Below are 41,688 nucleotides of genomic sequence, written 5' to 3'. Positions count from 1 at the left end.
GCTCTGTGTTGTCTGAGGTGGGTCGGTATGAGGAGGCGTTGGCGGCTGCGAGCGAGGCTGTCGTTCTTCGTCGTCGACTCGCGGAGATGCACCCTGAAGCGGATCTGCCTGAACTTGCGATGACTCTCAATAATCTGGGCTCTGTGTTGTCTGAGGTGGGTCGGTATGAGGAGGCGTTGGCGGCTGCGAGCGAGGCTGTCGTTCTTCGTCGTCGACTCGCGGAGATGCACCCTGAAGCGGATCTGCCTGAACTTGCGATGACTCTCAGCAATCTGGGCTCTGTGTTGTCTGAGGTGGGTCGGTATGAGGAGGCGTTGGCGGCTGCGAGCGAGGCTGTCGTTCTTCGTCGTCGACTCGCGGAGATGCACCCTGAAGCGCATCTGCCGTCTTTGGCTGCGAGTCTGAACAACATCTCGGTTCAACTGGCAAGCCTTGGTCGGTATGAGGAGGCGTTGGCGGCTGCGAGCGAGGCTGTTGTTCTTCGTCGTCGACTCGTCGAGGTGCGCCCCGATGCTTCCTTGCCAGACCTTGCGATGAGCTTGAATACTTTGTCTCTTCGGTTGGGTGAACTGGGTCGTCGAGAGGAGGCGCTGTCGGTAATTACGGAGGCTATTGATGTTTACCGAGGCCTAGTCGACCGTCGCCCTGATGTCTACTTGCCAGACCTCGCTGCAAGCCTGAATACTTTGTCTCTTCGGTTGGGTGAACTGGGTCGTCGAGAGGAGGCGCTGTCCGTAATTACGGAAGCTGTCGATGCCTATCGCGTCTTAGTTAGCCAGCGTCCGGGTGTCTTCATGGCGGACCTCGCTATGAGTCTGAATAACCTCTCGGTAGACTTGTCTGAACTGAATCGACATGAAGACTCGTTGACGGCAATTACGGAAGCTGTTGAAATTCGCCGAAGTTTGGCGGTCGAGCGCCCAGATGTATTCTTGGCGGACTTGGCAATGAGTTTGAATAATTTATCTCTTCGGCTGGGTGAACTGGGTCGTCGAGAAGAGGCGCTAGTGGCCATTATGGAAGCCGTTAGCATCTACCGTGGTCTGGCTGGCCGGCGTCCGGATGTCTTTCTGTCAGACTTTGCTATGAGTTTGAATAACTTGTCACTGCGTTTGGGGCAGCTGGGTCGCCGAGAAGAGGCGCTCGCGGCAGTCTCAGAAGCTGTAAATGTGCATCGCAGGCTGGCAAGTCGGCATCCAACTGTGTCTGCGAGATCGTTCGCGCGCCTGCAATCATCGGCTAGGTATGGCTTGCCTAATCGGTCGGGTGAAGAATCGGCGCTATCCGCTGTTCCGGCGGAGTTGTCGAGCGATCATCCTCAACTATCAGCACTTTTTGAATCCACTCGCATGGCTGCTGAGTCTATGGGCGCCATTGAAGACGACGATACTGGTGGGGAATCCGGTGGTTTTTCTGGGCTAGATAAGCGTCTACATTGGGAATCGCACGACGCGGAAGATGCATTGCTGGTTCCGGTAATTAGCCTAATGACGAAGATCATGGACGCCATTCGGCGTGGTGACGATGTCGAAATGCTAGAACACGCCAATCGCCTTAAGGCGACGGTTGACACTCTGCCATTAGGCAATCCTTTGCGCGAGGCGGTCGGGGAAATATCGGAGACTCTCGCCGAGCGTTCGGTGTCGAATGTCTCTGAGTCTCGCGCTTCAGGCAGCTTGCAGGGGGAAGCCTTGTTGGGCGCCTCGGCTGCCGCTGTTGATGCATCTGGCGATACGAACGATGCTCACGTCTTTGAGGAACTGGCATTGGGCGCCATGTTCATGAAGGCTGGCGAAGAGACGGATCTGGGTAAGATCGACAACGGCATTGAACACTTTCGTCGCGCATTAGAGCGGTCTTCGCCCGGCGGTGAGACATACACCCTTTCTCTGCAGGCGGTGGCGCTTGCACTGTTCCGGCGTTCGGAAGTAATGGGAACCCTCGATGGGCTTGATGAGGCCGTAGACTTGCTGGGGCAGGCCTTAGGGGCGCTCCCTGGCCCCCGGCATCCACAGTGGTCGTTCGTCAACGAACTGCTGGCGAATGTTCGCCTTCGCCTTGGCAATATCCGAGAGTCAGAAGTTGGTCTGCGTGTGCGGAGTAGTCACACGTGGCGTGCTCTTCTGGACCCTGACGACGAGTTTCCCGCAGATGTTGTCATCCACGACGCTGCGCAGAACGCGATCGATGTGGCTCGGCAGCATCTCGCTGAAGGTAATCCGCTGGAAGCCATTCGGGTACTGGATATCGGCCGAAGTTTGATGGTTTTTGCGGCGGCTGAATTGCCTAATGTATCCAGTCGACTTGATGCTGCAGGTCGTTCTGATCTAGCGCGTAGGTGGGAAGTCGATGACGGCGCCTCTCGCGAACTTCGCCAGGAGGTTTTTGAGGTACTGGCGGAGGATTCCGACATTGCTAGGTTGTTCGATGCGCCGAGTCTTTCCGAGATCCGCGCGGCGCTCGGTGTGATCGAGTCCGACGCGCTCGTCTACTTGATTCCGGCAGAGCCGCCACATCCGGGATTGGCTGTCATAGTTGGAATCGATGGGCAATTGACCTGGATTTCATTGCCTGAACTTGAAATTGAGGATACGGTGGCGGCCCGCTATCTCGCGGCACTGTCTGATCAAACGCGTTACCGGCTTGCGGCGTCCGCGCGTCACTTTGAAGAGGTTTTGACCGAGGTATGCCACTGGTCGTGGCGGGTGGCGATGGAACCATTGCTAGATCACTATTTGTCCGGTCGATCTCAAGTCGGAGGGCGTGTACCGCGGGTCGTGCTGATTCCGACCGGTGATCTGGCGCGTATCCCATGGCACGCCGCCCAGCGGGCCGACGGTACATATGCGGTCGAATTAGCTGCATTCTCTTTGGCGCCGTCGGCGCGGCTTGTCTGTGATAATGCAGCCCGTTCAGCTATGCCGGTCTCATCGACTGGTTTAGTGGTCGCAGATCCGGCACCTGATAATGCAAGCCATGTGCTCGACGCTGCGCGCTTAGAAGCGCACGCGATTCATGAGGCTTTTTATCGGGAGGCGCAGTATTTCGGTCGTCAGCCAGACGGCTTGAGTAGCCCGGCGGGTCGTGGCACGGTGGACGATGTGCGGAATTGGCTAGTGAGCCGTGATGTCGCAGATGGTGCCGTTGTGCATCTTGCTTGTCGCGGCACGTGCGCACCTGAGGGCAATTATGCACCCTTTTATTTGATTTTGGCGCCGACAGGGCGTGGCGACAAAGATGGTGATCATTTGTCTGCGCACGAGATTGCGCGTGTACTTACTTCTGATTCGCAACAGCAAATTTCTTTGGTTGTCTTGAGCGGTTGCGACTCAGGGCAATTGTCCTACGGCTACGATGAAGCGTACAGCCTTAGTGCTGCGTTTCTTTCTGGCGGTGCTCGGTCTGTTGTATCAACGCAATGGATTGGGTCAGATACGAGTAGTCTCCCGATGATGTATATGTTTCATTACTACTGTCAGGAGGGACTTCCTGTATGGCGGGCGCTGCGTCAAGCCCAGATGTGGATGCTCGATTCAAACAGGCAGATCCCTGAGCGCATGCCGTCTGAATTGAGAGAATCCCTGTGGGACATCAACTTCTCGAAAGTTGCAGCATGGGCCGCCTATGTCCACTTTGGGCACTAGCGTTCTCTGAGATCAGGGAGGCAGTCGAAACAGCTCAGCGAGTCTGAGCGGGAGTTACTGGCTGAGCGGAAGCGCCCATCGTGAGACTAGCCTTGTTCTCGCTAGATGCCCCGGCGCGGGTCTGCGATGGTCCGGGGGGCGTGTTCAGTGACGTTATCGATGTGGGGCAGTGATCGGAGGTTGTTTAACTTGGCGGCCTTGCGGATCGCCCTGGCACGGCCGGGGACCGCGGGCGGCAGCTTCTCGGTCACCGCGGTGAACGGCGGTGCTTCCTCGCCGCCGAGGACCAGGCGGGCGGCGACGTGGAAGGCGCCCAGGTTGGACAGGTCGTGATCGCTCAGCCGCGGCATGGTGTGGCGTGCCAGCCGCTTCGCGTCCTCAGGGGACGCGTTGAAGAAGATCTTCGACCGGGCGTTCGTGCTGATGCCCTCTTCGAGTTCCTTCGGGAGCTGGCCGAGGTACTGGTGGGCCAAGGTCATAGACAGGCGATATCCGCGAGCCTCGGCGAGCATGTCTTCCAGCGGGTATGCCAGGTTTAGGAAGTTGTGGCACTCGTCGACGTAGAGCCCGCAGTCGCGCCGCTGGCGCTGGGGGACGCGGGCCCGGCGGGTGGCGGCTTGCCAGGTGCGGGCGACGACGATCGAGCCGACCAGCCGCGCCGTTTCCATCCCCAGCGCGTCGCGGGCGATCCGAACCAGGCAGATGCCGCCGGTGTTGAGTACCTCGTCCATGTCCACCGTGGACTTCCCGCCGGCGATCGCGGCGCGGACGAACGGGCGCAGCAGGAAGCCGCGGACCTTGTTCATCAACGGCGCGATGACCTGCGCCCGGCTCGCTTCGGACAGCGCGTCGTACCAGGACCAGAACCCGCGCAGCACGTCATCGTCGATCTGGTCGCAGGCCCGTTGCCGGAACGCCGGGACCGTGAGGAGCTTCGGCAGGTCGGCCAGCGTCGGCGTGCCGGGCATCGCGGTCAGGGTGAGCAGGCCGGCGCGCAGGATGTCATCGGTGCGCGGACCCCACGAGGAGGCGTAGATCCGGGAGAAGATGCTAACGAGGTTGTCGACCGCGCGGGCCTTGTCCACCCCCTCCAGCGGGTTGAGCACTGGTGGCCGGCTGCGGGAGTCGGCGTCGAAGAGCACGACCTTCTCGCCGAGCTCCTCGGGGATGCGCATCAGCAGGTCCGACACGAGGTCGCCCTTCGGGTCGACGACCACCACGCCGCGGCCAGCCTCGGCGTCGTCCAGGATCAGGCGGGCCATCAGCTCCGACTTGCCGGAGCCGGTCGCGCCGAGGATGTGCAGGTGATGACGCGCGTCGGCGACGTGCAGGCCGACCGGCCGGGAGTGCCCCGAGTCCGACAAGCCGAGCGGCTTAATCAAGTCGCCAGCCGTGGCGATGCCGGGCGGCGGCGGTACGGCCTTCGCGCCGGCGCGCTGGAGGCCGGGCGTGGCTTCGTCGATCGGCAGGTGCGCGAGCGCGGCCAGCTCCGGGATCGAGAGCAGGTCGCCCTTGCCGAAACGGCGTTCGGCCAGCACCTGGACTGGGGCCCGCCGGAGCCGGATCCGGCGGAAGTAGTTGTGCTCGGAGAAGGCGGCGAACGCCGAGGCGATCGCGTGGCCGCGTCCCCGCAGCACCTCCCGGACCGCCTGGACCTCGGCGGTCGTCGCGTGCTCGGGGACCGTGGTGGCGACCGCGTATCGGATGCGGGTCTCGAACTGGTTCTGCCGTAGCTTCTCCACGACGGCGCGGTCCTGCGCGGCAAACTCCAGGCTTGTCTGCCGATCCAGTCCCGGCATCCGCGTACTGGACGACGGCTTCGCGGTCTTACCCGGCGTGACGACGTCCAGCAGCCGGCCGACCAGGTTGACCGAGCTGCCCGCGTGCACCCGCCTCGCCGCGCGCCGTGCCTTGGTCACGCGGTGCCCGGCGACGGGACGGGCGAGGATCTGCACGCAGGCCCGCTCGTGGGGACCGAGCCCAACCGGGGCGCCGAGCAAGGCCCGGATCGGGTCGGCGGGGTGCTCGGTACGGATCGGGAGGGCTTCCGAGCGAGCCAGCCGCAGCTCGCCGCCCACTGCTTCGATTCGCCGGCCCGTCGGCGCGGCGGTGGGGATCGGGGCCCTTGCCTGCGTCGCCCTGGTGTGCGCGCCGGGCCAAGCTGCCTCGATGGCGCGCTCGACCATCCCCGGCGGCACCAGGCCAGGCACCCACAAGCGGATCTGCACGCCGTCGTCGGTGAATGTCAACTCGAAAGCTAGGTGAGGTTGCCCGCCGAAGCGCCGCCGCCAGCCTGGTCGCAGCAGGCCGACCAGGTTGGACCACACGGTGATCGCGCCGGATGGGTCGACGGTCGGCGGCGCCAGCACGGTGACCAACCGCGCGTCGCTGACCAGGCTCTCGTGGAAGCGGCGGCGCCAACGGCGTCGAGCGATCACCGCGGTGGTCGTCACGACCGCCAGTGCCGGCCCGGAGATCGGACCCCAGGTGAAGACGAGATCGCGAAGGTGAGCCAGCACGGTCTGGAACGCACCGAGCGGGTCGCGTAGGTAGTCGCCGGCAGGTGAGGCGAGAGAGGAGGACAGGGCGAACGGCCAGGACATCAAGACCTCCGAACGTAAGTTGGAGCGCTGGATCAGGCAGCTCGCGGCTCGCCGCCTCGCTCAGACCGCGCCTCGGAACGGGTGTTGTCGACGACCAGCCGCAGGCGCGTGCGGCGAGCGAAAAGTGCGGCGTCGACTTCGGCCTGCCATTCGGAGAACCGGCGGCCAGCCAGGCGCTTGAGGTAGCTCGGAATCCGGTTTGCCGGCATACCGACTAGCTGCGGGCCGAGGACCGCGAGGAGGTCGCTGGCTTCCTGCGACGCCCACCCCGCCTCGACGATCGCCGCTTCGTCCGGGAACACGTCGGCGACGCGGTCCACGGCCGGGTTCAGCGCGGCGTCCTGCTTGCCGCCGTAGGAGTAGACCCACAAGAAGTTCGCCGGCGGATCAGGCTCGACGAGGGATCGGAACCGGGAAACCTCCTTGGTGTACGCGTAGAAGTTCGTGTCCGGGCGAGCCCTGCAGATGTCGAGCCAGGCCAGCAGGTAGTCGTCGGAGAAGAAGTCGCCGCTGTCGTGGATCCTGATCCAGCTACCGCGGAACCTGGCCGCGCCGAGTTCGTCGACCATCGCGGTTCGCCAGCCGGCCAGGTCGTCGAGGACGTACATCAGGTTCGCCTGGTGCTTTGCACGGACGACGGGCCAGGTGTACGTGCCGTGCCGGGCGTAGCAGGCTTGCGCGCAGACCCCGGCGCTCGGGCACGTGTTGTAGGTGCGGCCGTCGGCCAGCCGCCCGGCCCAGGCCGGTAGTGACCAGTTCCAGACGCCGATCTGGCGCATTTCCCTGTTCTGCGTCAGTAGTCGAGCGGGCCGACCAACAGCGGGTGACGAAGACATGGTTATCCCCTGGTGTGTTTGAAGGTGCGGAAGATCAGGCAGCGTCGAGGTCGACGAAGGAGATCTCGGTTTCCGGTGAGATGTCGGAGTACTCGGCCAGCTCAGCGGGATTCGACGTGACGAGCTGGTGCTCGACCGGCGACGCGATGGACTGGAACGCGACCCGTTGCGTGCCGGTGCTGAGCAGTCCTTGGCCGCGGTCGGCGGTGAGGAGGAACTGCCGTTCGCCCTGCGAGAGGTCGAAGATCCGGCAGATTTCGTCGATCGCCTGCGGTGCCTGGCGCAGCAGGATCTGCGTCGCCGCGTTGGCGATGATCGCCTTGCCCAGGTCGGTGCTCGTGACGTCAGGGGCGTCCTGGGTCGCCACCGTGACGCCGCCCCACCACTTGCGGGAGCCTTTGGACATCCGGAGGAGGAACTCGCCGCCGGCCGGATCTTTCATCAGCAACCAGGCTTCGTCGACGACGACCTGCCGGGGTTTGCGGATGGCGGGATTGGACACTTGGCGCCACACCGCATCGAGCGCCAGAAGCGTTCCGATTGCCTTGAGCTCGCCAGGGAGGTCGCGCAGCGAGAACACGACGAGGTGGCCCTCGGGCCGTGTCGTGGTCGGACCCGAGAACAGCCCGGAGAACGCGCCCGTGGTGAACGGCTGTAACCGCGCCGCGAGGTCCGCCCCGTCTTCCTCAGCCAAGACCTCCGCGAGGTCGGCCAGCAGCGGCGCCGGCCGGGTCCAGGTTCGCGGATCCGACGTGATGCCGGCGCGCTGGTACGTCGCGGTGATCGCCCGGTCCAGCGCGGCCCGCTCGGTCGCGGCGAGCTCGCTGCCCAGTAGTACCGAGATGACGGTGTGCAGGAACAGGCTGCGCCGGATGAGCGCGTCGCGGGGAGCTGTCCGGCGTCCGTCCGGCCGGGTGTGGATCGGCAAGTCCATCGGGTTCAGCCGGACCTGTTCGGCGCCGAGGTGGACGTAGGTGCCGCCGACCGCGGCGGCCAGCCGGGCGTACTCGTCCTCTGGGTCGATGACGTGGATTTCGATGCCGCGGTACAGGCTGCGCAGGAGCTCGAGCTTCACCAGGTACGACTTGCCGGCGCCGGACCGGCCGAAGATCACGCTGTTGTGGTTATCGAGGGCGAACCGGTCGTGGTGGACGAGCCCTTGGCTGCCGACGTTGAAGCCGTAGAGCACGCCGCGCGGGGCGCCGACTGAGGTCGGGTCCGGCGGCGGCAGGTCCGGTGAGGTGAATGGGAACGCCGCCGACAGCGCGCTGGTATCGAAGGTGCGGCGCATCCCGACCAGGTCCAGGCCCATCGGGAGGCTGGTGATCCAGCCCTGCAGGCTCCGGTAGGTGGTGGGCTTGCAGTCCAGCAGGAGCGATGCCGCGAGCGACCGGATTGCGGCGACCTCGTCGCCGAGCGCCTCCTCGGTCGCGGCGTGCACGGTGAGGTAGAGGCCGAGCCGGTAGAGCTTGCCCTCGCCGCGGGCGACTCGCGCGGAGAGGTCGTAGGCGTCCTCGGTGGCTGCTTCGACCTGGGGGTCGATCAGCCGTCCCTTGTCGCTGGTGTGCCGGCGACCGGACTCCAGTTTCGACAGCTGCTTCTTCAGCCGGTTGGCCGCGGTGACGGGGTCGATCGGCTCGATGTGCAGCGAGACGTCGATCCGTCCGGGATAAGTCAGCAGGGGCTGCAGCCAGCCGGGATGGACCTCGCGTGGGTAGCCGGTGACGGCGAATGACGCGACCCATTCGCCTCCGACTTCGAGCGCTCGAGGGCGCACGGAGATGGCGTCCGGGGTGAACGCGCCGGCCTGCCCGACGGGTGCCTGCTTGCTTGCGGCGTCGCGGTGCCTGCTCCTCTTCATTGGCGGTCCCTCCTTGCGACGTCGTCGTAGTCGTCGGGGTCTTCGTCGTCCTCCCACCCGGGCTCGGCAGCGCCGAACGCGTCTTCGGTGGCGAACGCGGTGCGGCCGAACGCGGTGTCGTTCCAGCTCTCGTCCGGGGCGGTGGTGATGACCTCGTCGGAGCCGGCGAGGTCGGAGTTCGGCGGGATCAAGCTGTCGGGGTTGCACGCCGCGGCGAGGACCGCGGTGGCCTGGCCGGCATCCAGCGGGGTGACCACGATCCCGGATGGCGAGAGCAGTTCCACCGCCTCGCCCAGCCGGCGCACCAGGCGCGCTTCGGCGGCGCGTCGGGCGGCGTCGTCGATCGATGCGGCCTGCCTCGTAGCCCTGCGTCGCGCTGATAACGCGGCCAGCGGCGAGCCACCACCTACCCCGTCGGTCGGGGCGCTGGTTCGTAGCGGCTCTCGCAGGATCAGCAGGACCTGGCGCCGTAGCAGGTCGGTCGCGCGGCCGAGCTGGTCGAGGTACTCGGCGTGCTCACGCGCAGCCCGTTCCAGGGCGGGGTGCGGCAGCCCACCGGCCTGTTCGCGAAGTTCCGTGATCTGCCCCGACAGGTCCAGCCGTTCCGCCCGGACGAGCACCTGGACCGGTGCGGTCAGCGAGTGCAGGTACCGGCCGAAGGAGGTGACGAGCGCCTCCTGCTCGGCAGGTGTGCGCAGCCCGAAGTTGATCGTGGAGCAGACCGCGACCACGGCGGCGCCGTCCTTGCCGAGGTCGATGACACCGGTATCAGTGATCCCTTCGGCGGGCAGCCGCAGCGCGGCCGGTGAGATCGCCGACGCCGAAGAACTCGTCGTGCTCGCGGCCTGGCCGATCCACTCGGGTGTGGGCCGGACGCCTTCCGGCGCGGCAACCCGGTACTGCGGGCTCATCCGCTGGCGCAGCGCCGCCAGCACGAGACGGTCGAGGGAGATGCCGTCGCGCTGACCCAGCGCGAGGAACGCGGCGGTCACGCCGAGCGGGATGGCGACCACGAGGAACACAGCCAGCGGGACGAACGCGCGGGTGATCGTGTACGTCCCGTACAGCACGATCCCGGTGACGGTCAGGATCAGCAGCTGTCGCGCGGTGAGCGGACCGATCACCCGGTCTTCGCGGTCGACATCGGCAGGAATCCGGACGGGCTGGCTCATTTCGCTTCACCTCGTGGAGTTGGCTTCGGCGCGCGGAACGTCGGCGGCGGAACGGACTGGGTACGCCGGTGGGCATCACCGAGACGGGGCTCCGGCGTCGCCTGCCGGAACACCGGCGCAGCAGGTGCGGAGGCCGGTTTGGCCGGGAGCGGTTGTGGTGCGGGCGGCGTTGCCGGTCGGAACTGCAGCTGCGGCGGCACCGATGCGGTGCGGACCGGCGGTGACACTGGGCCGCGTCGACGCGGGCCGTTGGCGGGTTGGAACCGCGGTGGCATTGCCGGCGGTGTTCCACGCCGTGGCGTGGGTTTGGCGGGCGATGGCGCGGAACTGAATTCGGGCATGGTCGATCCCTGGTTCGCCGGGACTACGGCGGGGTCGTGTGTGCTGTCTTGGGGCGAGGGCTGCAGGAACTGCGGCGCTTGCGAGGGCAGCGACGGCCGCTGAGCTGCGCGGGCACGCTCGGCGTCGTGGGCCGCCTTGAGCCGCCGGTTGACCACGTCGGGGTTGGGCGCGAAACGCGGCTGTGCTGGCCACGGTGGAACGGCCGCCGCGCCGCCGCCGCGACCGGCGTTCTTCGTCGCACCGCCGACGCCGGCCTTGCCGAACGCACCGGTCTTGCCGGCGACCATGCCGAAGGTTTTCGCCGCGATGTACGCGCGAGCCAACCCGCCGAGGAATGAGCGGCCGGAGCCGACCTTGACGGCCTTCAGCATCCAGAACGGGATCTTGAACAGGACGAAGAACAGAGCGATCGCGGCGATCAGCGTGCCGAGCGCGGAGAGCGTCGAGCCGAACAGGTGCACACCACCGGACAGGAACGTGCGTACCGCGGTGATCAGCACCAGCGCCTGGGCGAACTGAACGCCTGTCGTCACGGTGATCGCCTTCCACCACCAGTGCGCCAGCGGCTCGGTGTGGGGCAGCCCGTGGCACATCAGGAAGAACGGCGCGCTGATGATCAGGACGAGGGTGATGACGATCCGGACGACGTAGACGACCAGGAGACCGAGGCCGAGCACCACCAGCACGAGCGCGACGAGAATGATGAAGAGCCCGCCGGTCTGGATGCCTTGGACGGCCTCCTGCAAGGTGTTGCCCAGCGAGGGCGCGTTGACGCCGTCTCCGAGGACACCCAGGGTCAGGCCGTTGGCCAGCCGGATGAGCTTGTCGGCGAAGAAGAGCGAGAGCGCCGAGGCGATGAATGCGATCGGGATGCGCGGCCCGATCTCCTTGATCGAGTAGCGCGTCTGGACCGTCTCGTGGCCCATCAGTAGGATGCCGCCGAGCAGGATGAGCAGTCCGTAGGCGGCGACCACGATCTCCCAGGAGCTGTTCCAGAGCTCGCCGATGCCGGGCAGGTCGCTGATCGTCGGCGTGGACAGCGCGGTGTGGCCGATCAGCTCGAGGATCGGATCCAGCGCGTCGTCGACGACACTGCGGAACGCCGAGTTGATGGCCTCGGTGATGCACGCGCCGACGTTGGTGATGCCGCAGTCCGAGTCGCCGTCGCCGCTGCCGGTGCCCGGCTGCTGCGGGTTCGTGCTCGGCGCCGACGGAGTCGGCTGCGGGATGCAGTCCTCGCCCGTGCACGGCTTGCTCGGCGTTGTGGTCGGCGTCGGCGAGGTGCAGCCGAGCTGGCCGGGGAAGCTGCACGGCGTGGGCGTGGGCAGCGCGGTCGGAGGAGGCAGCGGCGGGTCCGCCGGCGACTGCCGTGGCGCGGCCGGCCAGGCCCACGCGTTGACGGTAAGGATGCCGGCCAGGAGCACGACGGTCAGCACCAGCAGCCAGCCCGCTCGCCGGCGCCGCCGTCGGATGGAGACCTGCTGGTCGGCATCGCCGACGGGGGCGACCATCGGTCGATCTGCCGCGGCAGCGGTCTCGGGCAGGCTGCCGGACCGGCGGTACGGGCGAACGGTGGGCAGGGTGCTGACGGCCATCGGTTAGGCCCCCACGATCCCTTTGAGGATCTCCACGACCAGCGGCGCGAGCGCCGCCAGGCCGTAGCCCCACCCCGCGGACTTGAAGGCCGTCTTGGCCTTCTCGACCTCGCCGGGGTCGCCGCCGCCCATCACGTAGCGGACGCCACCGATGGACAGGAACACCGTGGCCAGGCCGGCCAGGATGCCCATGATCCAGTTGCGGACGTTGTTCAGGACGTCGGTGACCGACCCGGCGAGGGCGACGACCATCGTGTCGGCGTGTCCCGCCGACGCCGAGGCCAGCAACGCGATGGCCGACAGCTCGACCACCAGCACCATGGGCGACCACCGCCGGCGGCGAGCCGGAGTCGAGTCGCCTGGCTTAATGGTCGGAGCATTGGACGGCGTCGAACTCGCATCGGCGGTCTGGTGCGTCGGCTGCGGGTCGCCGTCGAGAAGAGCACTTCGCGGCCCGCTCTCGGCATCGATCACGCGCATTGGGTCACCTCCGAAGTTCGGGCTGAGCGCGGGTTCGTCCCGCAGCCCTGAACTCCGGAATCCGCGTCCGTTTTGGACACGCGGCGCCGAACTTTCCGCTCCGATTCGCCGTTGGCGTCGGAAGCGGACGGTGACGACCGTGGCATCTCGCGAGCGGGTGTGACGGGGCGTGCCAGGGCCACCGCGGCGGCCACCTGGTCGATCAGCGGGTCGGCCGGATCGGCCGTGGCCGCGCCCTCGCGCAGGTATTCGGCAAGCCGGCGTTCGGCGCGCTTGCGCGTCTTGTAGACGGCCCACTCACCGGTCTGGTGCTGCGCGGCCCAGTCCGTCACCAGCATGTTCTCGAGCCGGGTTGCGCCGATGAGCGCGGCCTCGGTCCGGGTCAGGACTCCGTCCGCGACGGCGCGGGCGAGGACGAGATCCGGGTGTCCCCACGGCGCGTGCGGCGGGGTGGATCGGAAGCCCGGTGCGACCGGAGTCGGACCGGCCAACGCTTCGACGAGCGCGTCATAGCCCGCCCGGTAGGCGGCCCACCGCAGCCGCAGCATGATCCGCGGCGGACGGAGGTCGATCGTCGACAACGCGGTCAGGAAGCCGCGCAACACCTCGGCGTGAACGTCGGCCGGATCGCCGGCGAACCGATGGGACAAGGTGGCCGCTGCCGACGTCAGCGCGGGCAGCGCCACACCCACGGCGGCGACCGTCCAGGTCGCTCCTTCGGTTCGCGAGCGCAGCACCAGATGCGCCCACACCGCGTCTCGTGTCGCCTGCGGGCACTTGCGCGCCAGCAGGCGATCGCGGACCTCGTCGAGCGGGACGTGCCGGTCCGGGAGACCGGCGAAGAGCCGGCCGTTCAGCGACACCGGATGCGGTCCCGTCACCAGCCAGGTGAACGTGTTCCGGGCGATGTCTAAAGAGTTCGGGCTGGCCTCGTCGTGACGGCGACGAAAAGCGGATTGAGTTGCCATGTCGTGACTCCCGCGGCGTCGATGTGAACAACAACGACGCCATGAATCCACGACCGGTACCACGGAAATACCGTGCTATTGCTTGAGGTCGACTAGTAGCTGTCTTTCTGCTGCTAGAGGCCTACTATTCGGCTCGGTGGTCGTCCGAGCTGAAGATCGACCAGTTGAAGTTGAAAATGATGAATGACCTGTGTTTGTAGTAGTTCTGTAGTGGGCTGCGCGGTGTCCTCGTTGAGGTGCCCGGCAATTTCTTTGAAGTGTGTCCAAAATCGGACCTTCAGCCGGAGTTAAGGGGTGTCAGAACACGCAGCACCCTTCCGTCGGAGGAGATCCACGATGACCCCGGCATACGACAACGAACGTCCAGAGGATGGTTCGCCGCAGCACGCTCCCGCCGACCCGCCGACCGTCCCGATCCTGCTTCCGCAGCGTCGGCGAGCGCGGCGTCTGCGCACCGTGCGCCGTTCGCGAACGGTCCGGCCGAGCACCGTCTGGACGTGTGCGCAGGACGAGCTCCTCGGAGGCACCGGGCAGCTCGCGAGCTGGTTGCTGACTGCGGTCGTGAAGATCGTCACCGCCTACACGCAGCCGGGCCAGCGGGTGCTCCTGCTCGCGCCTGCGCCCTACCTCGGGCCGTCCACTTCGTCCTCGCCGATCGGCGATCGACACCGGTCCCGGCCCGGTCCGTACGGCGGGCTGCACGAAGCCAGCTGGACAGTGGTCCGACTCGGCCGCCGCGTCCAAACCCAGACCGCCGTTGCGCCTCAGGACCCGATCGGGGGACACCGCGGCGACGCGTTGGCCGGGTCCGAGTCCGGACTCGGACCCGGCTCGGGCGGTCCGACCGGCGTCGGGGTCGGTGCGCCACCTGCGCGCGATCGGTCCGGTCCGGACACGACCGCGACCGGCGTCGGTCCGGACCGCTACGACCTCATCATCACCGCGTCCGGACCGCGGCCCGGCGGCTGGTTCCGACCGGCTGATTGGGCCGATGCGCTCAACCCGACCGGCATACTCGCCGTGATCACGCATGGTGATCGTGTGGAGGGTCGGCTCATCGACCCCGCAGGCTCGTTCGTGCGTGCCGCGCAGGGCGCCAACCTGCGCTATCTCGATCGCATCGCCTTGCTGCGCGCGCCGGTTCGTAACGGGGCGCTCGCTGCCGCGGCGCCGGCCGCGCCGCCCGCTATGCCGCCTGCGCGGCACGCCCGCGTGCACGACGACCTCTTGATCTTCGCCCGCAAGCCGGTCTGCAAGGCCGCCGTGGCAGGGGAGAAGACCTCCGATGAATGAACATCTGAAATCACTTGGGTCGTCGGTCGACGGGCTGCCTCTTTCGGTCTGGCCAACCGGGCAGCGGAGCCCGCTTGAGCAGCTGCGCGACGCCGGGTGTGTGCCTGGCACCGAGATCGACGACGAGCGGATTCCTCCTGCCGTCGCCGCGCACGCGATCGCCGTCTACAGCCAACCCGGCGACCTCGTTCTCGATCCTGATTGCGGTGCGGGGACCGTACTGACCGCGGCGCTGAGCACCGGCCGGGACGCGCTTGGCTTGACCGGCCGCACCCGGTGGTGGTCCCTTGCCCGCGCCAACGTCACCGCCGCCAAGACTGCGGGCGCCTGGCGCGACGGCTCGGTCCTCGATGCCCGTCCGAAGATCCTCGCGACCGCCCGGGCCGCCGGCTTGATCGGGCGAGTCGGACTCGTGGTGACCGCCCTGCGAATGGAGCCGGGGTCAGCGAACATTCCAGACCGCGACCCGGTCGAGTCCGCGCTCGCTGACATCGCCGCGACGATGTTCTACGGCGAATCGCTGCTGCGTTCAGGCGGCCACTTCGTCATCGTCGCAAGACCGCGCCGGCGTCCGGACAGCACGTTGGCGGACCTGGCTACCCCGCTCATCGCCGCCGCGACCGCTGCCGGGCTGGCGCCGGTCGAGCGGTGCGTGGCCCTGACCGCCGGACTGCGCGGCAGCCGGCTGGTCACCCGCGTCTCGCTCCCTGCCCGTCGAGCTGCTGCCCGAGCCCGTGCTGCCGGCGCGCCGACCGCACTCCCGGCGCATCACGAGGTGCTCGTCTTCGGACTCGCCCACGACGTCGAGCTTGCCGCCGCGGCGGCAAGCGGCGTTCCCCGGCCGACCCGGCCCGAAGTCAACGACGCCGTCCATGCGGGATGGAGGCGAGCGGCATGACTATCCGCTTCTCCTGCTGCGAGCACACTGGCAGGCCGGTGGCCGAGACCCGTCCACAGCGGTGGTCCCAGCTGTGGGTAAGCCTGTGGACAAAACGACCTGGCGTCGCCGAGGAGGGCCGGGACGCGCTCGCTCGGCACCGTGCCGAAACAACCCGCCGCGCCCGCGAGGCGATGATCGAAATCGTCCGTTCCGGTTACCAGATCGGGCCCCCGCCCTACGGCTACCGCGCGCTGCGCATCCGCGTCACCGATCCCGGCGGATGCAGCAAGCTTCGGGCCGTCCTGGTCCCTGACTGGCAGACCGCCGCGGTCGTGAAGCAGATCTTCGTGTGGCGAGCCGACGACGGCTTGACGTTCGCCGCCATTGCGGCACGTCTGGACGCCGACCTTCGCCAGTACCCGGCGCCGAGCGAGCGGTGGACGGCGAAAGCTGTCCAGCGGATCGTCACCAACGTCAAGTACACGGGGCGCCAGGTCTGGGCTCGCACGGCGGCCGGCCGTCCTGCTCCTGCCGAGCAGTGGGTGACCTCGGCGCCGATGGTCCACGAGCCGCTGGTCGACGAGCGTGTGTTCCGGCGCGCTCAGCCCTGGACGGGGGAGGAGCCGCGGTGCGCTTGATGATCGTTCCCCTGACCTTCCGGCAGGCCTGCGAGTTCATCGACGCGCACCACCGGCACCACCGTCCGCCCCGCGGCATGAAGTTTGCGATCGGCGTCGCGCGCGGGGAGGAACTGGTCGGCGTGGCGACAGCCGGTCGTCCGGTCGCCAGGTGTCTCGACGACGGCGTCACGCTCGAGGTCACCCGCAGCTGCACCACCGGCGAACCCAACGCGAACTCGAAGCTCTATGGCGCGGTCTGGCGCGCGGCGCGAGCCATGGGCTACTTGCGTCTCGTCACCTACACGCAGGCGGGCGAAAGCGGTGCGAGCCTGCGCGCCGCCGGATTGATTCCCGTGGCGGACCTTCGGCCGCGGTCGGGATGGACGACGACGTCCCGCCCGCGCCAGGCGCACGGGGTCGACGGCGTCCGCCGGACCCGCTGGGAGATCAGCTCGCGCGCGCCTGAAGGTTCACCTTGTCGCGCAGCTGCTTCAGCTGGTACAGCTGGCCGAGATCGTCGAAGTCGTCAGTGAACGGCCGCCGGGACGACGTCACCGGACGGCTGGCTGCTGACGAGCCACCGGAATTGGTGGTTGATATCAGGACCGTAGAAGGAAACGCGGCTCAGCGGCTGGCTGCCGAGCAGGCACGGGTGCTCTGGGAGGTGACGCAGTGGCAGGCCCGGAACAGGTCCGTGCGTGGGCCGGACAGCGCAGCGTAGGACGCGCGCGAAGCGCCTACAGTGAACCGGCGGGCGGCGCTTCGGCCGGTGTCGCGGCGCGGCCGTCGTTCCTTCGCTTCGCATGGCTCGGACGCGTGTCCACGAAGGACATGCAGGACCCGACCCTGTCCTTGCCGCGTCAGCTGGGAAACTCGCAGCGTGCCTTGCCCGAGGACGGCTTGATTGTCGCGCACTTCTTCGACGTCGAGTCTGGTCGCATGGACCTCGACGCCCGCGGGAGCGGTCGCGCCCACGAGCAGTTCGACATCCCGGTCCCGCGTGACGGCGGAATCCAGGACCTACTCGCGGAAGCCCAGCAGCCGAACCGGCGTTTCGACTACGTCATCTGCGAGTCGATCGAGCGCACCGCCCGGCACATGTATTACGGCACTACCATCGAGCACCGCCTGGAACAGGCTGGGGTGCGCCTGCTGGCCTCCGACGAACCGTTCCAGCTCGGGTTGGTGGACGGACGCAAACCCAAGCGGGCCACCCAGCTGCTCACGCGGCGCGTGAAGCAGACCCTATCCGAGTTCTACGTCGTCGACATGCTGGAGAAGTCGTGGGACGGCTACGCGGTCCACACCGAGGCCGGCTACAACATCGGCAAGCCGTGCTACGGCTACCGCGCCAGGCACGTCCCGCACCCGGTCCCTGCCAAGCGGGCCAAGGGCGCTAAGAAGACGTTCCTAGAAGTCAACTCCGCGCAGGCGCCTGCGGTGCGGAAGGCATACCACTGGCGGATCACCGAACGCCTCGGCTACCAGGCGATCGCCGACCGGCTCAACCGCGACCTCGCCACCTACCCACCGCCGGTCCCGGTCGACCCGAAGCGCGCCGTCGGCCACTGGACTTCCTCGAACGTGCGCGACGTCCTCACCAATCCGAAGTACACCGGGCACATGGTGTGGAACGTGCGCGGCCGCAAGTCCCGCGGCAACCAGTTCAATCCCGTCGAGGAGTGGATCTGGTCCGCGCAGCCGGTTCACGAACCTCTCGTCACGTTGGAGGATTGGCTGCAGGCCCAGGAAATCAGCCGACACCGCTTCGGGTCGCGCAGCACCAGCAATACCAACGTCAAGCACCCCCAGACCAAACGCAGCTACCTGTTGCGCACCTACCTGTTCTGCGGCGGCTGCGGCCGACGGATGAACGGCAAGACTCGTCGGGGGCACGCCTACTACGTGTGCGCGCCGAAGAAGGGCTACGTCCCGGAGGGGCATCCCGCCGCCGGCAGCTTCTGGATCCGCGAAGACGCGATCGTCGCCAAGCTCAACGAGTTCCTGTCGGCTCACATCTTCGGGAGCTACCGTCGCAGTCTGATGGGCGACACCGCCCGAGAACTCGGTGCCACCGCGAAGCAAGAACGGCAGCAGCGCATCGACGCCTTGCGCCGCGAGATCGACGACGCGACGCGCATGATCAAGAATCTCGTCCGTAGCTTGGCTCTGTTCGACAAGCCGACCAAGGACCTCGTCGACGAAGTCAACGAGGAACGCGATGGCCTTCACAAACGCAAAGCTGAGCTCGAAGCCCAGCTCGCCGAAGTCGAAGAGGAGAACCAGCAGACGGCCAACCCCGACCTGCTTGACGCCCTGCCGGTGGGGGAGGTCCGGGTGGAGGAGCTACCGGAAGATGTCGCCCGGCGGCTGTTCGAAGCCCTCCGGCTCGAACTCCACTACAACAAGACCACGAACCAGATCAAGTGCACGGTCACCCTGCTCGGGCCGACCGTCCCTGCAGCGCGCCAGGCTGCTCACGAAGCGGCCATCTTGCCGTTCGACCGGGGCAGGCGGCGCGGCCAGCGCGACCGTGAAAACAAGAAAGGGGAGGATGTCATGTCTGACATCTCTCCCGTTCCCATCCTTGCGGTGCCCTCGGCAGGATTCGAACCTGCGACACCTGCCTCCGGAGGGCAGTGCTCTATCCCCTGAGCTACGAGGGCCCATCGCTGGGCGACTCCGAAAGCTTAGCGCATCCTCCGGACCTCTCGCGGGCAGGTGGTCCCATCCAAGAACCCGCTGGTCAGCGGAAGGAAAGTTGATCCATTGGCCCGGACGTGGCTAGCGTAGGCAGCCCACCTGAAGGAGCCGAGATGGTCAAGCCGTTCCAGGTCTCTCTCGACGAGGCCGATATCGCGGACCTGCGGGAGCGGCTTCGGCGGACTCGGTGGCCCGAGGCCGAGACCGTCCAGGACTGGTCGCAGGGCGTGCCGCTCTCCTATGTCCGGGAACTGTGCCGGGACTGGGGTGAGGAGTACGACTTCGGGTTCGCCGCCCGGCTCAACGCCTTTCCGCAGTTCCGGGCCGAGGTCGATGGCGTCGGGCTGCACTTCGTGCACCTGCGGTCGCCGGAAGCCGATGCGCTGCCGCTCGTGCTGACCCACGGGTGGCCCGGGTCCGTTCTCGAGTTCCTCGACGTCTTCGGGCCGCTCGCGGACCCCGCGAAGTACGGCGGAGATCCCGCGGACGCCTTCCACGTCGTCGCTCCGTCGCTGCCCGGTTTCGGGTGGAGTGACAAGCCCGCGCTGAAGATCGCGCGGGTCGCCGAGCTCTTCGACCAGCTCATGCAGCAGCTCGGCTACGACCGCTACGGCGCGCAAGGTGGCGATTGGGGCGCCGCCGTCTCGAACGCCCTCGCGCGGTCCGGGCGGGTCGCCGGAGTGCACGTCAACTTCGCGCCCGTGCGGATGGACCAGGACGATCCGACGCCGGGGGAGCGCCGCGCCCTCGCCGACCTCGAAGAGTTCCGGCGCTCCGGGGCCGGCTACTCGGCCCAGCAGGCGACCCGGCCGCAGACGCTCGGCTACGGCCTCACCGACTCGCCCGCCGGCCAGGCCGCCTGGATCGCCGAGAAGTTCTGGGCCTGGACCGACAACAAGGGCCACCCGGAGGACGCCGTCGACCGGCAGAAGATCCTCGACGACATCTCCGCCTACTGGTTCACCGCGACGGCGGCGTCGTCGGCTCGGATGTACTGGGAGAACAACGACCGCGACCTGTCCGCAGTGGACGTTCCGGCCGGGGTTTCGGTGTTCCCCAAGGAAATCGTCCGGCCGTCGCGGCGGCAGGCCGAGCAGCGCTACACCGATCTGCGGTGGTTCGAGGAGCTGCCCGTCGGCGGGCACTTCGCCGCGCTCGAGCAGCCCGGTCTGTTCGTCGAGCAGGTGCGCGGCTTCTTCCGGCTGGTGCGCTAGGCGAGCCAGCCGCTCGTCGACGCCGATGTAGTTCACGAACTCCGTCGCGACCGCGCCCGGCTCGACGACGCACACGGTGACGCCCTGGGCCGCGGCGACCGGCGCGAGCGACTCCATCAAGCCTTCGACGGCGAACTTCGCCGTGCAGTACGCCTCGTTGAACGGCTGGCCGACCGCGCCGCCGAGCGGGCGCTGGGTTTCGCGGCCGAACTGCTCACGGCGCTCGGCCCGCACGATCGCGTGAAGCTGCGCGATCTGCTGCGGCGAATGGTCGACGTCGAAGCGTGACTGTCCGCACGCTGGGAAACCCTCCTGGTGGATTGGGCGCGATCGGCGCGCGGAGTAGCTTTCGGGTGGGTGAACTTAGGCTGCCCTCTGTTGCATATATGCGCATCCGACTATATGTTTGGCCTCGACGGTGACCCGGGAACGGAGGCGGAATGGGACACGGCCACGGACACGGCCAGGCGGTCGCGCCGGCGAGCGCGTCGGGCCGGTACGTGCGGAGCCTGACCATCGCCCTCGGCATCGGCGCCGGCTTCATGGTGCTCGAGTTCATCGTCGGCTTCACGACCGGCTCGCTGGCCCTGATCTCCGACGCGGCGCACATGTTCACCGACGTCCTCGGGGTCGGCATGGCGCTCGCCGCGATCATCCTGGCGCGGCGCACGGGCCCCACGGTCAGCCGCACGTTCGGGCTCTACCGCGCGGAGGTGCTGGCCGCCCTGGCCAACGCGGTCCTGCTGTTCGGGGTCGCGGGGTACGTCCTCGTCGAAGCCGTCGGCCGGATCAGCGACCCGCCCGCGGTGCCGGGCCTGCCGGTGCTGCTGGCCGCCACGGCCGGCCTCGTCGCCAACATCGTGTCGTTCGCCGTGCTGCGCTCGGGCGCGAAGGAGAGCCTCAACGTCCGCGGCGCCTACCTCGAGGTGCTGGCCGACCTGATCGGCTCGGTCGGCGTGCTGCTCAGCGGCGCGCTTACGCTGCTGACGGGCTGGCGCTACGCCGACCCGATCATCGGTGTCGCGATCGGGCTGTTCGTGCTGCCCCGCACGTGGACGCTGGCCCGCCGCGCGCTGCGCATCCTGTTCCAGCACGCGCCCCAGGGCGTCGACGTCGGCGCGATCAACGCCGAGCTGGCCGCGCTCCCGGGCGTGGCGGACGTGCACGACCTGCACGTCTGGACGCTGACTTCGGGGATGGAGGTGGCCTCGGCGCACCTGACGCTGGCGCCGCCCGCGCAGCAGTCGGACGTGCTGACGGAGGCGCAGAACCTGCTGGCTTCGCGGTACGCGATCGAGCACGCGACACTGCAGGTGGAAGCGCCGCACTGTGCGCGGCGCTGCCAGGAACTCAGCTGGTAGTCAGGGGAGTGGCTGGGCGCCCCGGCCCGAAAGCATCAGCTTCATCTGGTCCATCTCCGCGCCCTGCGACGTCAGGATGCTCCGGACCAGCGCCTGCAACGCGGTCATGTTCGAATGCCCCGCCGCGTACTGGGCCATCGACGTTCCGCCCTGGTGGTGGCGGAGCATCAGCTGGAGGAAGTACACGTCCAGCGCCTTGCCCGACAGCGACCGCAGCTTCGCCAGCTCCGCCTCGGTCGCCATGCCCGGCATCAGGGCGCCGGCGCCCGGGTTGACCGAGGACGTGCCCATCGCCATGCCGTCGTGGCCGGCCATCGGCTCCGTCATCCACTTCATCGGCGCGCCGATCGCCTGCTCCGGCTGGTCCCACAGCATGAGCCAGCCCTTCATCCGGCCGACCTGCTCGAGCTGCGTGCGCTCGATGTCGAAGGCCAGCTGGCGGATCTCCGGGTCGGTCGAGTGGTCGCGGGCCCAGCCGGCCATCGTGACGGCCTGCAGGTGGTGCGTCGACATGTCCTGCGCGAAGCCGACCTCGACGGACCCGGCGGCCGGGGTGCCGGCCGCCGAGTCGCCGTCGATGGTGCGGGTGAGGAACATCCCCGCCGTCGCGCCGATGAGCAGCACCGCGAGCAGTGTCCCGCCGATGATCACCCAGCGGGACCAGGTCGGCTGCTCGGGAGCTTCGACGTCGAGGTCGGCTTCGGTACTCACTTGGTGGGGGTCGCCGAAGGCGCCGGGGCGCCGGTCGAGGGGACGGGCTGCTGGCTCATGCCACCGGTCTGCTGGTCGGCCTGCGCGCCCGTGCTGCCCTTGTAGTCCATCGGCTTGGCGTCCGGGCCCGGCTTCGACGGGTCGAACGGCGGCGGGTTGTCCGGGTCGAACTGGCCCGGGCCGAGGGCGTCACAGGACGCGCCGACCTCGGGGTAGACGCCGTTCGGGTTGCTGCGCAGCGCCGCGATGAACTCGTCGATGCGGGCGTCGTCGGCCTTGTCCAGCTTCAGCTGGTGCCCCCACGACTGCAGGGAGATCGGCTTGTCGAGACCCGGGTACGGCGACAGCATCGTGTACGGCTTGCCCTCGGCGCGGACCTTCAGCAGGTTCAGCGCGTCGCCGCTGATCTGCTGCGGGTTGTAGGCGATCCAGACGGCGCCGTGCTCCAGCGCGTGGACCATGTTCTCGGTCCGGACCGCGTTCGGGTACACCGTGCCGGTGCAGGTGGCCCAGTAGCCGTCGTGCGGGCCGCCGAACGGCGGGGTCTTGTCGTAGGCGACGCGCTCGGTCGGGAGCACGTGCACGCTGCCGGTGTAGGTGGCCGTGACCACGCCGGGGATGCGCTTCGAGGGGTCCGGGTCGGACGCGGTGGGCGCGAAGGAGGCGGCGGCCTGCTCGCGGTCGGCCTGCTCACGCTTCGGCGCCGACTGCACCATGTAGTAGATGATCACCGAGGCGGCCAGTGCCACGATGGCGACGACGGCGACGATCGTGCCCCACGGCGTGCCCTTCTTGCTCACCACGGAACCGCGGGCCGCCTTCACCGCCGACCCCTTTTTCCGAGTTGTCCCGTTCGCCATGGCTCCCGCGTTCTCCCTCTGGTGGCTGCGGACGGATTCCCGCCCGGGCCAGTGTAGAGACAGGCCGTCTGATCACCGTTAACGCCTCACGAGGATGCCCATCGTGACGTGGCCGAGACCGCTGCGAGCGCCGGACCTGGGCACACCTAGAATTCGCGGAGTGACTCCCGCCGCTCTCGCCGACCTGGTCCGCAGCTCCGCCGTGCAGGTGCTCGCCGCACGCGGCATCGACGACGCCGTGCTGCCGGAGCAGGTGACCATCGAACGCCCGCGCAACCCCGACCACGGCGACTACGCGACGAACCTGGCGCTGCAGGTGGCCAAGAAGGCCGGGCTGAAGCCGCGCGACTTCGCCGAGGCGCTCGCCGAGGCGGTCGCGGCCACCGACGGCGTCGCCTCCGCCGAGGTGGCGGGCCCCGGCTTCCTCAACTTCCGGCTCGCCGCGGCCGCGCAGGGCGACATCGTGCGCCAGGTGCTCGACGCCGGCGCCGCGTTCGGCCGCGGCGACGCGCTGGCCGGCACGAAGATCAACCTCGAGTTCGTCTCGGCGAACCCGACCGGCCCGATCCACCTGGGCGGCACCCGCTGGGCCGCGGTCGGCGACGCGCTGGGCCGGGTGCTGGGCGCGCAGGGCGCCGACGTCACCCGCGAGTACTACTTCAACGACGCCGGGGCCCAGATCGACCGGTTCGTCCGGTCCCTGATCGCCGCCGCGAAGGGCGAGCCCGCGCCGGAAGACGGCTACGCGGGCGGCTACATCAACGACATCGCCGCCGAGGTCATCAAGGCCGAGCCGAGCGCGCTGTCGCTGCCGGAGGAACAGCGCCACGAGACGTTCCGCCGGATCGGCATCGAGCTGATGTTCACCGAGATCAGGGAGAGCCTGCACGAGTTCGGCACCGACTTCGACGTCTACTTCCACGAGAACTCGCTGCACGAGTCCGGCGCGGTCGACGCCGCCGTCCAGCAGCTGAAGGACTCCGGGAACCTGTACTTCAACGACGGCGCGTGGTGGCTGAAGTCGTCCGAGTACGGCGACGACAAGGACCGCGTCGTCATCAAGCAGGACGGCAACCCGGCCTACATCGCCGGCGACCTGGCCTACTTCAAGGACAAGCGCAACCGCGGCTTCGACCTCTGCATCTACATGCTCGGCGCGGACCACCACGGCTACATCGCCCGCCTGAAGGCCGCGGCCGCCGCGTTCGGCGACGACCCGGCGACGGTCGAGGTGCTGATCGGCCAGATGGTCAACCTGGTCAGCGACGGCAAGCCGGTGCGGATGTCCAAGCGCGCGGGCACCGTGATCACCATGGAGGACCTCGTCGAGGCCGTCGGCGTCGACCCGGCCCGCTACGAGCTGATCCGGTACTCCGTGGACTCCACTTTGGACGTGGACCTGGACCTGCTGCGCAAGCACTCCAACGACAACCCCGTCTACTACGTCCAGTACGCCCACGCGCGGCTGGCGTCCCTGCAGCGCAACGCGGCCGACCTCGGCCTCAAGTCCGGTTCGGACGTCGATTTCGGACTGCTGACGCTGCCCGCCGAGGGCGACCTGATCCGCACCATCGGCGAGTTCCCGGAAACCGTGCGCCGCGCCGCCGAAATGCGGGAGCCGCACCGGATCGCGCGCTACCTCGAAGAACTCGCGGGCGCCTACCACAAGTTCTACACCGTGGGCCGCGTGCTGCCCATGGGCGACGAAGAGGCGACCCCTCTGACGTACGCCCGGCTCGCGCTGTGCGAGGCCGCCCGCCAGGTGCTGGCGAACGGCCTCGCCCTCCTCGGTGTTTCCGCTCCGGAACGGATGTAAGAAATGGCTCACCCCGCGGGCCCCAGGCACGCCGACGTCTACCCCCACGCCGACACCTCCGGGCTCCAGCCGTCCGGGGTCGAGGAGCTCGACAACCTCCCCGCGAAGGTCTGGCCCCGCAACACCTTCCGCGCCGCCGACGGCGTCGTGCGGATCGCCGGGGTCGACGTCCGCGAGCTCGCCGAGAAGCACGGCACGCCCCTGTTCGTGGTCGACGAGGCCGACTTCAAGTCCCGCTGCGCGGACTACGCCGAGGCGTTCGACGACCCGTCGCTCGTGCACTACGCGTCGAAGGCGTTCCTGTCCATCGAGATCGCCCGCTGGGTGGCCGAGCAGGGGCTGAGCCTCGACGTCTGCAGCGGCGGCGAGCTCGCCGTGGCGCAGCGCGCGAACTTCCCGGCCGAGCGGATCACCTTCCACGGCAACAACAAGTCGCCCGCGGAGCTCGAAGCCGCGATCGTCGCCGGGGTCGGCACGATCGTGCTCGACTCGTACTTCGAGATCGCCCGGCTGGCCGACCTCGCCGCGCGCCACGACGTCGTGCAGGCGGTGCTCATCCGGGTCACCGTCGGCGTCGAGGCGCACACCCACGAGTTCATCGCGACCGCCCACGAAGACCAGAAGTTCGGCTTCTCGCTGGCTTCCGGCGACGCGGCCGAGGCGGTGCGCCGGGTGCTCAACGCGCGCTCGCTCAAGCTCGTCGGCCTGCACAGCCACATCGGCTCGCAGATCTTCGACGCCGACGGCTTCGAGGTCGCCGCCCGCCGCGTCGTCGGGCTGCTCGCCGACCTCGCCAAGGAGCACGGCCCCGAGCTGCTCGACCAGCTGAGCCTGGTCGACCTCGGCGGCGGCTTCGGCATCGCCTACACCGAAAAGGACAACCCGCCGCCGCCGGCGCAGATGATCACGCAGATCCGCGAGATCGTCCGCAAGGAGTGCGCGTACGCGGGCCTGCCGGTGCCGCGCATCGCCGGCGAGCCCGGCCGCGCCATCGCCGGTCCCGGCACGGTCACGCTGTACGAGGTCGGCACCATCAAGGACGTCTCGCTCGGCGACGACCTGTCGCGCCGGTACGTCAGCGTCGACGGGGGGATGAGCGACAACATCCGGACCGCGCTCTACGACGCGGTGTACGACGTCCGGGTGGTTTCCCGCTCCGCGGGCGACAACGACCAGCCGGTGCAGGCCGTGCTGTCCCGGGTCGTGGGAAAACACTGTGAGTCCGGCGACATCGTCGTACGAGACTGCTGGTTGCCCGACACGCTGGCTCCCGGCGACCTGCTGGCGGTCGCGGCGACCGGTGCCTACTGCTACTCGATGGCGAGCACGTACAACCGGCAGCCGCGCCCGGCCGTGGTCGCCGTGCGCAACGGCGGCTCCCGGCTGCTGCTGCGGCGCGAGACGACCGACGACATGCTTCGCCTGGAGGTCTGAACACTGTGGCTGCCCCAGAGGAACGGCGAGCCGTCAAGGTCGCCCTGCTCGGCTGCGGGACCGTCGGCAGCGAAGTCGCCCGGCTGCTCTCCGAGCAGGCCGACGAGCTGGCCGCCCGGGCGGGAGTGGCGGTCGAGCTGGCCGGCATCGCCGTCCGCCGCCCGGACAAGCACCCCGAGCTGCCGCCGGAGCTGCTGACCGCCGACGCCGAGAAGCTCGTCACCCGCGACGACGTCGACGTCGTGGTCGAGCTCGTCGGGGGCATCGAGCCGGTGCGCGGCTGGCTGCTGGCCGCGCTGAAGGCCGGGAAGTCCGTCGTCACGGCGAACAAGGCCCTGCTCGCCGAACACTCCGCCGACCTGTTCGAGGCGGCCGACGCCGCGGGCGCCGACCTCTACTTCGAGGCCGCGGTCGCCGGGGCCATCCCGCTGCTGCGCCCGCTGCGCGAATCCCTCGCGGGCGACCGGATCACCCGCGTGATGGGCATCGTCAACGGGACCACGAACTACATCCTGTCCGCGATGGACTCGACCGGCGCCGGCTACGCGGAGACGCTCGACGAGGCCAGCCGCCTCGGGTACGCCGAAGCCGACCCGACCGCCGACGTCGACGGCTACGACGCCGCGTCCAAGGCCGCGATCCTCGCGTCGCTCGCCTTCCACACGCGCGTGACGGCTTCGGACGTGCACCGCGAGGGCATCGCCGACGTCACCGCCGCCGACCTCGGCGCGGCCCGGATGCTCGGCCGCACGGTCAAGCTCCTGGCGATCTGCGAACGCGTGGCCGACGACGACGGCGTCGAGTCGGTCTCCGCCCGCGTGCACCCGGTGATGATCCCGCGCAGCCACCAGCTGGCCGGCGTGGGTGGTGCGTTCAACGCCGTCTACGTCGAGGCCGACGCCGCCGGCGAGCTGATGTTCTACGGCCAGGGCGCGGGCGGCGCGCCGACCGCGAGCGCGGTGCTCGGCGACCTCGTCGCGGTGGCGCGCAACCTGGTGGCCGGCGGCCGCGGCCCGCGCGAGTCCGCGCACGCGGCGCTGCCGGTGCGGCCGATGGGCCAGACCCCGACCCGTTACCACGTAAGCCTTTCCGTGGCCGACCGCGCCGGCGTGCTCGCCCAGGTGGCGCAGGCGTTCGCCGGGCACGGCGTGAGCATCGCGGCCGTGCGGCAGAGCGACGTCGGCGACCGCGCGAGCCTGGTCGTGGTGACCCACCAGGCCCCGGACGCGGCCCTGCAGTCCACTGTGGACGAAATTGCCAAGCTCGACGTCGTCCACGAAGTCGTCAGCGTCATGCGGGTGGAAGGCGAAGACCAGTGACAAGCCAGCCCTGGCCGGGAATCATCGAGGCGTACCGGGACCGCGTCCCGGTCCCGGACGGGGCGCAGGTCGTCACGCTCGGGGAAGGCAACACGCCGCTGCTGCCCGCGCGGCACCTGTCCGAGCTGACCGGCTGCGAGGTGTACCTCAAGGTCGAGGGCGCCAACCCGACGGGCTCGTTCAAGGACCGCGGGATGACCGTGGCGATCACGCACGCGCTCGCGAGCGGCCTCAAGGCGGTGATCTGCGCGTCGACCGGCAACACGTCCGCCTCGGCCGCGGCCTACGCCGCCCGCGCCGGGCTCACCTGCGCCGTGCTGGTGCCGCAGGGCAAGATCGCGATGGGCAAGCTCGCCCAGGCCGTCCTGCACGGCGCGCGAATCCTGCAGGTGGACGGCAACTTCGACGACTGCCTCGAGCTGGCCCGCAAGACCGCGGCCGACTACCCGGTCACCCTGGTCAACTCGGTCAACCCGGTGCGCATCGCCGGCCAGAAGACCGCGGCGTTCGAAATCTGCGACGCGCTCGGCGCGGCGCCGGACATCCACTGCCTGCCGGTCGGCAACGCGGGGAACATCACCGCCTACTGGGCGGGGTATTCGGAGTACGCGGCCGACGATGTGGTGAAGAACACGCCGCGGATGTTCGGCTTCCAGGCGGCCGGTGCGGCGCCGCTGGTGCACGGCGAGCCGGTGCGCGACCCGGACACGATCGCCACCGCGATCCGGATCGGCAGCCCGGCGTCGTGGACGGCCGCGGTGAAGGCGAAGGACGCGTCCGACGGGCTCTTCGAAGCCGTGACGGACGAGAAGATCCTCGAGGCGTACCGGCTGCTGGCCGGGCGCGAGGGCGTGTTCGTCGAGCCGGCGTCGGCCACCAGCGTGGCCGGCCTGCTCGCGACGGCCGCCGACGGCCGGCTGCCCCGCGGGTCGCGCGTGGTCTGCACCGTCACCGGCCACGGCCTGAAGGACCCGCAGACGGCCCTGGCGGGCAACGTCGAGGTCGAACCCCTCGCGGTGGACCCCTCGGCGGTCGCGGCGGCGCTGGACCTGCGGTGAGCGCCGGCTCGCCAGCGCCCCAATGTGGCGTTCGGTGCGTCTCACGCACCCAACGCCACATTGGGAGCGTCCCACGCACCCAACGCCACATTGGGGCGCTCCGGTGACCGGGTTCAAGGTCACCGTCCCCGCGTCGACGGCGAACCTCGGGCCCGGCTTCGACGCCTTCGGCATGGCGCTGGGCCTGCACGACGTCGTCGAGGTGCGGGTCACCGACGCCGGGCTCAAGGTCGAGGTCATCGACGCGGGCGCCGGCGGGGTCGAGGACGTCCCCACCGACGAAACCCACCTCGTCGTGCGGGCCATCCGGCGGACCTGCGCGCACCTCGGCGTCGAGCCGCCGGGCCTGCACCTGCGCTGCTACAACGCGATCCCGCACGCGCGCGGGCTCGGCTCGTCGGCGGCCGCGGTGGTCTCCGGAGTCGCTGCCGGGTACGCCCTGGCGGGCCGGGACCTCGACGAGTTCGGCGCGCTGCAGCTGGCCGCCGGCTTCGAAGGCCACGCCGACAACGCCGCGGCGAGCCTGTTCGGCGGGCTCGTCCTGGCCTGGTGCGAAGGCGCGGAGTTCCACGCCGAGCGCCTCGAGCCGCACGTGGCGATCCGGCCGGTCGTGGCGGTGCCGTCGGTGCGCTCGGCCACCGCGACCACGCGCGGCCTGCTGCCGGCCACCGTGCCGCACGCCGACGCCGCGCACAACGCCGGCCGCGCCGCGCTCGCCGTGCGCGCCCTGACGGCGAAACCGGAGCTGCTCCTCGCGGCCACCGAAGACCGCCTGCACCAGCACTACCGGGCCCCCGCGTACCCGGCGAGCGGCGAGCTGGTGACGACTCTGCGTGCACGCGGAGTCGCGGCCGCCATCTCCGGCGCGGGTCCCACGGTGCTCGCGCTGACCACGGCGGGAATACTGCCGCCCGGGGTCGACGTTGAAGGCTTCGACGTCTTCGAGCTGCCCGTTGATCTCGCAGGTGTGCAGGTTGCGGCTCAGTAAAGGCTGGGTCACGTGGCCGCCACCCCGCCCGCCACGCGGGGGGTGGTTGTTGCACCCGGCACCGGCGCGGTCTACCCTCGGGGGCGTTCGATCACCGTGCGTTTCCGCACCCGATGCCGGTCCCCGGATCGCATCCTTCGTTGATCCGCCGAATCCGCACCGCCTGGCAAGCGGGGTAACGCGGAGGAACGCAGGCGGGTTTCCGGTTTCGGCGGTGCCGAATTCCGTGTCCTCCGAATGGAGGACGCAAACCCCTGTGGTGGAGGCGCTCCAGCTGTGTTTCGCACGGCCGAAGAGCTCATCTCCCGTATCGGGGGGCAGATACGCCGGTTCGCGATCAGAAGCGAGCGGCAGTCCGCTGATCCGCCTGGAGGCGTGGATCGGTCAGGAAGGACATGTGTGAGCAACACCGATCTTTTGAGCGACGTGGGTAGCAGCGCCGCGGAGTCGAACGGCACCACCCCCGCTCCCAAGAAGACGGTCGGCGGGTTGACCGGGAAGACCGTGGCGGAACTGCGTTCGCTGGCTGGGGAGCTCGGCGTCGGTGAGACGACGGGCATGCGCAAGGGCGATCTGATCGCCGCGATCCGTGAGCGTCAGGGCAAGTCTCGCAAGCGTGCGGCCAACGAGACCCTGCCGCTGGAGGGCGTCGGCGAGCCGGTCAAGGCCCCGAAGCGGGAGCCCAAGGCCCAGGCGCAGTCGGCGCCGGCCGAGACCAAGCCGGAGCCGAAGGCCGAGGCCCCGGTGGCGAGCGCCCCGGCTGTGGACGCCCCGCCGCAGGCCGAGCGCCCGCAGCAGGACAAGCAGGACGGCCAGCAGAGCCAGGACGGCCAGCCCGAGGAGGGCGGCCGCGGCCGTCGTCGTCGCGGCTCGAACCGGGCCGCCGGGTCGCCCGACAGCCAGGGCGGCGGTGACCGCCAGGGCGGCGGCGACCGTCAGCAGGGCGACCGCCAGCAGGGTGACCGGCAGCAGGGCGACCGCCAGCAGGGCCAGGGTGGTGGCGGGAACAACCGCGACCAGCAGCGCCAGGGCGGCGGCCGCAACGACAGCCGCAATGACAACCGCCAGGACGGCAACCGCCAGCGCAGCCAGCAGGACGGCGGCAACCGCGGCGGCCAGGACAACCGGTCCCAGCAGCTCGACGACGACGAGGAAGGCGGCCGTCGCGGCCGTCGCTTCCGCGACCGTCGTCGCCGGGGCAGTGGCGGCGGCCAGCGTGAGGCCGGTTCGCCGGACACCGAGATCCGCGAGGACGACGTCCTGCTGCCCGTCGCGGGCATCCTGGACGTGCTGGACAACTACGCGTTCGTGCGGACCTCCGGCTACCTCGCCGGCCCGAACGACGTGTACGTCTCGCTGTCGCTGGTCCGCAAGTACGGCCTGCGCCGCGGTGACGCCATCACCGGCAGCGTGCGCCAGCCGCGGGAAGGCGAGCAGCAGCGGCAGAAGTTCAACCCGCTGGTGCGCGTCGACTCGATCAACGGGCTGGAGCCGGACGAGGCCAAGCGGCGTCCCGACTTCACCAAGCTGACCCCGCTGTACCCGAACGAGCGGCTGCGCCTCGAGACCGAGTCGCACAAGCTCACGACCCGCGTGATCGACCTGATCATGCCGGTCGGCAAGGGGCAGCGCGCCCTGATCGTGTCGCCGCCGAAGGCCGGTAAGACCACGATCATGCAGGACATCGCGAACGCGATCTCCACGAACAACCCCGAGTGCCACCTGATGGTCGTCCTGGTCGACGAGCGTCCGGAAGAGGTCACGGACATGCAGCGCTCGGTGAAGGGTGAGGTCATCGCCTCGACCTTCGACCGGCCGCCGGCGGACCACACCTCGGTCGCGGAGCTGTCGATCGAGCGGGCCAAGCGCCTGGTCGAGATGGGCCACGACGTCGTCGTGCTGCTCGACTCGATCACCCGGCTCGGCCGCGCGTACAACCTGGCGGCCCCGGCGTCCGGCCGGATCCTGTCCGGTGGTGTCGACTCGACCGCGCTCTACCCGCCGAAGCGGTTCCTCGGCGCGGCGCGCAACATCGAGAACGGCGGCTCGCTGACCATCTTCGCCACGGCGATGGTGGAGACCGGGTCGACGATGGACACGGTCATCTTCGAAGAGTTCAAGGGCACCGGTAACGCGGAGCTCAAGCTCGACCGCAAGATCGCCGAGCGCCGCGTGTTCCCGGCCGTCGACGTCAACCCGTCCGGTACTCGCAAGGACGAGCTGCTGCTCAACCCGGACGAGCTGGCCGTCACCGTGAAGCTGAGCCGGGTGCTGCACGCGCTCGACTCGCAGCAGGCCATCGACCTGCTGATCTCGCGGCTGCGCAAGACGAAGACGAACACCGAGTTCCTCATGCAGGTCTCGAAGACCGCCCTCGGCGGCGGCGAAGACGACTGAGCGTGCTCGACGGAGGCCTCCCCACTCGACCGCGGGGAGGCCTCCGGCACGTTCGGAATACCAGGTCAGCGGGGTGCGTTCCACTGATCGTCAGCCTGTCTGGCAGAATTACCCGCTGAAGTCCGGCGCCGGTTCACCCCGCGAGAACGACTGGGGACCCGGAGCCAACGAGAGAGGACACCATGAAGAGCGGTATTCACCCCGAGTACGTGGTCACGAACGTGAACTGCGACTGCGGAAACAGCTTCACCACGCGCAGCACCAAGACCAGTGGCGACATCCACGTCGAGATCTGCTCGAACTGCCACCCGTTCTACACGGGCAAGCAGAAGATCATGGACACCGGTGGCCGGGTCGCGCGCTTCGAGGCTCGCTACGGCAAGCGTCAGAAGAAGGACGCCGACGCCAAGTAGCTTTTTTCACGGCGCCCACCCGCACGCGCGGGTGGGCGCCGTTTCTTGTCTTGACCCGGGCTGAGAGGTGGCAGAGGTGGATTCGAGCTCGCTCAAGGGGCTGCTCGCCGAACACGCGGAGCTGGAGAGCCAGCTCGCGGACCCGGCGGTGCACGCCGACCAGGCGCGCGCCCGCAAGCTCGGCCGCCGCTACGCCGAGCTGACCCCGGTGGTGCGTGCCGTCCAGGAGCTCGACTCCGTCCGCGACGACCTCTCGGCCGCGAAGGAGATGGCTTCGGAGGACGCGGAGTTCGCCGCGGAGGCCGAAGTGCTGGCCGCGCGGATCCCCGAGCTGGAATCGAAGCTCACCGAGCTGCTGCTGCCGCGCGACCCGTACGACGGCTCCGACGTCGTGATGGAGATCAAGTCCGGCGAAGGTGGCGAGGAGTCGGCCCTGTTCGCCGGCGACCTGCTGCGGATGTACCTGCGCTACGCCGAGCGGCACGGCTGGAAGGCCGAGGTCCTCGACTCGGTGGACTCCGACCTGGGCGGCTTCAAGGACGTCACGCTCTCGATCAAGACGAAGTCGCCCGTCGTCGACGGCGTCTGGTCCCGCCTGAAGTTCGAGGGCGGCGTGCACCGCGTGCAGCGCGTGCCGGCGACCGAGTCGCAGGGCCGGATCCACACGTCGGCGTCCGGGGTGCTGATCTACCCGGAGCCGGAGGAGGTCGAGGTCGAGATCGACCCGAACGACCTGCGCATCGACGTGTTCCGGTCGTCGGGCCCGGGCGGCCAGAGCGTCAACACGACCGACTCGGCGGTCCGGATCACGCACCTGCCGACGGGCATCGTCGTGTCGTGCCAGAACGAGAAGTCCCAGATCCAGAACCGCGCGCGGGCCCTCCAGGTGCTGCAGGCCCGGCTTCAGGCGATCGCGGAAGAAGAGGCGGCGGCGAAGGCGTCCGACGCCCGCAAGTCGCAGATCCGCACGGTCGACCGGTCGGAGCGGATCCGCACGTACAACTACCCGGAGAACCGCATCTCGGACCACCGGGTGAACTACAAGGCGTACAACCTGGACCAGGTCCTGGACGGCGAACTCGACGGCGTCCTGGACGCGCTGGCGACGGCCGACCGCGAAGAGCGGCTGGCCACTTCCGCCGGCTGACTAGCGCGGGATTCCGGCTTCGATCTGCGCGAGCTGGGCGGCGAGGAGCTCCTCGAACGCCGCCCGGCGGTCTGCGCCGAGGGGGCGCACTTCGCGGGCGAAGTGGGACAAAGCCGGGAAGCGCTCGGGGTCGGCGCCCAGCACCGCGACGCGGAACTGTTCCATGCCTTGTTCGTGCTCGGTGGGGGTGACGGTGCTGACCCCGGCCTCGGACGCGATCAGCGCGGCGATGAGGATCGCCAGCCGGTGGTAGCGCGCCGGGATCTCTTCGTCGGGCAGCCCGGACGCGCGCAGGGCCTGCAGCACCTCTTCCATGACGAGCCGGGACCCGGCGCCGCCTGACGCGTAGCGGCCCCAGATCGCGGCGATCTGCGGATGCTGGCCGAAGGCCTCCCGCAAGCGCAGCGCCGTGGCGGTGAGGCGCTGCTTCCAGTCGCCCTCGGGGTGGTAGCCGTCCATGGCCGACACGAGGATCCGGTCGGCGACCGCGCGCAGCAGTTCGGTCTTGTTCCGGAAGTGCCGGTACAGGCTGGACGAATCGGTGCCGAGCGCCGCCGCGAGCTTGCGCACGCTGAACGACTCCGCGTCACCGGTGCGCAGGAGCTCCGCCGCCGTGTCCAGGATTTCTTCGGTCGCCCAACGCCTTCGGCCGGTCATCTCGCCCCTCTCGTCCCAGCCAGTCTAGCTTATGCACTTGCTGTTGCACGCACCGCGTGCATAATGAGGACAGATGGCTGGGGGAGTTCGCTCCCATGGAGGAAGGACACTGTCGTGCAGCACTCACTGGACACCGCCGGACTGGACGCGGCCCTCGAGAACGTCCACCGCGCCGGGATGCCGGGCCTGTTCGCCGAGGTACGGGCCGGCGAGCAGGTCTGGCGCGGCGCCGCCGGGGTCGCCGACGTCGGCACCGGCCGGCCGGTCAGCGCGGACCTGCGGCACCGCGTCGGCAGCATCACGAAGACGTTCACCGCCGCCGCGGTGCTGCGGCAGGTCGAGAACGGCGAGATCGGGCTCGACACCCCCATCGGCCACTACCTGCCGCGGCTGGTCCCCGGCGAGCGCGGTGCCGCGATCACCGTCCGGATGCTGCTCGACCACACGAGCGGGCTCGCCGAATACCTGCCGTACGCCTACCCCTCGCTCAGCGCGTTCCCCGACCTCGCGAAGACCGGGCCCCAGAGCTTCGACGACCACCGGCTCACGCGGTTCGACCCCGTCGACCTGATCGGGATGGGGGTCGCCGCGCCCGCCACCGGCACCCCGGGCGGCGCGCCGGGGGTGTATTCGAACACCGGCTACCTGCTCCTGGGGCAGCTCCTGGAGCACGTGACCGGCACCGCGGCCGAGAAGCACATCACCCAGGACGTCATCGAGCGCGCCGGCCTCCGGGACACCGGGTTCCCCGAGGACACGGACGTCGAGGGGCCGCACTCGCGGCTCTACGAGGCGTGGTTCGGCATGATCGACCCGCCGCGCGACTACAGCGTCTTCGACATGTCGTGGGTCGGGCCGGCGGCGGCGCTGGTTTCGACCGTCGCGGATCTCAACCGGTTCTTCCGCCTGCTGCACGCGGGCGAGATCGTCGGCCGGACGTCGCTCGAGCAGATGCGGCGCACCGTCCCGGTGATCTCCCAGGAGGGCAAGCTGATCGACTACGGCCTCGGCCTGCACCCGATGGAGGCGCCCGGCCAGGCCACGTTCTGGGGCCACGGCGGCACGGTCTGGGGCGGCGGGGCACTCGCCGCGATCCGGGCCGACGGCGAACGTCAGCTGGCGGTCGCCATGAACCTGCAGAGGTGGAACCGCCTCGACTCGGGCGTGCCGCAGCCGCACCCCATCGACCGCGCGCTCGCGGCATTCCAGCAGGTGGCGATGTACGGATGATCGCCACGAACCGTGTGCCTGCAGTGCTGGGGGCCGGGCTCGTCCTGACCGTCCTCGCGGCGATCTTCCCGTTGACCGCCACCTCGCTGCTGGCCGATCACCTTCGCGCCGGCTATCCCGCGTACACCCCGGCGCAGATCGGCTCGGCCGTCACCACCTACCAGGTCCTGCTGTCCGTCATCGGCGCTCTGGGGGTACTCGCCTGGCTCGCGACGATCCTGGCGGTCAGGGCGGGCAAGCGGTGGGCCCGCGCGGCCGCGACCGTGGGGCTCGTGCTCGGCGCCGGCGTGGGCTTGGCGGGGCTGCTGATCCGGGACACGTCCGGCGACACCGGCTTACCGCCGGCGCTGGGCTGGGCCGGGATGGCACCCTGCCTGGCCGGCGTCCTGGCGGTCGCCTGGCTGTGGACGAGGCCCCGCGCGGCGTGACCGCCACGGCCCGCACGCCGTGTCGACCCTCCCAGCACGCGTGTCGGCTTCCTGATCACGTGTGTCGGCCCTTCCCGCACACCGCCGGTCAGGCCGCGCCGTGATCGGAGCGCCGGCACGCGTGATTCCCGGGTCGGCACGCGTGATTGCGGGGTCGACACGGCGCCGTCAGCGGAGGGCGGGCTTCTCCGGCTCGCGGAAGGCCTCGAAGACCTCGGTCACCGGCTCCTCTTCGGGCGCGGCTTCCGCCACCGGCCGAGCCGGCCGCGGGAAGAAGCTCAGCACCGCGAACACGAACGCCAGGAACGTCGGGAACAGCGTCAGCAGCTGGTGCTTCACGCCCTCGACGCCTTCGCCCAGCGCGGACAGCCCGAACTGGCCCACCGCGAACAGCAGCAGGAAGAACACCACGACGCCGTACTCGCGCGCGCGGCGGCGGAACGCCCGCACGCCGGCCCAGCCGATCAACAGCCAGAACGGCACCAGCACGAACAGCCCCAGTGGCGCGGCCAGCGCGGACAGCCCGGAGAACACCGGCACCCGGTACTCCTGGGCCATCTTCGGGAACCCGGCCGACTCCGCGAAGCTGCCCAGCCGGGACGGGCGGGCCGTCAGGGTGTCGATCGCGCCCTGCTGGAGGATCTGCACCGTGCGCGCCGGGTGGGACGCGTAGTACTGGACCACGTTGCGGCGGCTGATCTTGTCTCGGAAGCCGTTGTAGTCCGCGTCGGTCCACGGGTGCGCCGCCCACCAGCCGGTGCCGATGAACTTCTTCGCGCTCGGGGGCAGGCCCAGCGCCGCCAGGTCGGCGTCCGTGTCGTGCTTGCCGTCCACGATGCTGTCGAACACCACGTGGTACATGTTCGCTTCGCGGTACTCGGCGTTGGCCGGGTCGCCGTGGGACTGCACCGCCGCCGTCCCCGCGCCCACGACCACCAGCACGCCCAGCGGCAGCAGCCACCGGGCCCGGCCCCGCGCGCCGAGCGGCCGGATCAGCGCCAGCGCCACCACGAACAGCGGGATCAGCAGCAGCGTCTGCGACTTCGCGTTGATGCCGATCAGCGCACCCACCACGGTCAGCGCGGCGCCCCAATAGCGCCACGCGCCCGTGCGGTTCATCAGCAGCAGGCCGCCGGCCATCAGCAGCATCCCGGCGAACCCGGCGCCCTCGCTGAGCACCGAGGCGAAGTAACCGAAGAACGCCGAATCGGCCATCACGAGCAGCAGCAGCACCGCCGCGACGACGCGGTTGCGCCGGCTCAGCTCCAGGCCGAGGACCGTCGCCGCGACACCGGCCGCGACCAGCACGCACGTGATCGCGCCGAGCACCAGCAGGTTGAGCTCCGCCGACGAGCCGAGCACCTTCCCCAGCTTGCTCGCGAACCAGTCGAGCCACGCCTGGCTCGAGATGTAGTCGCTCTTGCAGGCCGAACCCGGCCCGTAGCTGAAGTGCACGTAGAACTCGGAACTGAGCTCCGGGTGCCGGCCGCCGAGGTCGCACAGCAGGCGCCAGCCGTCACCGTTGTCGGCCATGCCGACCGGCCTCGGCACGAGGAACCGGACCAGCAGGACGCCCAGGGAGAGGACGAAGACGCCCAGGCCGAAGCGCAGTTCACGGGATCGCACTCGGAACAGCGTACGAGATCACGCAGAGTCGGCGGGTGCTGCACCGGGAACGGGCGAAACGGGCCGGTGCCGGAACACCACGTAGTGGTAGAGCAGGTAGTTCCAGAACAGCCCGACGACGATCGCCGCGCCCTTCGGCACCAGCAGGTTGATTCCCGGGAACAAGCGGCTCACCAGCGTGATCACGCCGAACTGGATGACCCAGAGCCCGAACGCCGTCACCCCGAAGAACAGCAGCGCCTGCTTCCGGATGTCGCCGTCCTTCGCGCGGAACGTGAAGTTGCGGTTCAGCGTGAACGACAGCAGCATCCCGGCCGTCGTCGAGATGAAGTTCGCGACGAACGTCGGCACGCCCAGTGTCGCCAGCAGCGCGTAGCCGAGTGCGTCGACGAGCGTGTTGCCGATCCCGACGATCCCGAAGCGGACCTGCGTGGCCGTGACGAACCTCATCGGGCGGCGCTCCGGTTGTCCTCGGCCGTCTCGGGGATGCCGGTGCGGACCGAGGCCACCGTGTACAGCGGCCGGTTCTGGACCTGCGAGTACGTCCGGCCGATGTAGCTGCCGAGCACGCCCAGCATGATGATCTGGATGCCGCCGAGGAAGAACATCGCGATGGTGATGAACGCCCAGCCGGGCACCGCCGTCTCCGGCGCGAACAGCTTCACGCCGACGACGTAGAGCACGCCGAGGAAGCTCAGCAGCGAGATCAGGTAGCCCATCCGCGTGATCATCCGCAGTGGCGTCGTCGAGAACCCGAGGATGCCGTCGGCGGCGAAGCGCAGCATCTTCGTCAACGGGTAGCCGGTGACGCCGGCGTGGCGCTGGTCGCGGTCGAACAGCACCGCCGTCTGCCGGAACCCGACGTAGCTGACGAGGCCGCGCAGGAACCGGTCGCGCTCGCGGTACTTGCGCAGCTCGTCGACGACCTTGCGGTCGACCAGCCGGAAGTCGCCGGTGTTCTTCGGGATCTCGACCGCGGCCATCTTCTGCAGGAACCAGTAGAACGCGGTCGCGGTGAACCGCTTGAACGGCGAATCCCGGCGTGACCGGCGCTGCGCGTAGACGACCTCGTAGCCCTCTTCCCACTTCTCGAGCAGCTCGAGCGCGACCCGCGGCGGGTCCTGCAGGTCGCTGTCCATGATGATCGTGGCGTCGGCGTCCACCAGGTCGAGTCCCGCGGTGACGGCCATCTGGTGGCCGAAGTTGCGGGACAGCTCGACCACCGTGACACGGGGATCGCGCCCGCCCAGCTCGGTGAGCCGCTCCAGGGACGCGTCCCGGCTGCCGTCGTCGACGTAGATGAAGCTGAAGTCGTACCGCCCGGCCAGGGGCGCGGTGACCTCGTCGACCGTGCGGTGCAGCAGGTCGATGTTCGCTTCCTCGTTGTAGATGGGGAAGATGAACGCGACCCGGCGGCGCGTGGTCGGCTCGGTCGGCACTGGCGCTCCCGGGGGTCGGCGTCTCGGGCATCCTAGAGATCGGCGACGCCCTCGGCGAACACGGTCATCCGCTGTCCGTAGTCCTCGGCCGGGCCGAAGTGGACGGCCACCGCGTCCGCCCCGGCCAGGATATACGCCCGGAATCGCGCGATGGCGGCTCCGAGATCGCCGCCGTTCCACTCCATTCTGGCGGTGACCCGTGTTTCGCGGCCGTTTGTCATGCCGGTGAGCTTTTCGGCGCGTTCGCCGACTTCGGCGGGGGACAGGCCCGCGCTCATCCAGCCCGAACCGATCCGCGCGGCCCGGCGCAGCGCGACGTCCGAGTTGCCGCCGACGGTGATCGGCACCGGCCCGGCCGGCCGCGGCTCGAAGTACCCGCCGCGGGGGCCGCGGCCGGTGCGCAGGAGCTCGGCGAGCAGGTCGAGGGTGGCGTCGGTCCGCTTGCCGCGCGTCCGGAAGTCCGCCCCGACCTCGGCGAACTCGGGCTCGTTCCAGCCGGTGCCGACCCCGAGGTCGAACCGGTGCCCGGAGAGCGCATCGAGCGTCGCGACCTGCTTGGCCAGTGCGAACGGCTCCCGCAGCGGCACGATCAGCACCGACGTCCCGAGCCGGATCCGGTCCGTGCGGGCGGCGATGTGCGCCAGCGTGACCAGCGGTTCGTAGACGCCGCCGAAGACGTCGCCGAAGGCACCGGGCGGGATCAGGTGGTCGGGCAGCCAGGCGGCGTGGTAGCCGAGGTCTTCGGCTCGCCGTGCGAGCTCGGCGGGCCGCGCGGGGTCGAGGTCCGGCTGTTCGTTCGGGAGCACGACTTCCAGGAAATGTCCGGTCATGCCGGCGACGTTAGGTCTTCACATCGGTGTGAAGGTCAACCTGCCAGGGGGTCGGAATGCGGATCGGCGAGCTCGCGGGACGCACGGGGGTCAGCACGCGGCTGCTGCGCTACTACGAGGAGCAGGGCCTGCTGACGGCGGCGCGCGACGGCAACGGCTACCGGGCCTACGACGAGGACGCCCTCGTGCGGGTGCGGCAGATCCGGCGGCTGCTCGGGGGCGGGCTGACCACCGAGGTCATCGCGTCCGCGCTGCAGTGTGCCCGCGGGGAGGAGGCGCGCCTCGACCTGTGCCCGGAGCTGGCCGGGCTGCTGCACCGCGAGCTGGCCACGATGGACGACCGGATCGGGGCGCTGCAGCGGCGGCGGAGCGCGCTGGCCGGGTACTTGTCCGCCGAGGGCTGAGGGTGCCTCGATACGCTGGACGGCGTGGGACCGGCGCGTGTCCTCACGGGGGAGTTCCGCCTGGTGTGCCAGGCTTGACGAGGTGAAGGACGACGAGTGAATCGGCAGCCGCTGCGCCTGGCCATCATCGAGGCCACCCGGATTCTCGAACGCGCCGGCGTCGCCTCGCCGCGGTTCGACGCCGAGGTGATCGCGGCGCACGTGCTCGGGGTCGAACGCGGCCGGCTGCCGATGGTGCCGCTGGTCGACCCGCCGGTCATCGAGGCCATCGGCCAGCTCGTCCAGCAGCGCGCGAAGCGGATTCCCCTGCAGTACCTGACCGGCTGGGCGGCGCTGGGGGAGATCACGGTCGCGGTCGGCGCGGGGGTGTTCGTGCCGCGGCCGGAGACCGAGCTGCTGCTCGAGTGGGGCGTCAAGTTCCTGCAGGGGCGCGAGTTCCCGGTGGTGGTGGACCTGTGCACCGGCTCCGGGGCGCTGGCGCTGGCGGTGGCCCACGCCCGCCCGGACGCGGTGGTCTACGCGGTCGACGTCGACCCGCAGGCGCTGGCGTGGGCGCGCCACAACGCGGACGTCCACGCGGACGCGGGCAACACCCCGATCCGCCTGTATTCGGGCGACATCGGCGACCCGACGATGTTCGCCGAGCTCGACGGCCTGGTCGACCTGGTGCTGTGCAACCCGCCGTACGTCCCGGAGGGGACACCGGTGCCCCCGGAGGTCGCGGAGCACGACCCGCCCCGCGCGGTGTTCGCGGAGGAGAGCGGCCTGGCGGTGATCCGCCACGCGATCGCGGCGGGGGCGCGGTTGCTGCGCCCGGGAGGCGGACTGGCCATCGAGCACGACGACACCCACGGGTCGGCGGTGCCGGCTTTGGTGCGGGCGCGGCGGGTGCTGACCGGGGTCGAGGACCACGCGGATCTGACGGGGCGGGCGCGGTTCGTCACGGCTCGCCGGCTGGGCTGAGCAGCCTCGCGCGGCCCCTGGAAATCGAGACGTCGTGAATGACTCATTCACCTCGTCCGGCGACATGAATGAGTCATTCAAGACGTTTGACCGCAGCCGACCGTGCGAGCCGGCGGCGCCACCCCGGCTTCGGCGGGACCCTGGCACCTGACGTTGCCAACGGACCGGCTCGCCGGCTGGGCTGACCCGCCCCGGGGGCGCCCCCCGTCTTCCACGCTACGGGTGGCCACCGACAGTTTCGGACGCGTTTTCGCGTGGCGGCCGGACTTGTCCACAGCGCGGGGCGAGCGCCCCAATGTGGCGTTGGTTGCGTCTCACGCACCCAATGTGGCGGGGGGGGGGGGGGGGGGAAAAAAAAAAAAAGGGGGGGGGGGGGGGGGGGGGGTCGGGGGGGGT

33 protein-coding genes, 1 tRNA gene and 2 pseudogenes are annotated in these 41,688 nt (G+C 69.3%); 20 read left to right on the top strand and 16 right to left on the bottom strand.

Features of this window, described 5'->3' with window-relative positions; translation table 11 throughout:
• Positions 1–86 precede the first annotated feature (86 nt).
• A complete protein-coding gene (locus ACZ4TR_RS21955) occupies positions 87–3,644 on the top strand; it encodes a CHAT domain-containing tetratricopeptide repeat protein (RefSeq protein WP_465288736.1) in 3,558 nt (1,185 codons plus the stop codon).
• 101 nt (positions 3,645–3,745) lie between these two features.
• Here ACZ4TR_RS21955 and ACZ4TR_RS21950 read toward each other — a convergent pair whose 3' ends face one another.
• The 7 genes from ACZ4TR_RS21950 to ACZ4TR_RS21920 all read right to left on the bottom strand — a co-directional run bounded on the left by ACZ4TR_RS21950 (position 3,746) and on the right by ACZ4TR_RS21920 (position 13,564).
• Complete coding sequence (locus ACZ4TR_RS21950; RefSeq protein WP_465288735.1) at positions 3,746–6,247, bottom strand: helicase HerA domain-containing protein; 2,502 nt, start codon at positions 6,245–6,247, stop codon at positions 3,746–3,748.
• 32 nt (positions 6,248–6,279) lie between these two features.
• Positions 6,280–7,083, bottom strand: coding sequence for a GP88 family protein (locus tag ACZ4TR_RS21945; protein WP_465288734.1), 804 nt, complete (start codon positions 7,081–7,083; stop codon positions 6,280–6,282).
• A 34-nt stretch (positions 7,084–7,117) separates the two neighbouring features.
• Positions 7,118–8,944, bottom strand: coding sequence for a VirB4 family type IV secretion system protein (locus ACZ4TR_RS21940; RefSeq protein ID WP_465288733.1), 1,827 nt, complete (start codon positions 8,942–8,944; stop codon positions 7,118–7,120).
• Positions 8,941–10,116, bottom strand: coding sequence for a PrgI family protein (locus ACZ4TR_RS21935; RefSeq protein ID WP_465288732.1), 1,176 nt, complete (start codon positions 10,114–10,116; stop codon positions 8,941–8,943). The genes ACZ4TR_RS21940 and ACZ4TR_RS21935 overlap by 4 nt, the downstream gene beginning before the upstream one ends.
• Positions 10,113–11,969 (bottom strand): hypothetical protein, encoded by a 1,857-nt coding sequence (locus tag ACZ4TR_RS21930; RefSeq protein ID WP_465288731.1) that lies wholly within the window; start codon positions 11,967–11,969, stop codon positions 10,113–10,115. Before ACZ4TR_RS21930 ends, ACZ4TR_RS21935 begins: the two co-directional genes overlap by 4 nt.
• Before the next feature lie 87 nt (positions 11,970–12,056).
• A complete protein-coding gene (locus tag ACZ4TR_RS21925; RefSeq protein ID WP_233224036.1) occupies positions 12,057–12,374 on the bottom strand; it encodes a pilin in 318 nt (105 codons plus the stop codon).
• A 149-nt stretch (positions 12,375–12,523) separates the two neighbouring features.
• Positions 12,524–13,564, bottom strand: coding sequence for a hypothetical protein (locus ACZ4TR_RS21920; RefSeq protein WP_465288730.1), 1,041 nt, complete (start codon positions 13,562–13,564; stop codon positions 12,524–12,526).
• 273 nt (positions 13,565–13,837) lie between these two features.
• Between ACZ4TR_RS21920 and ACZ4TR_RS21915 the strand changes: the two genes are divergently transcribed.
• The 5 genes and pseudogenes from ACZ4TR_RS21915 to ACZ4TR_RS21895 form a co-directional block, all read left to right on the top strand.
• Positions 13,838–14,794, top strand: a complete 957-nt coding sequence (locus ACZ4TR_RS21915; protein WP_465288729.1) for a hypothetical protein — start codon at positions 13,838–13,840, stop codon at positions 14,792–14,794.
• Positions 14,787–15,692 carry a DNA methyltransferase gene (locus tag ACZ4TR_RS21910; protein ID WP_465288728.1) on the top strand — a complete coding sequence of 302 codons (906 nt, stop codon included), beginning with the start codon at positions 14,787–14,789 and terminating at the stop codon, positions 15,690–15,692. The genes ACZ4TR_RS21915 and ACZ4TR_RS21910 overlap by 8 nt, the downstream gene beginning before the upstream one ends.
• The gene (locus tag ACZ4TR_RS21905) at positions 15,689–16,312 is read left to right on the top strand and encodes a recombinase family protein (protein WP_465288727.1); all 624 of its coding nucleotides are present in this window, start codon (positions 15,689–15,691) and stop codon (positions 16,310–16,312) included. Before ACZ4TR_RS21910 ends, ACZ4TR_RS21905 begins: the two co-directional genes overlap by 4 nt.
• The gene (locus ACZ4TR_RS21900; RefSeq protein WP_465288974.1) at positions 16,312–16,827 is read left to right on the top strand and encodes an XF1762 family protein; all 516 of its coding nucleotides are present in this window, start codon (positions 16,312–16,314) and stop codon (positions 16,825–16,827) included. The genes ACZ4TR_RS21905 and ACZ4TR_RS21900 overlap by 1 nt, the downstream gene beginning before the upstream one ends.
• A gap of 298 nt (positions 16,828–17,125) precedes the next feature.
• Positions 17,126–18,175, top strand: a pseudogene (locus ACZ4TR_RS21895) (recombinase family protein); the annotation flags it as partial.
• 712 nt (positions 18,176–18,887) lie between these two features.
• On the opposite strand, the gene ACZ4TR_RS21890 reads toward ACZ4TR_RS21895, so the two are convergent.
• A tRNA-Arg gene (locus ACZ4TR_RS21890) sits at positions 18,888–18,960 on the bottom strand.
• A 150-nt stretch (positions 18,961–19,110) separates the two neighbouring features.
• Between ACZ4TR_RS21890 and ACZ4TR_RS21885 the strand changes: the two genes are divergently transcribed.
• Positions 19,111–20,211, top strand: a complete 1,101-nt coding sequence (locus ACZ4TR_RS21885) for an epoxide hydrolase family protein (RefSeq protein ID WP_465288726.1) — start codon at positions 19,111–19,113, stop codon at positions 20,209–20,211.
• An 84-nt stretch (positions 20,212–20,295) separates the two neighbouring features.
• Here the strand turns inward: ACZ4TR_RS21885 and ACZ4TR_RS21880 are convergent.
• Positions 20,296–20,445 (bottom strand): annotated as a pseudogene (locus tag ACZ4TR_RS21880) (hypothetical protein); the annotation flags it as partial.
• A gap of 206 nt (positions 20,446–20,651) precedes the next feature.
• On the opposite strand from ACZ4TR_RS21880, the gene ACZ4TR_RS21875 reads away from it, so the two are divergent.
• Positions 20,652–21,572, top strand: a complete 921-nt coding sequence (locus tag ACZ4TR_RS21875) for a cation diffusion facilitator family transporter (protein WP_364519421.1) — start codon at positions 20,652–20,654, stop codon at positions 21,570–21,572.
• Here ACZ4TR_RS21875 and ACZ4TR_RS21870 read toward each other — a convergent pair whose 3' ends face one another.
• Both ACZ4TR_RS21870 and ACZ4TR_RS21865 read right to left on the bottom strand, forming a co-directional pair.
• Positions 21,573–22,283 carry a DUF305 domain-containing protein gene (locus tag ACZ4TR_RS21870; RefSeq protein WP_465288725.1) on the bottom strand — a complete coding sequence of 237 codons (711 nt, stop codon included), beginning with the start codon at positions 22,281–22,283 and terminating at the stop codon, positions 21,573–21,575. It abuts the gene before it with no gap.
• Positions 22,280–23,107 carry a DUF3105 domain-containing protein gene (locus ACZ4TR_RS21865; protein WP_465288724.1) on the bottom strand — a complete coding sequence of 276 codons (828 nt, stop codon included), beginning with the start codon at positions 23,105–23,107 and terminating at the stop codon, positions 22,280–22,282. The genes ACZ4TR_RS21870 and ACZ4TR_RS21865 overlap by 4 nt, the downstream gene beginning before the upstream one ends.
• A 196-nt stretch (positions 23,108–23,303) precedes the next feature.
• On the opposite strand from ACZ4TR_RS21865, the gene argS reads away from it, so the two are divergent.
• The 8 genes from argS (at position 23,304) to prfA (ending at position 33,715) form a co-directional block, all read left to right on the top strand.
• Complete coding sequence (argS, locus tag ACZ4TR_RS21860; RefSeq protein ID WP_364519427.1) at positions 23,304–24,959, top strand: arginine--tRNA ligase; 1,656 nt, start codon at positions 23,304–23,306, stop codon at positions 24,957–24,959.
• 3 nt (positions 24,960–24,962) lie between these two features.
• On the top strand, positions 24,963–26,393 hold the full coding sequence (gene lysA / locus ACZ4TR_RS21855; protein WP_465288723.1) for a diaminopimelate decarboxylase: 1,431 nt from the start codon (positions 24,963–24,965) through the stop codon (positions 26,391–26,393).
• Positions 26,394–26,398: 5 nt separating this feature from the next.
• The gene (locus ACZ4TR_RS21850; protein ID WP_465288722.1) at positions 26,399–27,712 is read left to right on the top strand and encodes a homoserine dehydrogenase; all 1,314 of its coding nucleotides are present in this window, start codon (positions 26,399–26,401) and stop codon (positions 27,710–27,712) included.
• Complete coding sequence (gene thrC, locus ACZ4TR_RS21845; RefSeq protein WP_465288721.1) at positions 27,709–28,770, top strand: threonine synthase; 1,062 nt, start codon at positions 27,709–27,711, stop codon at positions 28,768–28,770. The genes ACZ4TR_RS21850 and thrC overlap by 4 nt, the downstream gene beginning before the upstream one ends.
• A gap of 103 nt (positions 28,771–28,873) precedes the next feature.
• Entirely contained in the window at positions 28,874–29,758 is an 885-nt protein-coding gene (thrB, locus tag ACZ4TR_RS21840) for a homoserine kinase (RefSeq protein ID WP_465288720.1), read from the top strand.
• Positions 29,759–30,157: 399 nt separating this feature from the next.
• Positions 30,158–32,155, top strand: a complete 1,998-nt coding sequence (rho, locus tag ACZ4TR_RS21835; protein WP_465288719.1) for a transcription termination factor Rho — start codon at positions 30,158–30,160, stop codon at positions 32,153–32,155.
• A gap of 182 nt (positions 32,156–32,337) precedes the next feature.
• Positions 32,338–32,568: a 50S ribosomal protein L31 gene (rpmE, locus tag ACZ4TR_RS21830; RefSeq protein WP_284744227.1), complete on the top strand. Its 231-nt coding sequence runs from the start codon at positions 32,338–32,340 to the stop codon at positions 32,566–32,568.
• 76 nt (positions 32,569–32,644) lie between these two features.
• Positions 32,645–33,715, top strand: coding sequence for a peptide chain release factor 1 (prfA, locus tag ACZ4TR_RS21825; RefSeq protein WP_465288718.1), 1,071 nt, complete (start codon positions 32,645–32,647; stop codon positions 33,713–33,715).
• Here the strand turns inward: prfA and ACZ4TR_RS21820 are convergent, their stop codons facing one another.
• Complete coding sequence (locus ACZ4TR_RS21820; RefSeq protein ID WP_465288717.1) at positions 33,716–34,372, bottom strand: TetR/AcrR family transcriptional regulator; 657 nt, start codon at positions 34,370–34,372, stop codon at positions 33,716–33,718.
• Between the two features lie 114 nt (positions 34,373–34,486).
• Between ACZ4TR_RS21820 and ACZ4TR_RS21815 the strand changes: the two genes are divergently transcribed.
• Together ACZ4TR_RS21815 and ACZ4TR_RS21810 are read left to right on the top strand one after the other, a co-directional pair.
• Positions 34,487–35,602 (top strand): serine hydrolase domain-containing protein, encoded by a 1,116-nt coding sequence (locus tag ACZ4TR_RS21815; protein WP_465288716.1) that lies wholly within the window; start codon positions 34,487–34,489, stop codon positions 35,600–35,602.
• Complete coding sequence (locus tag ACZ4TR_RS21810; protein ID WP_465288715.1) at positions 35,599–36,030, top strand: hypothetical protein; 432 nt, start codon at positions 35,599–35,601, stop codon at positions 36,028–36,030. The genes ACZ4TR_RS21815 and ACZ4TR_RS21810 overlap by 4 nt, the downstream gene beginning before the upstream one ends.
• A 168-nt stretch (positions 36,031–36,198) precedes the next feature.
• Here the strand turns inward: ACZ4TR_RS21810 and wsfD are convergent, their stop codons facing one another.
• From wsfD to ACZ4TR_RS21790, 4 genes are read right to left on the bottom strand one after another with little or no spacing between them, the layout of a single operon-like run.
• Positions 36,199–37,656, bottom strand: a complete 1,458-nt coding sequence (gene wsfD / locus ACZ4TR_RS21805) for a glycan biosynthesis hexose transferase WsfD (RefSeq protein WP_465288714.1) — start codon at positions 37,654–37,656, stop codon at positions 36,199–36,201.
• Between the two features lie 18 nt (positions 37,657–37,674).
• Entirely contained in the window at positions 37,675–38,106 is a 432-nt protein-coding gene (locus tag ACZ4TR_RS21800; protein WP_465288713.1) for a GtrA family protein, read from the bottom strand.
• Positions 38,103–39,095 (bottom strand): glycosyltransferase family 2 protein, encoded by a 993-nt coding sequence (locus tag ACZ4TR_RS21795; protein WP_465288712.1) that lies wholly within the window; start codon positions 39,093–39,095, stop codon positions 38,103–38,105. The genes ACZ4TR_RS21800 and ACZ4TR_RS21795 overlap by 4 nt, the downstream gene beginning before the upstream one ends.
• 32 nt (positions 39,096–39,127) lie before the next feature.
• On the bottom strand, positions 39,128–39,925 hold the full coding sequence (locus tag ACZ4TR_RS21790) for a TIGR03619 family F420-dependent LLM class oxidoreductase (protein WP_465288711.1): 798 nt from the start codon (positions 39,923–39,925) through the stop codon (positions 39,128–39,130).
• A gap of 56 nt (positions 39,926–39,981) precedes the next feature.
• Here ACZ4TR_RS21790 and ACZ4TR_RS21785 point away from each other — a divergent pair, with 56 nt between their 5' ends.
• Together ACZ4TR_RS21785 and prmC are read left to right on the top strand one after the other, a co-directional pair.
• Complete coding sequence (locus ACZ4TR_RS21785; protein WP_465288710.1) at positions 39,982–40,329, top strand: MerR family transcriptional regulator; 348 nt, start codon at positions 39,982–39,984, stop codon at positions 40,327–40,329.
• 96 nt (positions 40,330–40,425) lie between these two features.
• Complete coding sequence (gene prmC, locus ACZ4TR_RS21780) at positions 40,426–41,292, top strand: peptide chain release factor N(5)-glutamine methyltransferase (protein WP_286002373.1); 867 nt, start codon at positions 40,426–40,428, stop codon at positions 41,290–41,292.
• Positions 41,293–41,688: the final 396 nt, after the last annotated feature.

This window comes from Amycolatopsis sp. NPDC028719 (assembly GCF_055565395.1).
This window is presented reverse-complemented; position numbering and strand designations above follow the sequence as displayed.

Coding starts and splice junctions, on each gene's coding strand:
- ACZ4TR_RS21955 (WP_465288736.1), top strand. CDS start 87: ATGCACCCTGAAGCGGATCTGCCTGAACTTGCGATGACTCTCAATAAT.
- ACZ4TR_RS21950 (WP_465288735.1), bottom strand. CDS start 6,247: ATGTCCTGGCCGTTCGCCCTGTCCTCCTCTCTCGCCTCACCTGCCGGC.
- ACZ4TR_RS21945 (WP_465288734.1), bottom strand. CDS start 7,083: ATGTCTTCGTCACCCGCTGTTGGTCGGCCCGCTCGACTACTGACGCAG.
- ACZ4TR_RS21940 (WP_465288733.1), bottom strand. CDS start 8,944: ATGAAGAGGAGCAGGCACCGCGACGCCGCAAGCAAGCAGGCACCCGTC.
- ACZ4TR_RS21935 (WP_465288732.1), bottom strand. CDS start 10,116: ATGAGCCAGCCCGTCCGGATTCCTGCCGATGTCGACCGCGAAGACCGG.
- ACZ4TR_RS21930 (WP_465288731.1), bottom strand. CDS start 11,969: ATGGTCGCCCCCGTCGGCGATGCCGACCAGCAGGTCTCCATCCGACGG.
- ACZ4TR_RS21925 (WP_233224036.1), bottom strand. CDS start 12,374: ATGGTGCTGGTGGTCGAGCTGTCGGCCATCGCGTTGCTGGCCTCGGCG.
- ACZ4TR_RS21915 (WP_465288729.1), top strand. CDS start 13,838: ATGACCCCGGCATACGACAACGAACGTCCAGAGGATGGTTCGCCGCAG.
- ACZ4TR_RS21910 (WP_465288728.1), top strand. CDS start 14,787: ATGAATGAACATCTGAAATCACTTGGGTCGTCGGTCGACGGGCTGCCT.
- ACZ4TR_RS21905 (WP_465288727.1), top strand. CDS start 15,689: ATGACTATCCGCTTCTCCTGCTGCGAGCACACTGGCAGGCCGGTGGCC.
- ACZ4TR_RS21900 (WP_465288974.1), top strand. CDS start 16,312: ATGATCGTTCCCCTGACCTTCCGGCAGGCCTGCGAGTTCATCGACGCG.
- ACZ4TR_RS21885 (WP_465288726.1), top strand. CDS start 19,111: ATGGTCAAGCCGTTCCAGGTCTCTCTCGACGAGGCCGATATCGCGGAC.
- ACZ4TR_RS21875 (WP_364519421.1), top strand. CDS start 20,652: ATGGGACACGGCCACGGACACGGCCAGGCGGTCGCGCCGGCGAGCGCG.
- lysA (WP_465288723.1), top strand. CDS start 24,963: ATGGCTCACCCCGCGGGCCCCAGGCACGCCGACGTCTACCCCCACGCC.
- rpmE (WP_284744227.1), top strand. CDS start 32,338: ATGAAGAGCGGTATTCACCCCGAGTACGTGGTCACGAACGTGAACTGC.
- ACZ4TR_RS21820 (WP_465288717.1), bottom strand. CDS start 34,372: ATGACCGGCCGAAGGCGTTGGGCGACCGAAGAAATCCTGGACACGGCG.
- ACZ4TR_RS21810 (WP_465288715.1), top strand. CDS start 35,599: ATGATCGCCACGAACCGTGTGCCTGCAGTGCTGGGGGCCGGGCTCGTC.
- ACZ4TR_RS21800 (WP_465288713.1), bottom strand. CDS start 38,106: ATGAGGTTCGTCACGGCCACGCAGGTCCGCTTCGGGATCGTCGGGATC.
- ACZ4TR_RS21790 (WP_465288711.1), bottom strand. CDS start 39,925: ATGACCGGACATTTCCTGGAAGTCGTGCTCCCGAACGAACAGCCGGAC.
- ACZ4TR_RS21785 (WP_465288710.1), top strand. CDS start 39,982: ATGCGGATCGGCGAGCTCGCGGGACGCACGGGGGTCAGCACGCGGCTG.